Genomic DNA, 57671 nt, shown 5'->3' on the forward strand with positions numbered 1-57671 from the left:
AAAGGTCTATAAAGCATCTGGTTATTTACTATGTTTATAATTTTTTATCTGACAGAATTATCCAAATGGTATTGTTTTCTTGATCTATCTTGGCTTTGTAGAATGCATGAAAAGTGCTATTCAAATAAAATTTAAGTAATAAAATAATTGTATGAATAAAAATTTGAGACTTCCACCAAAAGAACGTCAAAAACTCTTAGAAAAATTCATAGTTAGTGCTGTTGCTCAACGCGGGATTTCAAGAGTAACTCACTCACATGTTGCCGTATTAGCAGACGTTTCAGTTTCAACCGTCCATTTTTATTTTAAACGACGCGAAGACCTAGTTTTTGCAGCAATTAAACAAGTGGAAGATTTTCTCATTGAGATTTTTACTCTAAACCTTGGACAAAATTCAGTTGTAGGCGCCATGACCGATCTGGCTGCAGCTTTTGTTCAAGAAGGCTTTGATAACCCTGAATTGATTCAGGTGTGGCTGGATTGGAGTGCGGGCATTAATCAAAGTGTATGGAGAGACTATCAAGATTTACTTAAAGATCTTCACGAAAGAGTTCGTAAAGTTCTTGCAAGAGGTAAAAGAGAAGGTATTTTACCCAAGGATTTTAATACTATGGCTGCAACAAGACTCTATATAGGGTCTGGACATACATTACAATTAATGATATTTGACGGGGCCAGCAAAAAAGACTTAGTTATATTTCAGAAAAATATGTTGCGTGCTATTTTTCACTCAGGTGACCCTATCCCAAATATCTAGACAAAGAAGCAAAGCTTATAATCTCATGGTAACTAAGCAAGTGCTGAATTATGATGGGTTAAGACAAATAAAAAATTTGCCTGACTTCGTTTTATTAAATCTAGCTAGCTACTTCTTTCCAAACAAAAAACTTCGTTACAATAATAAAACTTAGAATTAACCATATACTAACTCCTAGAGTCGTTGTATTCAAAGCTAACAAAGAAGTTCCATCATTTGCAATATCACGCAAACCAGTAGCAATAACGCTTAAGGGAAGTGCATGAGCAAGTGGTTGTATAAGTTCAGGCATGGAACTAATCGGGAAGAAAATACCTGACAATACAAGTTGAGGAAAAATAACCGCACCAACTATAGGCCTGATAGCTTCTTGAGTTTTTGCGATACTTCCTAAACAAAATCCTAAACAAAGAAAAATAACAGTGCCGAGCACAACCATGCCATATAACGAAAAGAAACTTCCTACAATTTTTATATCTAAAAGTGCTATTGCGAGACTAAGAACTACTGAAATTTGCATTAGGACAATTGCCATTCGGGCTAGAACAATTGAGATAATAAAATCTTTCGGCTGAATAGGAGTTACAAAAAGTCTTTTTAGGATTCCGCGACGTCTATATTCAACTATGTTAAATCCGCTACCAGCGATACTTAAATTCATCAACATAAAAGCCAATAGTCCGGGAAGTAAGAAATCAATGTAACGTTGAGGTCTTGCTTTAACATCTTCAACCTTAAGACTAAACATCGGTTCTACGTTTCTTATCTCTCGCTCGATTGAAAGTAAACTTGCATTAAGCACTTCTTTAATCGCCTCAATCTGTCTTACTTGTGAAGCATCTAACAATAGTTTTAATTCACCATTTTTTTTAAGATAATCAAAGTTTTCTGGTATTACGATAATGGCCGTTTGATCTCCCAAGAACAACTGATTTTTAAGATTGGATTCTTCTCCTTCTGTAATATTAAAGAGAGGGTCCCCCATAACTAGTTCAGAGAAGTTCTTGGATATGATGGTGTTAGAGTTATTTACTAAACCTATATTTATAGGATCTGAGTCTTCTCCTGAAAATAAAAAAGCTCCTATAAAAGCTAGAGGAAAAAAAAGACTAAAGACGATTGATTGACGGTCTCTTAAAAAGATCTTTAAAAATACTTTTGCTAAATGGAGTTGTAAACTTGTAAACATCTTAATCCTTAAGTTTATGTCCTGTAAGAGTAAGAAATACATCTTCTATATTTCCACTTAAAGATTTCTGATGAGATTCTGAAGTATATTTCTTAATTAAGTCATGGGGAGTATCTTCGGCAATTATTTTGCCTTTATCCATAATTGCGATTCTACTGCATAGAATTTCTGCTTCTTCCATATTATGAGTGGTTAATACTATTGTCATCCCAGAAGTATTAAGTTCTTTTACAAGACTCCAGAGATTACGCTTCGCTTGCGGATCTAAACCTGTAGTTGGCTCATCTAAAAATAAAATCTTTGGATTATTAACAAGAGCACACGCAATGGAGAAGCGTTGTTTTTGGCCGCCAGAAAGCTCTTCAGGTTTAGCCTTGGATTTATCAAAAAGATCTACTTTTTTTAATAATTCATCCGAATTAACTTCTTGAGAGTAAAGCTTACTAAAAAGAATTAGTAATTCCGTTAAATTAAGCTTATCAAAGTATTCATTTGCTTGAAGTTGAACGCCTATAATTTCTTTAACTTTAAACGTATTCTTGCTCACATCAATGCCATTAATTAAGGCAGAGCCACCGTCAATATCATTTAATCCCTCTAGCATTTCAAGTGTTGTAGTTTTACCCGCTCCATTTGGACCAAGAATTCCGTAAACCTCGCCAACTTTTATACTAAAGGTGACTCCATCGACTGCATTAAATAATTCTTTTTTATTTCCAGGTTGCGGATAAGATTTAAGAAGGTTTTGTACTTCAATAATATTCATACAAATCTTGTACTCAAAGCCTTCTTGAGAAATTAGCAATACTCATAGCTGTTTCATCGCTTATTTCTATACAACCCAAGAATATTTCAGTTCCATGTATACTTCCCATAACTTGACGACATTGTGCATCTACATTAGCTTCCCTTAGTAACCTATAAAAATTAATACCTTCATCCCTTAATGGATCGCACTCATTAACAATAATATAAGTTGGAGGCAAGCCTTTCACATCATCCAGCGTGCAAAAACCAGGCCATGCAAGGGGGTTCTTGTTATTGAATTCTTCAATTCCATAAACTAAGGCGCCATGAGAAACACCATGCTCACTGTGAAGGCTTAATAAAATTCCTTCGTTTTCTTCCGAAGAAGGGTTTTCTGGTAAAGGCCATTGGCCAGCTATATATGGGCAAAGAGGATACAAACCTGAGATTAAATTTAAAGCGCCTTCCTGTTTAAGACGAAGTCCAGTTGCAATGGTTAAATTTCCGCCGCCACTTTCACCTGCAATGATAATCCTACTAGGATCTATATTAAGTTCACTGTTATGACGATGGATCCATTTAATACCTGAAACGCAGTCGTTTAAGCCTGCGGGGAAAGGTGCTACTTCAGGTGCGGATGAAGCCCATCTTGCGTTTCTAAAATCTACCATAGCCACTGCAACACCTTGCCTTGCTATGCAACGGCCCCATGCTGAGTAAAGCTCATCAAAACAAGAGCTCATTTCCATCCCTCCTCCGTGAATATAATAGACACAAGAAAGAGTTTCATCGGTGTCAGGTCTAATGTATTGAATTTTTATCTTATTGCCATCTGGATTAGATTTAAACTCTTTTGTAGAGGTAACAAGACCAGCACTTGGAATAATTTCTTTGTAATGATCAGAATTATTAATAAGTTCCATTATTTCTTTTCCTGCTATCGAATCATCGGTTTTTTCAAATTCCATTATTTCTTCACGAGACTTAAATCCAGATGGTTGTACTGAATCAAATTCTAGTTGCCCAAATACATCTTTTATCCTTCTATCTATCCTTATATCATTCAAAATTTTATTAGTCATAAGCACTTCCTTGATTAGATTCAACCATATCACATAACTTTACTCACCTTCGAATATTAGCTAGAGGAAATGAATATAGGCTGGAAAGTTAGCCTTTAGCTCTAGGTTTTCTAAATCAATGGGGAGATTGAAGGATTATATCAGATCATATTTTGCCTTTCTTAAGTTTTAACCTATGATGAATAGAAGATTTAAGAGGCCATTATGATGAAAAAACTACTCCTACTCTGCGGACTGTTGATAACAACTAATGGCTGGACAGAAGATGATGGTGCAAACAAAGAATTCTTATCTTTTCTAGATAGCGAATGGCAATATAGATTAAGCCAAAGTCCTGTCTATGCTACTGCTATGGGTATTAAGGGCTATGAAACTAAATGGAGAGATAATTCATTAGAGGCTATTAAAAAAAGAGTTCTCCATATAGAAGCTACCTTGAAGAAGCTCGAAACCTTCAATGCTGAAAACCTTTCTGAATCAAATCAATTAAACCTGCGATTATTTTCTCAGTTAACCGCCACTGATCTAGAGATCAGTAACTTCAATAGACACTTATTGCCCTTTGGTCACAGAGGCGGCGTACAACTGGCCCATGAAGATTCAGAAGTTATTCCACTGAAATCTTTCAAGGATTTTTCTTTTTGGCTTGAAAGACTAAAAAGCCTAGATAAAAGAATTAATCAAACTATTACTTTAGCTAGAATAGGCATACAAATGGGCTATAAACCGCCCAGAGTATTGATGAACAGAGTTTATAGACAGATAGCCTTACAAAGCCAAAGTAGCGTCTTGGATAGCCCTTTCTATAAAATTTTTAAAGACTTACCAGATTCGATATCTAATGCAGATCAAATTATTCTTCGACGTAAAGCCAAAAAAGTTATACAAGAGTCAGTGATACCCTCTTATGTATTACTAGAGGAATTTTTTAAGAAAGAATATTTGGAGCAATCTAGAGAAACCGTTGGTTTGTATGATATTCCAGATGGCAGAAAATTATATGAGGTACTGGCAAAATCGTTTACTACCACACAGCTTTCTCCTAAAGAAATTCATCAAATAGGGTTGAATGAAGTTAAAAGAATAAGAGCCGAAATGGAAGTTGTAATTAAGGACCTAGAATTCGAAGGTTCTTTTAAAGATTTCTTAACATTCCTAAGAGAAGACGAACGATTTTATTATAAAACTTCAGAAGAATTATTTGAGGGCTATCTTGCGGTTTCAAAACGAATTGATCCCGAATTAGTAAAACTATTTGGCAATCTTCCAAGAACACCTTATGGCTTGAGAGCTATTCCTGAGGAATCTGCTCCAGACACAACCACAGCTTATTACATGTCTCCTTCTCCGGATGGGTCAAGAGCGGGCTATTATTATGTAAACCTCTACAAACCAGAAACTAGACCTAAATTTGAAATGGAAGTTCTTTCTGTTCATGAGGCTGTACCAGGTCATCATTTACAGATTTCTTTAGCTATGGAAATGGAAGAAATGCCAATGTTTAGAAGAGTCAGCCCCTACACTGCTTTTGTTGAGGGGTGGGGTTTATACAGCGAGAGTTTGGGTTACGATTTAGGGTTATACAAGGATCCATACTCTAAGTTTGGTCAACTAACCTATGACATGTGGAGAGCAGTAAGATTGGTTGTAGATACTGGGATACATTATTTTGAATGGGATAGACAAAAGGCCATTGATTTCTTTTTAAACAATGCTGGCAAATCAGAACTAGACATTGTTAATGAGATTGATAGATACATAGTCATGCCTGGACAAGCCTTGGCATATAAAATTGGTCAAATGAAATTCTTAAGCTTGAAAGAAAAAGCTAGAGCAGAGATAGGTAAGAATTTTGATATCAGGGGTTTCCATGATGTTATTTTAAGTCATGGAGCCCTTCCCTTAAATGAAGTTGATTCTCTCATTACAAACTATATAGAAGAAAGTAAGGACTAATAATCTTTTCTTTATTTCCTCTTTTTTCTCCAAGTCCAAGGAGGAATTGCATCACTTGAAGACCATACTCCTAATTGATTTGTTTGAGCTAATGTTTGATCTGTATAAAAGGATTTATCCGTGACATGAGCGTCATAAACCCAAGCCATGCCGTTGGAGACCATCATCCTATTGATGTCTTTACCTTTTACATAAATTCTTGCAAGGTCTCTTTTATAACGATCTTGTCCCGAAATATCTGCATCTATCAATTTAGTTTTTAATAATTCTTTTAAAAATTCGGTTGATTCTCTACCGATGGGTTGATCTCTTTCAGGTGCATCAATTTCCAGAAGTCTTATTTTATGAATTTTACCTTTATAAGAGGCATATACTGTATCTCCATCTACTACTTTCGTTACAGACATATCTTTAAGATATTCTCCTGAAACACCGCCAGCAAAGAGCAATATAAGAGATAGGACTAAGGAGAGGTTCATTGTTCAATGTGAATCAAAATTTCACTAATCACTTTCTCTGGCTTATCAACGAATAACCAGTGATCTGCTTCTAACTCAATATTAGTGTAAGGGCCTTTCATAAACTCAGCCATCCTATCTACAGCTACTCTGCCCACAGAAGGATCTTGGTTTCCCCATAGAAAAAGAGTGGGTGTCTTTACTTCTAAGCTGTCAATACTGTCTAGATTTGAAAGACCATTATCTCCTAAAACCCGATACCAGTTTAATGCTGAGGTCAATGCTCCCGGTTCACTGAATACATTAATATATTCTTTCATCTTTTTTGCTGACATACCCTCAAATAATGTCTTAAGGGCACTGAAGTTATTGAAGCTGAAGACGGTTTCCGGTAGCCAAGGAGTTTGAAAAAAAGCGACGTAACTGCTTCTGTCCTGTTGATCAGGGTCATCTTGTAACGCCGCACTAAAAGCTGCTGGATGAGGAAATGATAAAGCAGTCCAACTTGTTATCCTTGAAGGATTAGATAACACAGCTGACCAACCTACAACCGCACCCCAATCATGACCTATTAAATGAAATTCTTCTGCACCTATAGTATCTGCTACTTCAAACACATCATTGGTAAGCTTAGAAATTATGTAGGAGTTTAGCGTTTCGGGTCGAGCAAGCGGACTATATCCACGTTGATCAAATGCGACCACACGATAGCCAGCTTCTTCAAGTGGTTCAATGAGATCTACCCACATAGCTGAAGTAACAGGGAATCCATGTAAAAGAATCGCCACTTTCTTAGAAGAGTCCCCATTAAATCCGGCTATTCTTGCCCTAAAAGTCATCTCCCCTGTACTTATGTTGACTATACCGTTCTCTATATTAGAACTGAAGGTTGGAAGGTCTTTTGTAGCATTAGTGTGAGAGAAATTTGAATCCATTGATTGCTTTGAACCTACTGTAAGAATTATCAACAGTAAGAGGATTAGTAGAAAAACTCCTAGAAATAAATATTTAAAGATTCTTAAAGCCATAATTTCTTCATATTGCTCTTCTTATTAATGAAGTTTAACCATAAAAATTACTCGCTTAGACTATGCGCGTCTTAGCCTATAGATAGCAATTAAGTTTATTGTCATAACGCAAAAATTATCTATCTCATCGTATAAATTAACATCAACATCGACAAATTCATGCCCTTTCTTCTCATAAAAACTATTTATAGACATTTCAGCAACAATATTTGTATTAAAATTGACCGGTCTAAAGTTCTGAGAAGTAGTCTCTAAATGAAGCCAAGGGTTCATAGATGCATTTCCTGCCAAAGTCCAATTTGAACACCCCAAAAGAAAGGATAAGTTAGCAAATCCTACTTTTAAAGGCTTTAATAAATCAGGTAAATTTTTATCATTCTTGAGATAAATTAATGGATCTTTACCACCCCAAAAGAAATTAAAAGAATAGCACCCATCGTCTTGTAGTCTCTTCCAGACATCAAAACTAGCCTTTGGAATTTCCTTACTAGAATTAATTAATGGATCATTTCTTCTCTTTGGAGGGCTTGGTAATTCTTTGGTTATAGAAAAATCTGCTGAGGCACTTACTGTTTCATCCGACCTATACAATGTTGCCTTGATTAAATTCTTTTCAATAATTGAAGAATCAACTCTAAATTCTTCTTTATCATATAAGGGCGAAGTAACCTGACATTTAGCATATCCTTTAGATAACCAATCAACCCCCCAAACTTCAATGATTGGGTGAGCAAGATAAGATGAGATTGTCACTCCAGGCACCAGGCCTCCTTTAAAGCCAAACTCTTTAGCTATTTTATCTTCATGAATCTTATTGTCTGAATCTGGAGCTGTATTAAAGGCCTCCTCAGACCAAGATGATAATTCCATAATCATAACTTCTCCTTTAACCGGTAATACATGAAGTTAATAAAACCTGACAACAATATAGAAGAGAGTTATCACTAATAATAATTTATTCATAGTCATCTCTTTTATCTAATTAAATAATGAAAATTAGTCTTTATTTGGTGCCATTGTTGAAAATTAGCTTACCAGTAACACCATTATTCTTTAAATGGATCAACCATCATAGACCTAAGAGTATTTGAGAAATTACCCTCCACCCCAATATTTTGAATTTTATCATTTTCTTTCTTTGGCCAATAAAAGGTTTTAAAAATATGATCCCATAAAATTAAGTTATTACCATAATTATGATTTGCAATTTCACGTTCAATGTTGTGATGCCATCTATGAAGTTCGGGGCCTGAAAATAAATAATTAAGAATTCCTTGTTTTTGATTAGCATTAATGTGCTGCCAATAGCCATGGACAGTGCTAAAGATTGTAACTAACGCAATTATTTTGGCTTCTGCTCCTAAAAATAATAAAGGAACTACTCCGCAAACCTGAAGCAGCGTTACATCAAGGTAATGAAATCTTGTCGCATTAAACCAATAAAGTTTTTTTGGATTATGATGAATTTTATGAAATCTCCATAATAAAGGAACTTCATGAGAAGCTCTATGAAACCAATACAGCCCAAACTCAGAAATTATTAAAGCAATAACTAATTGAAATACTATATGTAACTCCGTTGGCCATATTTTTAGACCACCTCCAGCAAGCTGGATAGCCATCGATGCAAGAAAAACCTGTAATAATTGACTCTGCAGCAAAATATAATTCACTAAAAAAAGACTAGAATCAGGAAAAAAATTTTCTTTCAGATTTGGCTTCCATTTCTTGAATAATGGGACAAAAATTTCGCCCAAGAACATAAATATCATTGAACCCAGAGAAGCAAACACTAAAACTTGTAATGCACTGTAACCTGATTCTATAAATGAAATTGAGAGACCTATAACAGTAAATATGCAGATTAAATATCCAAATCTAGAAAAGAGAAATCTCATATCTCAAACATGACTTTTGTGGCTATATTTCCATTTTTAGCTAGATCAAAACCCTGCTTATAATCTTGTATCTTACATTTATGACTAATAAATGTATCTTGATCAATAATATTCTTAGATAAAATTTCTAGAGAATTCAGAAATTCTTTACTTGAATAAGCCATAGAAGTTGTGATTTCAAGTTCACGCATTAAAACTGACCTAAAATTTATTAAGGCGTTTTCTTTGTGTAAACCGGCAACAATGATACGAGCATGCGTTTTTGAAATTTCAATAATATTACTAAGTATTTTATGATTTCCAGTGCAGTCTATAAAAGCATCTGTATCAGGTACTTTCATACCAAATACCATTTCTTCTCCATGGAATTCTTTCAAAGTTTGTAAAAAAGTATTCCAATCATCAAAAGCAAGGACAGACTCTAAATTGTTTGCATGCAAAACTCTTAATTTAGATAGATCAATAGCAACTATATTCTTATAACCCAAATAACTTAGTAATGTGACTACAGATAGGCCAATGCAGCCTAATCCCAATACTCCAATTTTTGATTCAGGTCTAAGATTTGAGCGATTGATAGCTCTTAAAGCAACAGCAAAGGGTTCAATCAAAGCCCCTATTTCAAAAGACATTTCATCAGGTAACTTAAAAATATTTTCATTTAAAACTGCATTTCTTACTAACAGAAAATTAGTCATTCCACCCTCTGAACCACCATTACCTATGCTGTTATGATTTCCCATAGGGTTAATTGCTATCCTGTCATTTAAATGAATATCTTTAATGTTAGACCCTACTTCAATTACTACACCAGACATTTCATGGCCAAGGGGCATAGGTTTATCTTGAGGGCCCATCAAGCCTCCTGATGATAGGTAACCCAAATCAGTTCCACATATTCCACAGCATCTAATATCAACAATTAAGTCATCAGAACCAACTATTGGATAATCAATCAAATCTAATGACAATAGATCAGGACCATGAATATTAATTTGTTGAGACTTTTTAGACATTTAATTTATTTTTTGTTTCATCTATCTCGGCTTCTAACCATTTTACTATCCAGCGGTTTGAATTCTTTTTAGATTTTTTTAATAACTTAATATGTATGTCTAAATACATTTTTAATGCTTCTTTATCACCATCATTGGATGAAATAAATATCTCGCATAAATGTATAGCTTTTAAATACTCCGATGAAGCAATCAACTCTTCTATCCTTTTTAAAATCTCTTTTCTATCAATTAAATTATTTAATTCAGAAAAAATGCTTTGAGGTGAATAAGCAAATAATTCTGTTGTTGATTTATGTCTAAACCAACCTGTATATCCTTCATAAATAGAACGAATCACCCATTCAACGGTCCCATAACCTTCTCCAACTGATAATTTCTCTGGTAAAACAGTCGTACTCATCAATTCATACATGTCTCTTCCGTTATTAATGCCTTCTATAGTTTTATTATGAATATAATCAACTGCATCATGTAAATTTTTGACCTCATCATAGATTAATTGCTGATCTTCAATGGGTTTAAAATGACCAGTAATCAAAATATCAGGTTTAAGTTCTAAGACTTTTTTACACATTTCTAGATATGGGATCGCAAATCTAATTCTATCTCCTCGAATAGTACAAAAATTTGGAATATGAGGAAATAAGGGTCCAAAAGAGTTACCTGAAAAAAGAATTTTATGCTGAGGTAGATAAATTAGAAGAGAGTCTAAAGTTTCTCCTCCTGGAACTGAATAAAGCTCTATATTTAGCCCTCCTAATGAAAATTTATATTCATCTTTAAACAAAATATCTGGTTCAGCAACTGATTGAATATCTCTAAAGCCTATTTTTTCTGATCTAGAAATAGCATCATTCATGAGATCAATCATTTCACCAAAAAACTTATAAGAATTTAAAGCCCTTCCTCCCTGGGTTAATGCATCAAAGGATTGATGTTCTATAATATTCTCTTGAGCAATTAGAATTGCATCTGGGTTATATTCTTTGAAAAAGCCTGAGCCTCCAACGTGATCAACATGACCTTGGGTATATATAATATATTTAATTTCATGTTTATTAACTTGATCAAAACAATACTTATGCACTGGAGCCTCAACTCCCAAGCCAGTATTTATTAAAATATTACCCTCAGCGGTTTCAATCAAATAACTATTACTAGCTCCTTCTGATAAATAAATAAAATCATTTATACGAAAAGGTTTTTTCTGACTTGCCGGTTTTATGTCCAGAGAACCAGGTCTTTTATTAATAAGTAACGATCCCATATTCACATGTTAATATATTTATCTATGAGCTACATCTCATTTGATTATTCAAAAGCAAAAATTCTTGTAACTGGCGGAACAAGCGGTATTGGCAAGGCTATCGCAGAAGCTTACTTAGCTTCAGGTGCTGGTGTCACAATTACTGGTACAAAATCATCTCTAAAAGAATACCCAGACATTACAGATAAATTTTCATATATTAAATTAAATCTAGAAGATAAAAAAAGTATTGATAACATTAAAAATTCCATCAAAGAACTAGATATCCTTATTAACAATGGAGGTTTGACTTTCCCAGATGGAAAAAGTGAAGATATTCCTGATATTTTTGATCGAGCAGTTTACATTCACTTAAATAGTTTTTACCGGCTATCAAATTTATTACAACCAGTTTTAAAAAAATCTACTATTCAAGGTGGTGCATCTATCATTGGTATAGCTTCAATGTCGTCTTTCTTTGGTATGCCAATTGTTCCTGGCTATGGCGCCGGAAAAGGAGGATTGGTTCAATTAATAAAAACTTTATCAATGAAATGGGCTGATGACTCTATTCGTATTAATGCAATAGCAGCTGGGTTTATAAAAACTAGAATGACTGAACCAATAGTCAATTCTGAAGAGATGTCGAAAGATATTATTAATAGAATAGCCTTAAAAAAATTTGGAGATCCTGTCGATATTGCCAACGCAGTGTTATTTATGACATCTCCGGCAGCTAGTTATATTACAGGAGAAACTTTGAAGGTAGATGGCGGTTACTCAATATCATCCTGAAAATGTCAAAAAAAATTAAAATTAAGGATCTAAAAAACCCTTGTCTTACGGAATTTCAACAAGCAGCAAAAGATTATGGAGAAACTGTTAAATTAGAATTAACAGCAGAAGCTGTCATCAATAATGCAAGTAATAATACAGGACTAAAACACTTTGGAAGTGAAGATTTTTTAGAAAGACTTAATATCTTAATGCAATCAATTTCAAATGATAAGGGATTGGCAGGAATTGGAAAATTAGGAATCTTTAATGACCAAGTAAGATATGCAGAAAATAGATTAAAGTTTGAAAAATTTAAAAAAGAATTTCCTCAGTATAAAAATGAGGTTATTACACAGCCCATTATTATTATGGGTTTACCTCGATCAGGAACAACTCATCTACTTAATCTTATAGCATCAGACACACGGCTAAAATCTATACCATATTGGGAGAGTTTAAGACCATTTCCAGAAAATTTAAGCGATTTAAATCCTAACAACGATCCAAGAAAAGACTTAGCTTTCAAAGAATATAAAAATTTCTTGCAAACCATGCCTTTACTTAAATCAATGCATGATATGCATCCAAACCATATTCATGAAGAAATTGAACTCCAAGCTATGGATTTTTCAACATATTTGCCTGAATGGTTAGCTTATGTTCCAGAATGGAGAGATTACTACTTAAAAAATGAGCAAATACATCATTACAAATATCTAAAGGATATACTAAAAGCAATGCAATTCATTAAAGGTCCTAAAAGATGGGTGCTTAAATCTCCTCAACATTTAGAGCAAATAAATCCCCTAATAAAAACTTTTCCAGATGCAACTTTTGTAATTACTTATAGAGATCCTTTATCAGTTGTATTATCGACAGCAACCATGCTTTCATATGGAGATAGACTGAGACGATATAAAGTTGAGCCCAAAACTAATTTTAATTATTGGCATAATAGAATAAAAATACTCTTACAAAGATTCACTAAAGATTATGAAGCAATTCCTCTGAAGCAAAGATGTGACGTCTTTTTTAATGATCTTATAAAAGATAATCTAGGAAGTATAAAGAATATATATTCAAAAAATTTCTTAGCATTAAATAATTTAGCTAGTGATGAAATTCAAGAATATATCGCTTTAAATAAAAGAGATAAGCATGGTCAGGTAATCTATAATTTAGAGGACTTTGAAGTTAACAAATCAGAGTTTTATAAATCTTTTGAATTTTATTATAAAAAATTTAATGTATTCAAAGAGTTTAAATGAGGGGAAATCGTGGCAACAATATGGCAACACATTTCTTAGCTATGTGGCAACAATAACAACTCATATGGCAACATTTTAGATAGAAAAGCCCTGAAAGGTTTAATTAACAAGGCTTATTAGAAATTGGCGTCCCCTAGGAGAATCGAACTCCTGTTGCCGAGATGAAAACCCGGTGTCCTAACCGCTAGACGAAGGGGACTTTATGAAATGAGCATTTTAGGGAGAGCAGAGCAATAGGTCAATCCCTATTCCACCGAAGAAAACTCACTTCGTGATCGAACATAATTTATTGCAGCGCATAGAATGACGCTGAATATAAGCCCATACCAAAAAATACTCGTTGAGAATAAATCAGTTATTTCAGGTAACTGTATAAACCTGACCTCCTCAGAACTGCTGACCATATTAGGCCATGGCTTAAGTCGATCCATAAAATTGGAATAAAATATATTAGTAGACAATGCCACCCTTTCGAGAACTACTATGCTTACTAGAGGCAAAATAGCTCCAATAATGGGTTTTTTAAAAAGCGCCCCGGCAAACATAAGCCATGCGATGATAGGAAGACTCCAAAGACCTTGCACCCAAAGACTTAAAATGACCTTCATCCAGTCTGTAAATGAATAAGCCTCCCAAACCCACCCAAAAGAAACTATATTTGAAAAATAGAAAAATATTGAAACAGCTAATAAAGAAAAAAGATGCAGCGCAACTAAAGCCGGCAATACAACCAAAGGCGCTATTATGACCGCAACTAATATTTTACTAAAAATTATATTTGCATCGGAGACAGGAAGAGACCTCCAAAAAATAATACTCTTATCCTTTCTTTCATCATAGAAAGTTGACAGGCTATACGAAGCAATGGCAAAACTCATAACCACCAACATTGGTAAACCTAAAACAATTAGTCCTGTCCTTATAATTTCTAATTTAGTATTGGAGTCTATGGTTTTCATATAAGTCACGACATCTGGATCGGCGTAAATTAAAGATGTAAACGTAAACTGGCTAGTTTTAATTTCTGCAAATCCAAGATACACAAGCACTACAATAGAACATAAAATAATGCCTACAATCCAAGGAGCGTATACAAGACCATACTTATATTCTTGTATCTCCCGACTTATTAAGGTTAATAGATTACTCATTGGGTTTTCTCCAATGACTTTTTATTTTCCATTAAAGCCATAAATAAATCAGCAATAACTGGCGGCCTTACTTCTCCTAGCTCGCTCAATGCAGATTCTTGAACATTTTCAAATATATGCACCGGCCTGCCTAAGTCATTTCTTATATGGACCGGGCCTAATTTTTCAGCCTGTTCAATCATGCTAGCCTTGGGTCTGAGTTCTAAATACCTCTCATTGATATTTTCTATGGAATCGGTCATGATAATTTTTCCCTGATCAAGAAAAACAACATCTGATAAAACTCCCTCTATCTCTTCTACTTGGTGTGTGCTGATTAAGATGGTCTTATTGCCATCAAAATAATCATCTATGAGTTGTGAGTAGAATTCTTTTCTATAGACTAAATCTAGACCTAAAGTAGGCTCATCTAATACTAAAAGTTCAGCATCTATAGCCATCACAATGGATAAATGAAGTTGCACTACCATGCCCCTTGAAAGGGTCTTAATCTTAGAATTAGATTTAATATTAGTATTAGCTAATATGCTTCTCGCTTTGGCTAGATCAAACCTTGGATGAACGCCATCAACGTAAGTCAATAATTCCTTTACTTTCATCCACTTCGGAAGAACAGCTACATCGGTAATAGAGCAAACTTTCTTTAAAAGATCATGCCTATTTTTTGTTGGAGAGAGACCCAATACTTCTAAATCACCTTCTGTTTCTACCAACCCTAAAACGCTATGTAGAAAAGTAGATTTACCTGCTCCGTTTGGACCAATTAGTCCTAAAATCTGTCCTGAATAAACATCTAAGTCAAAATTTGAGAGCGCATTGTCGTTATCGTACTTCTTTTTAACGTTTCTAGCTTTAATGATTAATTTCTTATCCACTTTTTTTCCTCTTTTGAACTAAGTCAAGAATATCAATATCCAATTGCTCTGCTTTTCTGACTGCGGCTGGCCAATCTCCCTTAAGAAACTTATCTCGTTCCAATTTAATCAACTGGTTTTTTGCAGATTCAATGATAAACATTCCTAACCCTCGTCTTTTTTCGACGATCTTCAAATCGACAAGCTCTTGATAGGCCTTTGATACTGTCAGGGGATTAACACCACCCTCTACGGCCATTTGCCTGACTGAGGGTATCGGGTCTCCAGTAGTTAGCACTCCATCTATAATAAGTGAAACGACATGATCACGTACTTGCTGATAAATGGGTTGATCGCTATTCCAGTGCATTTAATGTTACCTTTATGAGTTCAGTGTATTAGTTTAGTAATACACATACAAGAATTGATTTAATTCTTTAATTTCTCTTGAATAGAAGCAATCACTCCCCTTAAGATACTTGACTCCATAGTATCTAAATCTGTTCTTTTAAACAGGCGTCTTACTCTTTCTAACAGCTTTCTTGGATTTTTAGGATCGTAGAAATCAAGTTCCAGCATTAAGTCATCAATATGGTTGAGTAATAATTCTATTTCTTGATCTGTTGCGATTGGAACATCCCATTCTTGTTTGGGATCTTTGCTAATTACTTCCTTTATGGCCAATCGTAATTCATAAGAGATTATTTGGACTGCTTGGGACAAATTCAAAGAAGAGTATTCTTCGCTAGTAGGAATATGAATATGAAGATTGCATCTACCCAATTCTTCATTGGTTAGCCCCCTGTCCTCCCTTCCAAACAGAATAGCCACTTTTTGTTTTTTGTTAATAACTCGATCAATAATTTCTTTAGTTGCCTCTTTAGGCTCTTTTAATGGCCAAGGAATTTTTCTATTTCTAGCACTCGTACCTACAATAAAATTGCAATCCTGAATAACTTCGTCTAGAGATTGAGCTACTCTAGCTGAATTTACCACGTCTATAGCTGCCTTGGCTCTATAAGTAGCTATGTCATTTGGAAAATCCTTAGGATTTAATAAAGTTAAATTATTGAACCCCATGTTCTTTATGGCTCTAGCTGAAGCTCCTATATTGCCAGGGTGGGAAGTATTAATTAATACAAAACTTGTGAATCGGTTAAAAAGATTAAACTGCTCAACTTCGGATAACATAATTTATTCTAACAGTTAAATGCTACGCTTCTGATAGAATAGTGTTTTTTAAAAATACCCCATGGAAGCAAAAGTTAATATCGCTTTAGAAGCAGCTAGAAAAGGAAGCAAGGAACTATTGTGGTTCCTTGATCAATTAGATAAGTTAGACGTCATTGAAAAAGGACCTGCGGATTATGTCACGCAAGTAGATGTTAAAGTTGAGTCAATTATTATTGAAGAGCTTCAAAAGACTTTTCCTGATCATAATTATATTTCTGAAGAAGCGGGAGAGATAAAAGGTTCATCTGATGAAGAAGAATATACCTGGATCATTGATCCGTTAGATGGAACAACGAACTATATTCATGGATTTCCGTACTTTGCAATCTCTATTGCCTGCTTAAAAAAAGAAAAGCTACAACACGCAGTTGTCATCGATGTAACAAGGCATGAAGAATATACGGCAAGCAGAGGAAAGGGATGCTTCTTGAATGATAAAAGAGTAAGGGTTAGTAACAGAAAGGATCTAAAAGGAGCTTTGTTGAGTAACTCTTCTCATGAATCAGCACTAGATACATTTAGACATGACAATATTGCCACTTTTAGAGCTCTATACTCTCATGGTTTAACAATCAGAAGAACCGGCTCTGCTGTTCTTGATATAGCAAATGTAGCTGCCGGAAGGTTAGATGCTTTTTGGGGAAGTGGCCTAAAATCATGGGATCTAGCGGCAGGCGCTTTATTAGTTCAAGAAGCTGGCGGGCTAGTAAGTAATTTTCAAGGAGAAAATAATTTTCTGAAAGGGGGCAATATCATATGCTCCACTACTAAATGCTTCAAACCTATGTTGCAGTCTATAAAACCACACATAACTCAAATCGAAGATTAAGGTAGAGGGTTTGTATCTTCTTCTGTATTTTCACTAAATAAATCATCGGATTTAAATTTAGTTACTATCAAAACATTGGAAAGAATATAGATGGATGAATAGGTTCCAATTATAACGCCAACGATTAATGCCAATGAGAAGCTTTTTATTAACTCACCACCTAGAAAATAAAGCGAAAAAAGTACTAAAAGGGTTGTTAAAGAAGTTATCAAAGTTCTGCCCAAGGTCTGATTCAAAGATTGGTTAATAACAAAAATTGGATCTTCATCTCTCATCTTCCTAAAATTCTCTCTAATCCTATCAGATACAACAATCGAGTCATTCAAGGAGTAACCGATAACTGCCAGAACTGCAGCTAAAACTGTTAAATCAAAATTAAATTCAAATAATGAAAATATTCCGAAGACTAATAAAACATCATGTATTAGAGCCAATACCGCGGCTAAAGCAAATTTAGATTGAAATCTAAAAGCGATATATATCATCATCAAAAAAAGAGCTAACAACATAGCGGATCCACCATCATCTCTCAATTCGCTTCCTATTTGAGGACCTACATATTCATTCCTTCTTAAGATGATCTCTTGACCGGCAATATCAGATCTCAAGGCATCTGTTATCTGGGTACCTAGTTGATCGGACGCAAATCCAGCCAACTTTATAAGCACATCTTGATTTGATCCAAATGTGGCCACTTCAACTTCCTCAAACCCAGAATCGCTCAAAGTTTTTCTTATAGACTCTACATTCGCTGGCTCTGGATAATGGAGCTCGACAAGAGTACCTCCAGTAAAATCTAGCCCCAAATTAAGTTGCTTAAAGATTAAAGAACCTAAAGATAAAATCATTAAGGAAATGGAAACGCTAAGCGCTATTTTCCTCAAGGACATAAAATCTATTTTTTTCATCCTATAGCCACTCTTTGTAAATTCTTCCTTTTTCCATAAATCAAAGTAACTAAAGCTCTGGTTCCCATAATAGAAGTAAACATTGAGGTTAATATTCCTATTGATAAAGTTACTGCAAAGCCCTTAATTGGTCCTGTGCCAAATGAATAAAGAATAATAGCCACCAAAAAGGTTGTTAAATTTGCGTCCCATATAGTTATAAAAGCTCTATCATACCCAGCGACAATTGCCTCAAATGGTTTTTTTCCTGAATTTAACTCCTCTCTAATTCTTGAAAATATTAAGACATTGGCATCTACTGCCATACCAACCGTTAAAACAATACCGGCAATACCAGGTAATGTTAATGTAGCGGATAGAAAAGACATCGCTGCGACTAGAAGCATTATGTTTAACGATAGAGCGATACTGGCAACGACGCCAAACACTCTATAATAAATTAATATAAAAAGAAGAACGAGTGACATCCCAAGTTGCATAGACATTAATCCTGATTGGATATTTTCAGCCCCCAAACTTGGGCCAACAGTCCTCTCTTCTACAAAGCGCATTGGCGCTGCTAAAGCACCTGCTCTGAGCAACAATGCAAGTTCCGACGCTTCACCAGTATTACCGACACCTGTAATACGAAATCCTGTCCCTAAAGCTGCTCTAATAGTTGCTAAACTAATAATTTCTTTGATCTCATAAGTTTCTTGAATAGGCACTAACTCACCTGAAACATCATCTGTATATTTTGTCCTTACACGCTGCTCAACAAATAGAACTCCTAACTTCCTGCCTATTTCTCCTCGTGTTGCCCTATGCATCCTTGCCCCGCCTTGTCCATCCAAAGTTATATTAACTTGGGGAAAGCCATTCTCATCAAAACCAGATTGGGCTGTTGATACTTGATTTCCGGAAATGATTATCTCGTCCTCTAGCTCTGCTGAAGTTTGACCACTTCCTTCTTTGAATTTGAAAGTTGTCTTTCTTGATCTTGGAGTATCAAAATTGGCTTCGAGCCTAAATTCTAGAGTAGCTGTCTTTCCTAATATCTTTTTTGCTTCAGCAGTATCTTGAATTCCAGGCAATTGGACTACTATTCTATTAGCACCTTGTTTCTGCACCAAAGGTTCTGAAACTCCTAACTCATTAACCCTATTTCTTAAGGTGGTAAGATTCTGAGATATTGCATCCGCTATTATCTCATCCAAAGCAATCTCACTTAGATTCAATGATAGTGATAAATTCTTGGAATCTTCCAATGGTTCAAATTGCAAATAATCCTTTCTTATAATATTGAATGCATTTAAATAGTCTTGTTCTGATGTAAAGCCTAAGAAAATAGACTGATTATCATCAACATATGCTGCTTTGTATTTAATTTTATTTGATCTGAGTACTCTTTTTAGATCCTGAAGAACTCCATTCTGCCTGTTTGTCAAAGCTGTTTGAGTATCTACCTCCATAAGAAAATGCACCCCTCCTCTTAGATCTAAACCCAATTTCATAGGATGTGCATTGATATTGACTAACCAATCTGGTGTTGTTGGGGCTAAATTAAGGGCAACTATTACGTCATCACCCAAATCTAAGGCAAGTTTAGCTCTAATTCTAAGTTGCTCTTCAGAAGATGAAACTCTAACTAATACAAAATCATTACTTACTTCTATTGAATTAGACACATCAGAACTTTCATCTGTTAGAGATTTTTTTATTCTAGTTACTAAGTTTTCATCAGGGGATTGAGAGCTACTTATGTATGAGATTTGGACTGCAGGATCAGAAGGATAAATATTAGGTAAGGCATATACCGCTCCAATAATAAGAACAAATAATATAAGTAAATACTTCCAAGCGCTGTAGATCATGTTACAAAATTAGATTGATTCCAAAGAGCCTTTTGGCAAAACATTAGAGATAGAATTCTTCTGAAATCGAAGCGTATGATTATTGCCTACTGATATTTCTACAAATTGTTCATGCACCTTGGTGACTTTGCCTAGGATTCCTCCAGCAGTAGCTACCTCATCTCCTGCTTCCAAACTATCCAGCATGGCTTGATGAGTTTTTCGTCTTTTGTTCTCTGGTCTAATCATTAAAAAATAAATAAGAACCATGAACCCTATTAATAAAAGAAGAGTTGGGTCAAAAAAAGTCGGGGTTTCTTTCATAGTTATTCCTTATAATTTATAATGATTATGCCTTAATTTTAGCTAAAAGAGATTGAAATGTACCTCCTTCAATTGCTTCTCGCAAATCTTTCATGAGATTTTGATAAAAAGTAAGGTTGTGCAATGTATTTAAAGTGGCACCTAAAATTTCATTAGTTTTATCTAAATGATGTAAATAGGCTCTAGAAAAATTTGAGCAAGTGTAACATTTACAGTCCTTATCTAATGGTTCTTGGCTATTCTTATGAACAGAATTTCTTATTTTTATTTCCCCTTCAGAGGTATAAAGGTATCCATTTCTAGCATGTCGAGTAGGTATCACGCAATCAAACATATCTATCCCCATTTCTACGGCATTGATTATATCTAACGGCGTCCCAACCCCCATAAGGTATCTAGGTTTATCTCGGGGCATCTTTGGAGTTGTAAAATCAACAATGCTCTGCATTTCCTCTTTTGTTTCGCCTACGGACAAACCACCTATAGCATAACCATGAAAATCTAGCTCTGACAACTTTTCTAAAGATTCATGCCTTAACTCTGTATAAATCCCACCTTGAATAATGCCAAATAGAGCTCCTTCAGCGGAAAAAACATTTTTACATCTTTCTGCCCATCTTAAAGAAAGCTGCATTGACTGTTGTGCTGTCTTTTTATCAACTGGATATGGTGTGCATTCATCAAGAATCATAGCTATATCAACACCATATGCATGCTGAAGTTCAATACAAAACTCTGGTGTCAGATTTATCCTATCTCCATTCAAAACAGAATTAAACTCTACCCCCTCTTCAGTAATTTTTCTTTTTTTAGCCAAACTAAAAACTTGGTATCCGCCAGAGTCGGTTAGTATCGGACCATGCCATCCTATAAATTCATGAAGGCCTCCCATCTCTTTGATAACTTGAACTCCAGGTCTTTCCATTAAGTGATAAGTATTGGATAAGATAATTTCTGATCCAGTTTCTTTTATTAATTCCGGCGTCATTCCCTTTACCGCACCGTATGTTCCGACAGGCATGAACGCTGGCGTATTAAAACTTCCATGATGAGTAGTAACTAGACCTTTTCTAGCATCGACATCTTCTTTGAGTATATTAAAATTTAAATTCTTAAAATTCATAAATTATTAGCTTATTAACATCGCATCACCATAACTGAAGAATCTGTACTTATTTTTAATAGCAAAATCATACGCAAGCTTCATTCTTTCCGTCCCTCCAAATGCACAAACTAATAAATAAAGGCTGGAACGAGGTAAATGAAAGTTTGTTAACAAGGAGTCCACCACTTTAAAATTAAATCCAGGATAAATATATAAATCTGTTTCTCCTGAATAAGGTACCAACTTGCCATTATTATACTCAGCTACAGCCTCTAAGCATCTTAATGCTGTTGTTCCTACCGCAATAACTTTTGCGCCTGAAGACTTTGTTTCTTCAATTTTTTTAATCGTTTCTTTGCTCAAATTAATTCTTTCTTGGTGGATCTTATGATTTCTAATATCTTTTTCTTTTATTGGCTTAAAAGTGCCTAATCCTATATCTAGAGTAATACTCGCCGTATTAATACCGAATTCCTTTAATTCCTTAAAAGTACTATGATCAAAATGTAAGCCTGCAGTTGGTGCAGCAACGGAATTAAGCTTTGAAGGTTCAGCATAAACAGTCTGATATCTAGATTTATCTAGTCTATTTGGCGACCTTTTAATATAAGGCGGTAAAGGAATATGACCAAACTTTTCAAGAACTTCTCGAACAGGTTCTTCAAATACAAAATTAGACAAATATTCATTCTTCTTTTCAAGAGATATACATATACCAGAATTATTAATTACCAATCTATCTCCTATTTTTAGGCTCGAATTTGATTTTGTCAAAGCAGTAACATGATAATTATCTAAAATTCTTTCTACGACTATCTCAACTTTCCCGCCGCTTTCTTTTTTACAGTGCAGACGTGCATTTAGAACTTTTGTATCATTTACAATCAATAAATCTCCAGACGATAATCTGCTCTTTAAGTCTTTAAAGCTAGCATTCTCTATTGAGTTCTCGTCTAACAAAAGTAATTTACTGCCACTTCTTTGCTTAAGTGGAGTGGTCGCAATCAGCTCTTTTGGAAGTTCAAAATTAAAATCTTCTAAGTTCAAAAAAAACTCCATGGTGCCGAAGGAGAGACTCGAACTCTCACACCCAAAGGGCGGGGGATTTTGAATCCCCTGCGTCTACCAATTCCGCCACTTCGGCATTTCTAAAAAATAAGCTCCACAAATTTTACTATGAAAAGGTAAACTCTCATTTTTAAATTAATAAAACAATTCATGTTTACCTTTTTTACAAAAAAACGAATTTTTTGGTTGCTTAAAATGAGTATAAAGCCATTCATAAGTTTTGAAATAGAATTTAATGGTAAGCATGATCTCAAAACACTAAATAAGAATAGCATTCTCTATGCATTTTCTGAAAAATCACTAGCAGATTTAATAGCTTTAGATATTTGTTTAGAAGAAGAATCCTTGCCCAGTCCACTAGAAATTATACAAAACTCCAATTTACAACGGTTCACTTATTTGAGGCCTCCCAAATACAATCTATCTGCTCAAAAGGCTCAAAGATTTTCAGCTTATAATCTAGAAGCAATCTTAGATGTCAAAGATTTTAATCCTACAATTATTCCTGTTTCCTTTTATTGGGGAAAACATCCTGACAAGCAAAAATCTTTTTTTAAAATACTTTTTTCGCAGTCTTGGTACAAAGGCGGATTCTTAAAAAAAATTTTTAGAGTACTCTTTCATGGCAGATCTTTAGTTATTGAAATCCAGACACCTTTGGAAATCAATGCTTTAGTGGATCAATCTAAAAAAACGAATGATATCTCTCTAGTTTTAAGTAGATATTTAAGGGCTTTATTCAGGAAATCAAAAAAAGCGGTATTGGGACCAGATATTTCTCATAGAAGAACGCTTGTTAACTCTTTAAGTCGGAACATAGAAGTAAGAAAAGAAATTAATAAACTTTCTGGAGGCAATCTTAGGCTAAAGAAGAAACTCCAAAAAAAGGCCTATAAATACGCTAATGAAATTTGTTCAGACCTAAACTATCCGATAGTCAGGCTCCTAGTTAGAGGTTTTAATTGGTTCTGGAATAATAGATATGATGGAATTCACCTAAGAAATATAGAAGAAATTAAAAGAATATCAAAAGACAACGCCTTGATCTTTGTACCTTGTCACAGGAGCCATATAGACTATTGCGCTTTATCCTACATACTCTATGAACAGGGCCTTATGCTTCCTCAAATTGCAGCTGGTAATAATCTAAATCTACCTTTCATAGGAAAAGTGCTTAGAGGTGCGGGTGCTATTTTCATGAGAAGATCTTTTACGAATAATAGCCTCTATAGCATTATCTTTTTTCAGCATATAAAAAGCCTAATGGTTCGCGGAAATACTGTAGAATTTTTTCCTGAGGGCGGTAGAAGTAGATCTGGCCTATCTTTGCCTGCACGTCCTGGATTAATTTCAATGGTTCTAAGAAGTTTTGCATCTATGAAATTTGGCGATGTAAAGATCGTACCCATATATATAGGATATGAAAAAATATTAGAAGGAGAAACATACAGATCAGAAGTTCTAGGAAAACCTAAAAAAAGAGAAAGTATATTTGACAGCCTCAAAGTTCTAAAGGATTTTAATAATTATCTTGGAAATGCTTATATTAATTTTGGCAATCCTATTGATTTAAAGAGTTACTTAATTCAAGAGTTAAACGAGGAAGATTTCTATATTGATTCACCCTTAGAAAGGCCTTCGTGGCTAAAAGATGTAACAGAAAAGCTAGGCGAAGGCATTATGCAAGGTATCAATAGTTCTGTAGCAGTTACAAGTACTAGCCTAGTATCTCTTGCCTTATTGACTGATAGTAAAAAAATCATGAACTCACAAAAACTAAAAAATAGAATTAATCTACAAATAGAGTTAATTAATAGATCAGTAATATATAAAAATACCTGGATTCCTATTACTGACTCAACAGAAATTATCAACAAAACAAAGAATCTTAATTTAATAAAACTTAATAAAGTTGGTAACACAGAACTATTTAATCCGGATGCAAAAGAAATGGCACTACTTTCATTTTATAAGAATAATATTGCACATCTTTTTATATTCTATTCAGCTATATGTGAAAGCCTTAGGTATTCAGAAGAACTTCCTAAAGAAGAAATTAAAAGATTAATAGAACTTGTATATCCTTTCTTGAAGAGGGACTTCAATTTAAATGAAAGTTCAGATATGAATTCAACAATAAATAAAACATTGGAGATCTTGGTAGATTTACAATTAATAAATAGATTGCCTAATGGAAATTTTCAAAAACCAAACGTAGAATCCCATAATTACGAAGAATTTGTTTCAATATCTAATATCTGCGAACCTAGCATCAAGAGATTTTATATAATTATGCATGCATTATGGTCTAAGAATTTTCTAAACAAGGAAGATCTTAAAACTCACTGTATTAAAGTCTCTCAACATCTAGAGATAATTGAGGGTATGCCCTATCCTGAATTCTCAGATCAAATTAAATTTGATCAATTTATAGAAAAAATGATCAGGGAAAAATTTATCAGACAAAATTCCAACGGTGATATAAAAGTTTCCAGAATAACAAAGAGAATAAAGAAAGATTTTACAAACTTTTTTGATAAAAACTTTTTAGATATAGTTGATAGTTGATCAAACCAAATAGACGTCAAACCTAATTACCCTGCCTTCAATAGAGAAATTAGGTTTTAGATTAGACACAAAAGGAGATTTATTATGCCTTTTAACTATTACCCTTTCTTTGGATTTATCCATTGCAAGATTTAGAATTGGGACTGGGTCTATTTCTTCTGTCAAGTCACGTAGAGCTTGAATACCCTTTTTTGCTTTAGCATGACCCTTTTCAGGAAACATTGGATCAAGATAGATTACGTCCGCCGTGAAACTACTCGCCAATATATCTTCTATATTTCCATGCCTGACTTCTAATTTATTAATCAGGTGTGCAGCTTCACCATTAAGTGATAATTTTATTCCGTCTTTTAATAAAGCTACCATCCAAGGAACTCTTTCTACAAGTAAAACCTTTTTTGCAACTTTAGCTAGCTCTAAAGAATCTTTTCCAAAACCAGCTGTTCCATCTATAACTTTACAATCCGGAGGGAGGCCCTTTAGACATTTCAATAAATTACTTTTTTGCCTAATTGATAGCCACTTATCAAAATCGCAACAAATAGGATTAAACCTCTTATTCATGCCTTGCTTCAGATAGAGTCTTTCCTTGCCAAGGACTAAATAATATTGATTTTCAGCAGAATTTTCTTTCGGTGATAAATTAGATAAATCTTGAAATTTAAGATTTAAGGACTTTGCTAAAAGCTGGCCTTTGTTTTTACCAACACCTTTTTCAACTATGAGAATTGGACTTTCTAAACCCAAAAGATTAAAAGTAATATCCCAAGAATTACTCTATAAATAACAAACGGAGTAAAACCTAATTTATTTATTATTCTTAAAAAGATATCTATCGTTAGATATGCTGTTATAAAAGAAGCCAGGCAAGCGAAGAATAGCTCCATACTCAGGCCTGTAAGTTCTTCAAAATCTAAGATAAAGATTTCATATATAGCTATAGCTCCTATGGTAGGAATTGCTAAAAGGAAACTAAACTTCGAAGCTGCCTCTCTTCCAATACCAAGAAATAATGCTGCTGATATAGTTATGCCTGATCGAGATGTTCCAGGTATCAATGCAAGGCACTGACAAATTCCTATGATCAAGGCCTGTCTAAAGTTTATAGCTGCTAGATTAGTAGATCTAGTTTTTGTTTTATCTGCGAAATACAACAAAAAACCAAAAAATATTGTTGTATAAGCTATAACCTCAGTAGCTCTCAGGTTCTCATCTATATAATTTCTTAAAATATATCCTGAGAATAATATAGGCAATGTAGCTACAATAATATTAATTAATTTTTGTCTATTTATATGATTTTTTCTCTTCGGCGCAAAGCCCATAAGTAGCTGTAAGGCTTCATTCCTAAAGTAAAAAATAGCTGCAAACATAGTCCCTAAATGCATTGAAACATCCAAAAGAATGCCTTGATCTTTATTCGTCAGGAATTCGCTTAGCAGTATTAAATGGGCTGAACTAGAAATAGGAAGAAATTCTGTTAGACCCTGAACTATGGAGAGCCAAAGAATAGTTAGCATGTCCATTTATTTAGTACTCCAATAAGTTTCACCTATTAAGTAATTAGGCAAGATTTTTTCAGGTGATACTGTTTGAAAATTATTGAACTTCTTTAATGCTATTCTTAAAAGATCTTGGGCATGTGGCTCAGAAGGATAAATATTGGTAGAAATATTTTTCAACGAGTCTTCTAGCAGAAGGCAGCCGCTGCCTATAAAATATGTATCTCTATCATACATATTAAGGTCAAGGTTTTTGGAAAGTACAAGTTCCTCATTTGAAGATGTTAGGTTCATAGAAGAATAATTAAATGTTCCTAAATAAAGTTGGTCCATCTTTGCATCCTCTATGACTATAACTTTTGGAGGTTGGAACTTATGATTAATTTTTTCAGATAGAACTTCAAGGCTTGAAACTTTTATCCCTAGACCATTTACACTATAAGCAAGACCTTGGGATAATGCACTTGCAACTCTAATACCTGTGAAAGATCCGGGGCCACAACTTACAGCGAATGCATCTAAATCGTGAAGCGTGTTATCAGCTTCTGAAAGTAATTGTTCAATAATATCTAAAAGATTTTCTGAATGGTGAGTAGAATCTCTATCATGGAAGAAAAATTCATTGCCCTTACTCAATAAACCGACTGAACATACCGCACCCGAAGTCTCAATAGCTAATATATTAGGCATTTTTTAATGAATCAATTTTACTTAATAAGTCACTTGAAACATTTTCAGGTGACTCAGTCCCATCTACTTTTATATAAGTTAATTCATTAGAAGTATGTTTATCATAATAAAATTTAAGCAGAGGTGAAGTCTGCTTTCTATAGACTTCAAGTCTATCTTTAACCGTCTCTGGTTTATCATCTTCTCTTTGAATAAGAGGTTCTCCTGTTAGGTCATCCATATCTTCTTTTTTAGGTGGATTAAATTCTATGTGATAATTCCTGCCTGACCCTGGATGCATTCTTCTTCCAGACATTCTGCTTATTATGACCTGATCTTCAACAAATATTTCTATAACTATGTCTATTGTTACATTCCTATCATTTAAAGATATTGCTTGAGGAATAGTGCGAGGAAATCCATCAAATAAGAAACCATCCTTACAATCTTCTTGAGCAATTCTGTCTTCTACAATTGATACTATTACTTCATCTGAGACTAAAATACCTGCGTCCATCAACTCTTTTGCTTCCTGCCCTAACTTTGAATTACTTTTGACTGCCTCTCTCAAGATATTACCAGTTGAAATATGAGGAATTCCAAAGCTCTTAGTAAGAACTTCTGCCTGAGTCCCCTTTCCCGCCCCTGGCGGACCTATTAAAATAATATTCATTTATTTATTTTTCGATCACCACAAAACCTAAAGATAAATTATTAATATCTGACAGACTTATATTAATTCTATGCTCTAGTTCAGAAAACTTACCTAGTAAATTCACCATAGGTGCTCCTTGTTTATCTCTAAGAATTTCAATTAAGTTGAAAGATAATCCTGAAGAGAATCCAGTCTTAAGTGCTTTTGAGACAGATTCCTTGCCCGCAAAATTGTTACTTATATAAGAAATTTTCTTTTGCCAGGTAGGCTTAGCCTCTAACTCTTCTACCTCATTTGAAGAAAGGATTTTCTTTAAAAACTTATCTCCATATTTTAAATATACTTTTTCTATTCTTTTCTTTTCAACTATATCTGTACCAGCTCCAATTATCATTTTTCCCCCATTCAAGAAAAGGTTTTTCTACTTTTTATTTCTTTACCGTCTAGAAGGTAATCTATTGCATGCCTAGTGATTAATTTTGCTACCTTCCTTGCATTTTTTGTATCGAACTCATTTTTTGCAAAGCTGATTATATCCTCTCCTTTGAAATAATTATTATTATCTTGCGATACGTTTTTTGAAGGTATAAATCCCTGAACGGAATCTAATTCATAAAAAGTATCAGGTTTCAAATAATCTCCTGTTTCTGCATCACGTTTCAGATCAATTCCATAGCCTATTTCTTGTAATAAACTTAACTCAAAATTCCTAAGCATCTTTTCGATCTCTAATTGATTTTCTTGATTTTCTATTTTCTTGCAAAAATTTACGTAACTCTTAAATAAGTTGAGATGAGGATCTTCTTTATGCAGAAAAGACATTATCAATTCATTAATATAGATAAGACAAGCATAAGACATGTTTGGAACATTCTTTGGACGATAATACACTTCAGTATCAAATAGTTTTTTTAAATCTTTTTTACCAGAGTAAGTTATCAATAAAATACCAAATGGTAGAAAAGTTTCTCTTAAAGGGCTCTTAGGTCGCCTGACTCCTTGAGCCACAACAGCAATCCTTCCAAAGTCTTGAGTAAAGAATTCAACTAAAAAACTTGTTTCTTTGTATGGTCTTTTATGAAGCACTACTGCCGGCTGCAATGCAACTTTACTATTCATCTGAATAACCAAATGCATTGAGGCTAATTTTATTATTAGTCCAATCTTTTTTTACTTTTACCCATAGACGTAACATTACTTTTTTTCCAAGGAGTTTCTCAATATCTCTTCTAGCAGCAGTGCCAATATTCTTTAACTTTTCACCTTTGCGGCCTATCAATATTCCTTTCTGGCTTTGTTTCTCAATATACAAAGTGGAGGATATATCTATAATTCCTTTTTTTTCTTCAAAAGAATCTATACCTACCATTAATCTATATGGAATTTCATCGCCTAAACGAGTAATACATTTTTCTCTTATTAATTCACTTACTAAAAACTTCTCTGGGACATCTGCTAATTGATCCTCTGGATAGTCATGATCCCTTTCAGGTAAATTAGAAAAGATTAAATTTTCTAAAGTAATTAAGTTTTTATTTTTTAATGCAGAAATGGGTATTATTTCTTTAAAGGTATATCTAGAAGAAACTTCTTTAATAAAAGGTAATAGAGAATTTTTTTCTGTCAACTGATCTATTTTATTAATTAGTAAAATAATATTTGGTACGTCTTGAGGTAATTTATCTAAAATCTCTTGATCTTGACTAGTCCAAGTAAGTTTTTCAATGACAAATAATAATATATCAACTCCTAGCATGGCGTTAAAAGCAACTTTATTCATATATTCATTTAGAGCTCTATTCTCACCTTGGTGAATACCTGGTGTATCCACAAAAATAGCCTGCGAGTTATCTTTTGTCTTTATGCCTATAAGCCTATTTCTAGTGGTTTGAGGTTTTCTAGAAGTAATAAATATTTTTTGGCCAAGAATTTTATTAATTAATGTTGATTTCCCTACATTAGTCCTACCAATTACCGAAATAATGCCGCTCTTTTTAGTAGATTCGTTCATGATCTGTCAATTATCCTTAAAGCCTTGTCAGCTGCTTCTAACTGAGCTTTCTTGGTGTTACTCCCTTTACCAATAGTTCTAATATTCAGAACTTCAACGATACATGCAACCTCAAATAAATTAGATTTATTTAAATCTTCCAGAGTTGTATATATGGGGAGAGTTATACCTTTCTTTTGGAGATATTCTTGCAACTTAGATTTAGAATCTTTGAATCCATTATCAACTTCAAATTCAGATAATAGAGACTTGAATAATGCACTTATTACTTTCTTACAAACTTCCAAATCTAAATCTGAATCTAGGTATATAGCTGCAATAATTGCTTCCAGAGCATTTCCTTCTATGGAAGTTCCTAAAACTTTTTCACCTTTTCCAATTTGTATATTTAATCCAATATCTAACGATTGGGCTATTTCGTTTAATGTCTCCCTTTTTACTAAAGCAGCTCTAAATCTTGATAATTCTCCTTCATCAAGTTCTGGATATCTATCTATAATGAATTCTGAAATGACCATTGAAAGAATAGAGTCACCAAAGAATTCTAATTTTTCATTATTTATCTTAGAAAAACTTTTATGTGTTAGGGCAAGCTTTAGAAGATCCTTATCTTTGAATTCGTAGCTCAAATTAAACTCGAATTTTTCTAAATCAGTCATAAAATTAATGAATTGATCTATTTCTTTTAAAAGTAGGTAAAGAACTAAATGAGGGCCAATGCATCCATATATAATCTGCTCGGCCAACAAGGCGTTCACTAGAAACATAGCCCCAAGCTCTGCTATCAAGACTATTGTCTCTATTATCTCCAAAAGCTAAATAATGTTCTTTTGGTACAACCCAAGTATATTTTTTACTAAGAGAGTCTCCGATATTCCTAGTCATATAGATCCTATTATCAAGGGTTTCTTTTATTATAGCTGCGCCATCTTTAGTTTCGATCGTTTCTGTAGTAAGTTTTTTTCCATTTATTGATAACTCATTACCATCTAGCTCTACTAAATCACCTTGAACGGCTATTATTCGTTTTACATATTTTATACCAATTGTTGTACATCTATCATCTTGATAACGATGAAAAGATTCTAAAAATATTTGAGCTTCTGCTGATGGCAGTGAAGCAAGATCTGGTCTTGCCTCAAGGGCAGTTAATCCACATATGGTGTGAGGAGGCATAAATACAGCGACATCACCTCTGTCAGGGCTTTTAGCTCTAAAAAAAGTATTTTTGGCTGTAGGAAGGCGAAGACCATATGCAAATTTATTAACTAGAACAAAGTCTCCTATTTGCAATCCTGGATACATTGAAGAAGATGGAATTTGATAGGGCTCATAAGCAAATGATCTTAGGCAAAAGATAAATAAGAGAATAAAAAAGAATGACTTGCTTTCCTGACGCAGGATCTCTACAGAAATAATCCTACCTAGAATCCAAGAGGCTCCCGCGAACAAAGATGCTCCCCCTAAAACTAATCCAAAATCTAAATTCATTCGGAAAATCTGCCATACTAAAAGTATTACAATCAATAACATTGCATTCGTTAAGATAGTCATAAAATATCCAGAGATCTTGATTTTTGAATCATTACCTAAACTTTTATCTTTTATTAGTACCACCCAAAGAACATACAGAAATAGTTCAAGAATTATTAAAAAAAGAAATGTGCTCGTCATACAATTAATTCTTATTCTTTAAAACTGTTAAAAATGCTTCTTGTGGTATGTCTATTCGACCTATTTGTTTCATTCTCTTCTTTCCTGCCTTTTGCTTTGCAAGTAACTTCATTTTACGCGTAACATCACCTCCATACAATTTAGCTGTCACATCTTTTCTAAAAGCTTTTACAGTTTGACGAGAGATTATCTTTCCACCTATGGCAGCTTGAATCGCTACATCTATTTGCTGTCTAGGTATTACTTCTTTCAAGGACTCAGTTAATGACTTAGCTTTTAATTGAGCCACTGACCTATGAACCATCAAGGCTAAAGCATCTACCCTTTCTCCATTTAAAAGAATATCTAATTTAATAACATCACTCTTATCATATCTTTCAAGAGAATAATCTAAAGAAGCATAACCTTTACTAATTGATTTTAACCTATCAAAAAAATCTACAACTATTTCACTTAAAGGAAGGTCATATACAAGCTCAACCTGTCCTGCTATATACCTCATCGTTATTTGCTTTCCACGTCTGTCATTGCACAGAGCCATTACCACTCCAATATAAGCCTCGGGTAATAAAATATTTGCCCTTGCTATGGGTTCATTTAAAGAATTTATTTTTGAAGGCTCTGGGAAGTCACTTGGGTTTGATACTTTAGTTACATTTCCTTTTTGATCTTCTATCTCATAAGCTACTGTAGGTGCAGTAGTTATCAAATTAATATCATATTCTCTGTCAAGCCTCTCTGAAATAATCTCCATGTGGAGAGTGCCTAAAAATCCGCATCGAAATCCAGCTCCAAGAGCTTCAGACTGCTCTGGTTCGTACTTAAGAGAAGCGTCATTTATACACAGTTTTTCTAGGGCCTCTCTAAATGCCTCAAAATCATCCGAGTTTTGAGGAAACAAGGCTGCATAGACTTGAGGATTAACTTTCTTAAAACCAGGTAAATTCTGAGTTCCAGATCCAGAATGAACGAGAGTATCTCCTACTGGAGCACCTCTTATATCTTTTATACTTGCACAAATAAAGCCAACTTGCCCCGATGTTAAACTTTCTAATTCAGTCATCTTGGGACTGAAAACACCTATTTTATCAACAGAATGTTTTTCTTTTACTGAATGTGCTTCAATCAAATCACCACATTCAATAGATCCTGACTCAACCCTTACTAGAGAAACAACTCCTAGATAATTATCAAACCAAGAATCTATTATTAAAGCCTGAAATGGTACATTATCTTTTAAAAGAGGTGCCGGAACTTCCTTAACTACCATCTCTAGAACCTCTTCAATCCCTTTTCCATTCTTGGCACTAATACATGGAGCTTTTTCTGCGCTAATACCGATTATTTCTTCTATTTCTTTTTTTACTCTTTCAGGATCTGACTGATCAAGATCTATCTTATTGAGAACTGGAAAAAGGGTTAATCCATGCTCAATAGCGCTATAACAAGTAGATAATGTTTGAGCCTCAACTCCTTGAGAAGCATCTACTAGAAGGATAGCTCCTTCGCATGCAGAAAGCGATCTTGAAACCTCATAGGAAAAGTCTACATGTCCTGGAGTATCGATGAGATTTAACTCATATATCTGACCATCTTTATGTTGATATCTTAAATTAACACTTTGCGACTTGATGGTGATGCCCCTTTCCTTTTCAAGTTCTAGATTATCCAAGACCTGATTGACCATCTCTCTACTTGAAAGTCCTCCACATAGCTCGATAATCCTATCAGCTAATGTAGACTTGCCGTGGTCAATATGAGCAATTATGCAGAAATTTCTAATTTCCATAGAAGAATTTACTTACCTTTGAAGTTAGTTTAATTGCAAGGATAACTATTTTGGGAGTTTTAAGCTAAGAAAAAATGGATTTCCATTCCTAATAATTCTCATAGTAAAATTCTTACCTGGAATTAAATCCTTAGAAACTTCTGTAAAATCTTGTATAGAATTAATTGGCCTATTAGAGATCTTGGCGATAATATCACCAATTCTTATACCCGCCTGAGCAGCTATAAGCTCTGTATCTATTTTTATAACTTTTACACCACCTTTTAATCTTAAAGTTTCTTTTTCATCTTCAGAAAGAGGTTCAACGATAAGGCCTAGAGGAGAAAGTTGAGATGCACTTCCTAAAATATTAGATTGGTCAGTAGGAAGCTCTCCTACAGTAACATTTATAACCTTCTTCTTGCCATCCCTATAAATCGTGGAAGAAACTTTCGTATTAGGCTTAATGGCACCAACAGTTTGAGGAAGGTCACCTGAATAAACTATTGCTTTCTTATTAAACTCTATAATTACATCTCTCTCTTTGTATCCTGATTTTTCTGCTGGACTATCTGGGATCACTTGACTTATCAAAGCACCCTTTGGAGTGACTAAACCTAATCCTTCTGCTAGGTCACTAGTGACTTCTTGAATGCTGACACCAAGCCAGCCTCTTGCTACCTTGCCTGTATCCATTAATTGATCCGAGATATCTACTGCATAATCAATTGGGATAGAGAAAGAAACGCCCATATAGCCTCCTGAGCCACTATATATCATAGAGTTAATACCAACCACTTCACCTGATAAGTTGAAGAGAGGTCCTCCGGAATTTCCTGGATTTATAGCTACGTCTGTTTGTATAAAAGGCACATATGAAGTCTCTGAATTAGAAGGAATACTTCTACCCTTAGCACTTACAATACCGGCAGTAACAGAAAAGTTTAACTGAAAAGGAGATCCAATTGCCATAACCCATTCTCCTACCTTTAGATTTTCTGATTTTCCTAACTTAACTTTCGGCAAACGTTTTGCATCTATTTTAAGCAATGCAACATCAGCCCTTTCATCCAAACCTATTAACTCAGCTACATATTCCCTTCTATCACTCAAGCTAACCTTAATCTCATCAGCTCCGATGACTACGTGACTATTAGTTAAAATATATCCATCTTCGGAAATAATGAAACCTGAGCCCGCAGAGTTAACATTTCTTTCGTTTGGTGCAGGAGACCTTCTAGGTCTTTCACCAAAAAAACGTTTAAAAAACTCATCATACTGAGGATCGCTAAAGCCTCTTGGATTGAATTGGTTGTACCGTGAACTTTTGACTTTCTTGGTACTTCTAATATTCACTACAGATTTAGATGCGTCCTCTGCTAAAGCAGTAAAATCAGGCAGGTCATCTGCTAATAACCCTATACTTAGTAAAAGGTTAATTATAAGAAACAATATTGTATTGGTTAAATAAGTATTCACTTAAATCATCCTTGTAAGTTATTTATCTTTTTGAATTAGCTATAAAGTTAGCATTGTGCAGTATAACTGATTTTTCATGTTGAGAAATATTTCCCTTTACTCCTAAAAGGAATATACCTGATTTTGTCTTTATGATAGCAGCGACTTTTAGAGGTGAATCAGCATTCAATTTATCATTAGATACAGAAGAAATAGGTGATAAGCTAACTGTAAAAGGTGCAGAAGAATCACTCCTTATGAAGTTTGCATAAAGTTCTCCTTGATTACCAGATCTAAGATCTTCCATCTTAATATCAAGACCTGATGTCGCTTCATTTAAAACAGCAATCGCTTCAGAGCTAGATATAATTCCTTCTATATTCTTTGAAATTTCTTCAGGAAAAGTTAAACCTGAATCCTCCTGATAAAGAAAATAGTTTACAGATAGGATGCAAAATAGTCCGATTATAAATGACGAACTAAGTTTCACTAGGTTAAAAGAGCTACTTTCTTTGATATCTGGAATACTAATTTTTTTCCCTTCTAACTCTTCTTGAACAGAAAGAGAAATGTCTTTAAGGTTATTTTCAACAAGCTCATTCCTTAGAACTGTTGATGATAATTGCAACCTTTGCCAATATCTTCTTAACTCTGGATCATTCCCTATTTCATTTAAAACTCTTCTTGCTTCAAACTCGGACACTTCACCATCCATAAGTGCAGATATCCTTTCTCTAATGCCTTTATTTTTAATATCACTCATAATTACTTGCTTTATTAACTTTTGTTGCTGCGTTCTTTTCTATAGCTTCACTTAAGATTTCTCTACCTCTAAATATCCTAGAACGAACTGTTCCAATAGGACATTTAAGATGTAAAGATATATCTTCATAACTTAATCCATCTAATTCCCTCATAGTTAGTGATACCCTAATTTCTTCTGGAAGACTTTTAAATGCATTATTAATATCATTTTTTAAACTTTCTTCCAGCAAAAAGTCTTCTGGCGATTCATTTACATTCATATCTAAATTTAATTCAAAACCATCTCTTTGAAGTTCTGATTCAGAATTCTCCTTTTTTCTATTTTTAGATAGAACGAAATTCTTGGCAGTATTTACTGTTATCCTATAAATCCAGGTATAGAAAGCACTTTCCTCTCTGAAGCTATTTAGCGATTTAAAAGCTTTAATAAAAGTTTCTTGAGCTACATCTTCAGCTGACTGATTATCCTTGACGACACCTCTTGCAACTGAAATAACCTTAGCTTGATATTTTAAAACCAAAAGATCAAATGCTTCCATATCACCCTTTTTTGCCCTCTTAACTAGCAATAAATCTACGTCTTTTTGTTTGATATTCATATTCAATTGGTTATGACTCCCTTAAAACTCTAAAGTTCAAAAGAACTTTAAAATATTAAGCACTATTTAGGTAGTTAGTCTATTTTCATGAGCTAAAATTATTTGATTTATAATCTCCTGGTCTTTTTCTATATCTGTTTTAATTCTCAATACTAGCCAATTCAAAAGGTCTACATCCTCGTGACTTATTAGGTCTCTAAAATCTTGCTTATGTTTACTAGAAAGTGCTGGATAATCATATTCAGCAAATGGTGTAAGCATTATATCTAATTCCCAAAGGCCCCTTCTGCATTGCCACTTAATTTCGTTGTTATCTTTAGTCATAAAATTTTACTTAGAATAATATAGAATAAACAATAATTATGTCTTTACCAACTGCAATCACTCTTAAGGAAATAGGAATCCTTGAAATATCCGGTCCAGGAGCATCAGAGCTCTTGCAGGGACAACTAACAATAGACGTAGAGAAAATTTCTCCTGATAATTCACAGCACGGAGCAATTTGTAATATTAAAGGGAGGGTTATAAGTAGCTTTGTGATTTCTCAGAGCCTTACAAGAGAAAAAGAATTTTGGTTAATCGTCTCAAAGGATTTAATTGATAAAACTATAACCACACTTAAAAAATATGCTCCGTTTTATGATGTATCTATTCAAAACATTTCTAGTAATTGGACAATAGAGGGCATAGATAAATTGAATATGGAAAGCTTTTTTAAGAAAGCAGAACTGCAAACACAAAAGAATACCCTTAGACAAAATAACTTACTGGCTATTAGATCCTTAAATAAGGCTTATCTCATTGTTTATAATGAATTAGATAAGGTTAATACTAAAGCTGCGGTAAGCCCAAAAATATGGGATAACTTAAATATATCTGCATTGAATTCTGAAGTTTGTCTTGAAACTTCAGAGGTCTATACCCCCCATGAACTTAATTACCATTTAAATGGAAGGATAGACTTCGAAAAGGGATGTTATACAGGGCAAGAGATAGTTGCAAGAATGAATTATCGAGCTAAAAGTCTTCCGCAAATTTATTATGCAACTAGTTTTGACGTTAATCTAAAGCTAAATATGACCATAACCCAGAGAGTTGATAAAACTAATACTGTTAAGCCATCTAAATTAGGAAGTATTATTAATATTAACGTCAGTGATAATAAATCCCACATTTTAGTTTCAATGAAAGAATCTGTTTTTCTCCAAAGTCATCTTGAATTAGGTGAAGAGCTTGTAGTAAAAGAAACTGGTTCAAATATACAACTAAAGAATTGAAATCTTTCGATGGATCAACAAGAAAAAGGATATTCCTATTTAGACACGGAGAAGTAAGCTATTTAGATGAAAAAGGCCAAGCTGTTAGGGATCCGACCAAAGTATGCTTAACTGAGAAAGGGAAAAAACAAGCAATCATGATAGATGAGAATACGAAAGATTTTTACTTTCAAAAAATAGCTTGCTCTGGCTTACTAAGGACTAAGCAAACTGCAGAACATCTTCTTAAAAGAAGAAATCTGCAACTTGAAATATTGCCTGAATTAGAAGAGATTAAAGGAGGAACAGAAAAGAGTGACATTAGACCTGATATCTATAAAGATATTGCATATCACTTTGAAAATATCACAACAAATAAGGATAAATTCTTTGGTTCAGGAGAAGAATATTATACTTTTAGGAATAGGGTCATAAGCAACATCGAGAAAATATTAAAGCAGGAGTGGAATTCAATGGCCTTGATACTACATGGGGGGGTAAACGCAGTAATTTTAAGTTGGATCAGCGATCTCTCTATCTCAGGAGCAGGGAAATTTGATCAGGTGCCTGGTTGCATGAACATACTAGATATAGATCTAGATCAGGACAATAAAATTAAAAGAAAAATAATAAGAGCTTTAAATGTCCCTCCTGATCTTTATAGATCGGAATTAAGTGAACTCACAAGCTGGGAGGGAGTTGCGAAAGAAATAGAACCTTTCTTTAAAAATTAAATTTTCCAATCTACTTTTTGATTATGGTGTTTTTTTAAATAAGCATTGCATTTAGAAAAATGCTTACTTCCGAAGAAGCCTCTATGCGCTGATAAAGGAGATGGATGAGTTGAATGCAGAACTAGATGCCTACTTTGATCTATTAAAGAACCTTTATTTGAAGCATATTTTCCCCAAAGTAAAAAAACTAAATGTTTTTGATCGTTGAGGATTTTCACAACTATATCAGTAAAAATCTCCCATCCTAAATTACGATGAGCTGCAATTACTTTCTCTTCAGTAGTAAGGATGCTATTGAGCAATAGAACTCCTTGTTTTGCCCATGATTCTAAATTACATTTAAGTTCATTATTTATTCCTAAATCACTCAACACCTCTTTATGTATATTTTTTAAAGATGGAGGAGGACTTTTGCTATCAGATGAAAAAGCTAAACCATTTGCCTGGCCTTCTCCAGGATAAGGATCTTGACCTATTATCACAACACGCACTTCTTCTAATTTACAAAGTTTAAATGCTCTAAAAATTTTCGACTTCTCAGGAACTATTTTTTTTTGATTTTTGTTTTCCTCTTCTAAGAAGTCTAGTAATTTGAACATATATGACTTGTCAAATTGGTTCTCTAAAACTTCATGCCATTTTCCTTCCAGCTCTTGAATCAAATGCTCTTTTTGGGTCATGCTAAATTTTATGAATTAAGAATATTAAATAAAGTCTTGCTTAGAATAACAAAAAAAAACCAAAATAGTCATGCCTCTACAAAAAAATAAAGTGTTTAATAAACCCTTATATTTTTATCCACAAAACTTGTGGATAAGTCTTGGGATAAAGTTAATTTTTTTATATTTAAAGCCGTAGATTTGACAAATCACCTAATTGAGTAAATTTTGAACATATTTAATTAAAGTGTGTAAAAACAGATACTTATAAAAAAATACTAAGGGATAAGCATATATAACTACTATTTATACCTATAATAAATTATGTTTATAAATGACTGTGAAGAATTAATCTAAAAGGTGACATTCGTTAACTTAAAAACTATAGTTCTTTAGTGTGTAAAAAAGCTAGTATTAATGTACACTTAGGGACTTTTAATACCTACTTGAAATAAATGTTATTTGAAAAATATAAACTTAAAAATATTGAATTAAGAAATAGAATAGTCATGGCGCCTATGACAAGAAGTATGTCGCCTGAAAATATTCCTGGTCAAGATGTAGCTGAATATTATGAAAGAAGGGCTAAAGGAGAAGTTGGTCTGATCATAACAGAAGGTATCGAGGTAAGTCACATTGCTTCGAGCAGTTATCCCAATGTTCCTAGGCTAGACACTGAAAAATCTAGAGATGCATGGAAGTTAGTGGTAAGCAAAATTAAAGAAAATGGAGGCTCAGTTATAGCTCAATTATGGCATAGCGGAGCAATGAGAAAAATTGGAATGAATCCTGATCCTGATGTTCCAGGTTATACCCCCTCCGGTTTGCGCAAAGGACTGGCCGACGAAGCAACTGCTAAAAATATTGAAACTATTAAGTCAAGTTCTGACACTGATAAATCGTCTAAAGATTTAAAGTCTGATTTTTCATTTAAAAATAGAAGTGAAGCGCATGAAGTAACTCAAGATGACATAAAAATATTAGTAGATGCTTTTGGGCAAGATGCAAAATGGTGTGAGGAAATAGGTTTCGATGGAATAGAAATACATGGAGCACACGGATACCTAGTTGATAATTTTTTTTGGGAGACATTGAATAGACGGAATGATAAGTACGGAGGATCAATAAGAAAAAGATCTCAATTTGCAAAAGAAGTTACCGAATCTATAAGATCAAATGTTAGTGATAAATTCATAGTAGGATTAAGGTTTTCTCAATGGAAACAACAAGATTTTGAAGCAAGACTTGCTCGTAATCCTCAAGAATTGGAGGAGCTTTTAATGCCAATAGTAAGTTCAGGATTAGATTTCTTGCATGCTAGTAATAGAAAATTTTGGGAACCAGAATTTGAAGGATCAGATAATAATCTAGCTTACTGGGCTCAAAAAATAACGGGGCTTCCTACCATAACTGTTGGAAGCGTAGGCCTTGAATCTAAAGGAGATGGTTTTATAAATATGACTGCACAAGCAGATCCAGTAAGTATAGAAAAAGCAATCCAAGATATTAATGAGCGTAAATATGATATGGTCGCTGTCGGACGCGCACTTCTTGCTGATGCTGAATGGGTTGTAAAGATGAAAGAGGGCCGATTAAGTGAAATAAAACCCTATAGCGAGAAAGTATTAACAGAATTAAATTAATTTATTTAATTAATCTAACATTTATTATATTTTCGATAGATGAAAGTGTAGTTATAGCTTCTTGATCTACTTCATTCTCAATTTCAATAAGATTATAAGCTATATCTCCCCTGCTGATATTTGTCATATCTGCTATATTTAGTCCTAGATCACCTATTGCAGTTGCTATTTGACCTATCATTGCAGGAACATTTTTATTAGTAATAGTTATTCGATTTTCTGTTGTCCTATTTGCTTGAATGTTAGGAAAATTAACTGAATTTATTATATTTCCAGTTTCTAAGAAATCTACCATTTGCTCAACAGCCATGACTGCACAATTTTCTTCTGCTTGGCTAGTGCTTGCACCTATATGGGGTAATAAAGTTACATCTCCTTCGTTAACTGCCCTCTCTATTAACTGAGGTGTAGGAAAATCCGTAATAAAATTACTGAGGTTCTTGTTATTTAAGGCCTCTACTACATCCTTAGTATTAACAACTTCATGTCGTGCAAAGTTAAGAAGAGCGGCTTCTGAGGATTCCTTAAATAAATCTTTATTAATAATACCTTTAGTGCTCTCTATCGCTGGAATGTGTATAGAAATAAAATTAGAGTTCTTAAAAATTTCTTTTAAATCTTCTGCTGGTATAACTTGGCTAGGCAGTCTCCAAGCTGCTTGCACAGAAAGGGCCGGATCATAGCCAATAACTTTCATTTCTAAAGCAACTCCCATCCTAGCTACTTTTGAGCCTATAGCCCCTAAGCCTACTACTCCTAGAGTAGATCCAGCTAACTCTTTTCCTTTGAATTGCTTTTTATTTTCTTCTAAGTAAGGCTCAAGATCTTTCATCTCATTTAGATGACCTAATTTATTAACAAAATCTATACTTTGATAAACATTTCTTGAAGAAAGCATGAGACCTGCTAAAACTAATTCTTTAACAGCATTTGCATTCGCTCCAGGAGTATTAAAAACCACCACTCCCTTTTCTGAACAAATTTCTATGGGAATATTATTTACACCTGCACCAGCCCTAGAAATTGCTAATAAAGAACTCTTTATATGGGAATCTTCTATTTTAGTACTTCTTACTAGGATCCCATGCGGATCATCTGCACTATCATCTAAAGTACAATTAGTTTCTTTTAGTTTACTTAGCCCTATTTTAGAAATATTACTTAACGGTTTGACTTGATATTTACCCATTTCTTTTAATACATAAATTTAAGAGTTGCATTATTTGAAAGCATAGTAGATAACCACTATAATTACCTCGTTTAATCATATGCAAAAATGACTAGACACTTCCTTACACTAAAAAATCTTTCCTCTGATGAAATTATCAGCATTATAGACGATGCTATTCTAAGAAAGAAATCAAATATCGTGTCGGATGAATTAAAAGGTAAATATCTAGCTTTAATCTTTGAAAAATCTTCTACACGAACAAGGGTTTCCTTCGAAACTGCCATGAATCAATTAGGAGGAAAAGCCAGCTTTCTTTCTGTACAAGATCTGCAGCTTGGTAGAGGTGAACCATTGGCAGATACCTCAAAGGTTATTAGCTCTATGGCTGATGCTATAGTCTTGAGAACTTTAAAGCACCAAACAATCACTGAATTTTCTAATGAATCTTCCTCTCCAGTAATAAATGGTCTTAGCGATTTATCTCATCCCTGCCAACTGCTAGCTGATATCATGACTTTTAACGAGCATAGAGGGTCTATTAAAGGCAAAAAAATTGTCTGGATAGGTGATTACAATAATATGTGTAAAACATATATAGAGGCTTCAAAAATCTTAGAATTTCAACTTCATATAGCCACACCAAGTTCCATTCTTAGCAAGAATGATATTCAAGAAGATAATGTTACTATCTCTGAATCTATGGAAGATGCGGTCAAGGACTGTAATTTAATTACTACGGATGTATGGATATCCATGGGAGATAATGAAATAGATCAAAAGAAGAATTCTTTAAAAGAATACCAAGTTACGCCCGAATTATTAGATCAAGCATCAAAAGAAGTTATTTTTTTCCATTGCTTGCCCGCAGTAAGAGGCGAAGAAGTTTCCCATGAAGTAATGGATGACCCTAGAAGCCTTATTTGGCATCAAGCTGAAAATAGAATGCATGCCCAAAAAAGTTTACTGACTTTTTTAATAAATAATTAAATTTAAAGACTTAACTTATTTAAAACCCTCAACCATCTTTCATAATTTGTATTGGATCTTTCGGATAATTTTTGATCAAAGTCATATTGCTTATCAAGTTTCCATGAACTTGATAATGACTCTAAATCTGGAAAAATCTCAGCTGAAAGTCCTGCCAAATAAGCTGCACCTAATGAAGTTGTTTCTACCATTTTAGGCACAAGAACTTTAAGTCTAAGACAATTAGAAAGCTCTTGATTAAGCCAAGAATTGATGACCATGCCTCCATCCACTTTAAGCTTACTTATTGGTGCCCCGTCTAACTTCATGGCATCTAATAGACTTCTTGTTTGATAGATCACTGACTGCAAAGTAGCTAAAGTAATTTCTGGAATACCAGAATCTCTTGTTAATCCATAAATCAAGCCTCTAGCTTCAGGATCCCAAAAAGGAGCACCTAAGCCTGTAAAAGCAGGAATGACCATAACGTTTGAAGTATCAGAGGCTTTCTTAATAACTGTCTCTACTTCTTGAGCGTTATTAAAAAATTTCAATTCATCCCTTAACCACTGTATAGCTGACCCGGCAATAAAGATGCTACCTTCTAGACCAAAAGTAGTCTTTCCATTTAGTCTATATGCAACAGTAGATAATAGTTTATTCTTAGATTTAACCATCTTACTTCCAGTATTAACTAATACAAAACATCCAGTTCCAAAGGTACTTTTGGCCTCTCCCTCTTGAAAACAACACTGACCAATTAGAGCAGATTGCTGGTCTCCTGCCATACCGCCTATGCTTATAGAACCTCCAAACAAAGAAGTCTCTCCAAATTGATGTGCATTATCACAAACCTCAGGAAGAATATTCATCGGAATATTGAAAAGGTTAAGTAAATCTTGATCCCATTTATTAGTTTCTAAATTAAAAAGCATAGTCCTTGCAGCATTTGTGATGTCAGTCTTATGAACTTTTCCTCCAGTTAGGTGCCATAGCAGAAATGAATCAACAGTGCCAAACGCTAATTCCCCCTTTTCTGCCCTTCTTCTGGCGCCGGGAACGTGGTCTAATATCCAAGAAAGCTTGGTCGCGGAAAAATACGGATCCAATAGTAAGCCAGTTTTACTTTGTATTTCTGCATCTAAATTAGCAGACCTAAGCTCTTCGCATAATGAAAAAGTCCTCCGATCTTGCCATACTATCGCCGGATATATAGCTTTACCGCTTCCTCTATCCCAAACTAAGGTAGTTTCTCTTTGATTGGTGATCCCTATAGAAGCAACATCGGAAGGTCTCAGGTTATTGGATAAAAAAAGTTTCTTGGTAACGGATAATACGGAACCGAGTAAATCAAGCGGGTTATGTTCAACCCAGCCATTTTTAGGAAAGAATTGCTCGAATTCTTCTTGTTCAGAAGATAAAAAAGATAGATTTTCATCAAATAGAATAGCCCTTGAACTCGAAGTACCTTGGTCTATAGATATTATTTTCTTAGTCATATAGTGAGATTATAACGCGAAAATAAAGTCAACAAGATATCCACAAGAAACTAACTTAGTTTAATTGTAGTTATGGTATTGTAATTTTACTAAAAACACTTTATCTTGTGCTATGTAGTTTATATAAACACAACATATAGTGATTAAAAAAGGAACAGCTTAATGGAAAGAACAGAACAAACAACCACAAAAGAGACAAACGAGAACCAAAGTCAAAGCCAGAAAGCACAGCCAGCAATAGCGCCAGGCCAACTAAGAGTAATTAAAAGAAACGGAGCAGTAGTTTCATTCGATGCAGAAAAAATAGCCATAGCTATGACAAAAGCCTTCTTAGCTGTAGAAGGAGGAGCTGCGGCTGCCTCTACAAGAATCCACGACAAAGTTAATCAATATGCAAATTCAATTACTGATACTTTTCAAAGAAGAATGCCTTCTGGGGGAACTCTACACATAGAGGAAATCCAAGACCAGGTAGAACTCGAGCTTATGCGCTCAGGGGAACGAAAAGTGGCAAGAACCTACGTTCTGTATAGAGAAGAAAGACGGAATGCTAGAACAGATGAAATCCAAGAAACCCAAAATAGCCAAGAAATAAAAAATAACCTAAAAGTAAAACTCGAAGACGGAACAGAAGAAAACCTAGATCTTGACAGAATAAAAAAAGTAGTAGTAGAAGCCTGCAGCAAACTCCCAGGAACCAGTTCTGAAGAAATAGTGATAGAGGCAGAAAAAAATCTCTATGACGGTGTTTCTTTGGAAGATGTAAAAACCTCACTAGTAATGACTTCTAGAACTCTGGTAGAAAAAGAGCCAAACTATACCTTCGCTACAGCAAGAATTCTTTTAGATAATATCAGAACAGAGGCTTTGAGGTACTTAGAGGTGGCCAAGTCTGCCACTCATGAAGAAATGGAAACTTTATACCCAATCGCCCTGTCTTCTTTTATAAAAAAAGGGATCCAGAACGGAATACTAAATGAAGATTTAGCAAACTTTGATCTAGAAATTCTAGGTAAAGAACTACAAAAGGATAGAGATAATCAATTTACGTACTTAGGACTTCAAACTTTATATGACAGGTATTTTATCCATGACGGAGACATAAGGTATGAGCTACCTCAAGTGTTCTTTATGAGAGTAGCGATGGGACTCTCCCTGGGAGAGGAAGATAAAGAAGGAAAAGCAATTGAATTTTATAAGTTGCTTTCAAGCTTTGACTATATGAGTTCAACCCCAACTCTATTTAATGCTGGAACAGTCCACTCACAATTGTCATCATGTTATCTAACTACTGTTCCTGATGATCTTCATGGAATATATGGAGCAATACAAGACAATGCGATGCTCTCAAAATGGGCTGGAGGCTTAGGAAATGACTGGACCCCTGTTAGAGGATTAGGTTCTCAAATAAAAGGAACAAATGGAAAATCTCAAGGTGTTGTTCCTTTCTTAAAAGTAGTTAATGACACGGCAGTAGCAGTAAACCAAGGAGGAAAAAGGAAAGGAGCTGTTTGTTCATATCTTGAAACCTGGCACATGGATATAGAAGAGTTTGTGGAGCTAAGAAAAAATACAGGGGACGATAGAAGAAGAACGCATGACATGAATACAGCCAACTGGGTTCCTGATTTATTCATGGAAAGGGTCTCGGAGGGAAAGCATTGGACCCTATTTACGCCTAGCGACACACCAGATCTTCATGACTTATATGGCAAAGAATTTAAAAAAGTTTACGAAAGATATGAAAAACAAACAGAAACAGGAGAAATAACCTTTTTCAAAAAAATAGATGCAGGCGAGCTATGGAAAAAGATGCTTTCTATGTTATTTGAAACAGGACATCCTTGGATCACTTTTAAAGATGCTTGCAATATAAGATCTCCACAGCAGCATACTGGAGTGATTCACTCATCTAACCTCTGTACTGAAATAACCCTAAATACAAGCCAAGAAGAAATAGCAGTATGTAATCTAGGCTCTGTTAACTTAACACATCATCTTATAGATGGAGAGCTAGATGAATCTAAACTAGAGAAAACTATAAATACAGCAATCCGCATGTTAGATAATGTAATAGATATAAATTATTACGCCGTAAAAGCAGCGGAAAATTCCAATGCTAAACATAGGCCTATAGGCCTTGGAATCATGGGTTTTCATGACGCTCTATATGCCCTTGAGATACCTTACGCATCTCAAGAAGCAGTAGAGTTTGCTGATAAATCTATGGAAATGGTAAGTTACTTCGCAATTAAAGCGTCTTCTAACCTAGCCTCAGAGAGAGGAAAGTATAGTACTTATGACGGCTCTTTATGGAGTAAAGGAATCTTGCCTATAGATTCATTAAAAAATCTTAGAGAAAATCGAGGAGAAGACTACCTAGACGTAGATGAGAGCTCTAAAATGGATTGGCCTAAACTAAGAGAATTAATTAATAGTCAGGGTATGAGAAACTCTAATGTGATGGCTATAGCCCCAACAGCTACCATAGCTAATATAACGGGCGTTACACAGTCCATAGAACCCACCTATCAGAACTTATTTGTGAAGTCTAACTTGTCGGGAGAGTTCACGGTAGCAAATCTCTATCTAGTAGATGCCCTTAAAGAGGAAGGAATTTGGGACGATGTAATGATTAATGACTTAAAGTATTTTGATGGCAACGTAGATAAAATTGCGCGTATTCCTGAAAAAATTAAAAAACTATACGCTACTGCCTTTGATATAGAACCTAAATGGATAATAGAAGCCGCAAGTAGAAGGCAGAAATGGATTGATCAAAGCCAGTCGCTTAACCTCTATATAAATGAACCCAGCGGAAAAAAACTAGATATTATGTATCGAATGGCTTGGCTCAAAGGTTTAAAAACTACTTATTACCTAAGATCTAAAGGAGCGACCACAGCAGAGAAATCCACTATCCACACGGGAGAGCTCAATGCAGTCAGTGCATCTTCAGAACCTGCCCCCCTTCCTGAAGCTTGCTCTATCACCGATCCAGACTGCGACGCTTGTCAATAAAGAAAAGGAGAAAAAGAAATGTTAAATTGGGATGAATTTGAAGAAAAAGAAAAAGTAGAGCTTATAAATAGTGCACCTGTAGAGATTCAGCAGAACAAAGAAATTTCTCAGGAAGTACAAGAAGAGACATCAAAAATAATCTTAGATACCTCAAAAGGAGGATCAAGATTAGAAAAAGCAAAAGCAGCTATAGAAAACTTTGACTCTCAATTAGGCGAAGAAACGCTAGAAGGTTCTGGGTCTAGAGTAAGTGTTGATCAAAAAGCAATGATAAATTGCCGAGCAGATGTTAATCAGCTAGTTCCTTTTAAATATGAATGGGCCTGGCAAAAATACCTTGATGGTAGTGCAAACCACTGGATGCCCCAAGAAGTAAACATGACCTCTGATATAGCTTTATGGAAATCAGAAGAAGGTCTTTCTGCAGACGAAAGAAAGATAGTTATGAGAAGTTTAGGTTTCTTTTCTACTGCAGATTCTCTTGTTGCTAATAATCTTGTTTTATCAGTCTATAAACACATAACTAATCCAGAGTGCAGACAGTATCTCCTTAGACAAAGCTTAGAAGAAGCTATTCATACTCATGCATATCAATATGTGATCCAATCTTTAGCAATGGATGAAGCTGAGTTATTTAACATGTATAGAGAAGTTCCTTCTGTTGCAAGAAAAGCCTCTTGGGCGCTAGAATTTACTAAAGAACTAGACAACCCTAACTTCATGACAGGAACGGATGAAACGGATAAGAAGTTACTAAAAAATCTAATTGCTTTTTACTGCGTACTTGAGGGAATTTTCTTTTACTGCGGATTCACTCAAATACTGTCTATGGGGAGAAGAAATAAGATGACTGGAACATCAGAACAATTTCAATACATCTTAAGAGATGAATCAATGCATCTTAATTTTGGAATAGATGTGATAAACCAAATTAAATTGGAAAATCCTCAACTCTGGGACGAAGAGATGCAGGAGCAAGCAGCTGGCATGATACTTCAAGGCATGCAACTAGAAATAGAATACGCAAGGGACACTATGCCAAGGGGAGTCCTAGGTATGAACGCCAATATGATGGAAGAATATCTTAATTACATCGGCAACAGAAGACTAATTCAAATAGGGTTAGAAGAAGAATTTCCTAAAGCAGAAAACCCATTTCCTTGGATGTCAGAAATCATGGATTTGAGAAAAGAAAAGAACTTTTTTGAAACTAGAGTCACAGAATACCAGACCGGTGGCGCTCTTTCTTGGGACTAGATGATAGATATAATTGGACACAGGGGAGCTTCTGAAGATGCACCGGAAAATACACTGGCTGCGATTGAAGAGGCTTGGAAGCAACAAGCAGACGGCGTTGAGGTTGACGTTAGGATCACTTCTGATGGGAACCTAGTTTGTATACATGATAATAACTTCTTGAGAACCACTGGGAAAGATAACTTGATAGATGAATTAAGCTTAGAAGAAATTAAGAAGCTAGATGCAGGATCTTGGCGAGGAAAAGAATGGACTAACTCAGCAGTCCCTACTTTACTTGAAGTCTTAAACTCCATGCCTGAAAATAAAAAAATATTTATAGAAGTAAAGTCAGGTATAGAAGTAAAAGAGTCTCTAATAAACACAATACAAGAGTCTAAAATTTCTGAAAAAATGGTTTATATAATATCTTTCAATAGAGAAATTTTGAGTCAAGTGAAAAAGGACCTACCAGGCATAAAGACTAATTTTCTTATTTCCTTTGACCAAAGTAATATTCTAGACATAGACTCTTTAAATTCTGTAATACTGAAGAGTAATATAGATGGAATTGGCGCTCAAGCACATCCTCAATTAACAGAAAGCTTCATAAATTCTATTACCGCTATTAATAAAAAAGTGCATGTTTGGACTGTTGATCAACCAGAACAGGCTAAGCTTTATTCCAGGTTGGGCCTGAGTTCGATAACAACTAATAGACCGGGCGAAATTAAAACCCTTTTACTAGCTTCCTAGAATTTTCCTTTCTTTTCTTCTAAATTCTTTAGATAATATGCTAAATGAAACATAATCAAACATTCTTAGAGCTTGTTCAAGATGCTCTTTCCAGAGTTAGTGAAATAGATACAATACAACTTAAATCTAAATTAGATTCTCAAGAAGAAATTTACATAATAGACACTAGAGAAGATAGAGAATGGGACCAAGGAAGAATTCCTAATTCCTTGCATCTAGGAAAAGGCATAATAGAAAGAGATATAGAGAATTCAATACCAAACAGAGATGCTCAAATAGTCCTTTATTGTCAGGGCGGTTTTAGGTCAGCATTAGCTGCAGATAACCTTCTAAAAATGGGTTATAAAAGTCCTATTTCCCTGAGTGGTGGATTTTCTGAATGGGCAAACAATGGCTTTGATATAGAATCTAATTAAAGTTATATCGTGAAGCTTTATACAACTGAAGGTGCTCCAAACCCAAGAAGAGTTAGAATTTTTCTTGCTGAAAAAGGAATTGACATTCCTATTGAAGAAATTTCAATCATGAAACAAGAGCATAAAACGGATGAGTACAAAAAAATTTCTCCATTTAGTAGAGTTCCTGCCTTAGTCCTCGATGATGGATCAATCATTTTAGAAAGTGTAGCAATATGTTATTACTTTGAATTACAAAATCCTGAACCCTCTCTTTTTGGAAACACAGATATGGAGAAAGTGGTCATAGAGATGCAAAATAGAAAAATGGAATTGGAGCTATTAATGACAGTAGCTGGTGCTTTCAGGCATACTCATCCAGCCTTTTCAGGTCTTGAAAATCAAAATACTGAATTTGGACTTGTTCAAAAATCTTTAGCTGAAAAAAGATTAAAATACCTAAATCAGGAATTATCAGACAAAGAATTTATTGGAGGTAAGAATTACTCTATAGCGGATATTACTTGCCTATGTGCAATTGATTTTTGTCGGCCTGCTAAAATTGAAATTCCAGAATCTCATAAGAATTTAAATAGATGGATTCAGGAAATAAAAGAAAGACCGTCTTCTAATATAGTTTAAATTTAATATTTAATTGATCTCTTCTCTAAGAACTGCTGAATGCTCTTCTATAAAGCGTTTTATAGAAGCTTTATTTTTATCGCAAAATAAAGACTGATTACCTGATATTTCTTCAGAATTATAAACTAGTTCACAGCTATTTCCTCCCAAGCTAGCCTCAGTTGATAATATTGAAGATCTTATTTGCCTATCTCTTTCATCTAGCAAGGGGCCTATAACTCCATGCCAATCGAATTGATTATCTAGAATTGATTGTATTTCCTGGTATAGAAGGTCTTTGTTTGTAGTATTGGAAAATATCAATGTCCATAATAATGGAACTCCTGTAGGGTATAAAGGACTTCCTGCCCAATCGGGATATCCTTGTGCAGGGAAAGCTCGCATTTGTATAATATCTCTAAAAGCTTTATTAAAATTTAGAATACCAGTATTGCATAATGGATGATCTGGCTCTGCAGCGCAGTCGATACTTGGTATATCAATTAAAGTAAAATCAAAATCTGTAGGGATATAAATCCACTTGTTAGATGGTTCGTTGAAATAAAGATAATAATTATTTGCAACCCTAACATAATGGTCTACCGCTCCAAGAACTATCTCGGCTGCTTGTGCCTTGATAAAGCCTTCCACATCAAATCTTGTAGCTAATCTTTCTGCTGTTGGATAAGTTTGTACAAATTTAGCAAAACTAATTAATTCTGCTCTGGCTTCTTTTAAAGATTTCTTTTTAGTTTTGAGATCATAGGATGGCTGATAAGGAACAAATTGAGAAACATTTCCTGCATTACCGTTTTTATTTATAGGTGAATTAACAAAAGTAGGGTTTTGATAGTTTTCAGTTCCTAGCCACTCTTCTCTAGTCTCTGGATCTGACTTTTCAACACCTATGATACAAAAGTTTGTATTAAAAAATTGTTCGCTATCTTCATAAGGTATGCAACTCTCGTCAACTACATCTGCACCTGATAAATTACCTACGCCTACTTTAAATAAATAACCATTCTTATCGAAGTAGCTTTTTAAAAATGGTTTATCTATCTGTTCTACCATTATGAAAACTCCCATATCAAATGTCTGAGGCAAGGGTTTATTAAAAAGAGACTGTTCATTGCTCCCTGTGATAACAAATTCTATGGAGATATGGGTCGCCCTAGCTGCAGGAACGCCTATTTTATTTAAAATCTCATGAGCAAGCACTTCTCTTTGATATGTAGGATCATCTCGATTATACCTAAACCTTAATTTGTCTATATCTCTAAATTCCCTTCCATCTGCTTCTTTATATTCTGGTATATTCTGACCTATAATCTTAAAACAAGAATCATTGTCTACCGATGCCGGAATTCCGTTATCATCAATGCAAGAGTAAACACTCTCATCATCTTCAAATTCTTCATCAAATTTAATAGAAAAACTAAACCTTTGGGGCTTTGATGGTCCAGTTCCTGCTCGTTTTGCACTGTCATCTATAGGAAATTGTCTGCTTGTATTGCCCTGCATCTTAAAAGCTACTTTTTCTATAGATTCAACAATCATACCTTGATCGTCTATAAAATCGAAATCTGCTTGACGATATACTTCACTATGCGTCCAGGAACTTAGAGCAAAGGCAGGACCGGAAGCATTCCTAACGCTGTAATTAGATCTCGCTGTATCTAATACTAAAGCAGACCATTCCTCTAAAGAAATTGTTAATCTTATTTTATTTATTTTATCTAGAGAAAAGAGAGAAATATTTTTTTCATCTTCGCAAACAACTCTTACGTTAGATATATTGTCTGAATCGATAGCTCCCTTCTCATTTGTAATTTCGCAGTCTTGTCGTGCTGGCTCTCTTTCTACTTCTACCTCATATTCCGTTCCAGTTACTAATTTATTTTTGAAAGAAAAATTTCCATTACTCTCAACTATCAAAGACTGTTCGTTTACTTTTAACTCTATGTCTCTAATGCTATTTAATCCTGATAGAGTGCCTGAAATTGTGTAGCCAGGATTAGGTGGGGTTGGAGTTTCTGGAAGTGCGGAAACTATTTCTATATCTGCAGATCCACCACCTCCGCCTCCACAAGAAACTAAGAGGTAAAGTAAAAAAATAATGATCCATCTCATAAATTTATTTACCCGCATTTTAATTCTGTTTATATCATAATATTAATATGACTTATTATCTTATTACAAATAATAACGCCTTTTGTGTATTCTTTATTTATCTTTTAAAGATAGCTCTTTCCTTAAATAAATCTGTCTTTTTTTTAATTTTTGTCTTAAAGATTTAATTCTCTTTTTAAAACGTTTATTTATCTCTTCCTGAGTAGGTTCAGGCTCTAAAGATAAATTCATACTCATCTTTTCCAATAAATTTAACTTTTTTCCTTCTACTTTTCTAGATTGAATTAACAAATTTAGGTCATCTAGCTTTTCTTGTCTTTTTTGCATTATTTCATAAACACTAGGAGGTCCCTTTAAATCCATAATTTCAATTCTTACAAATTCTTTAAATATTCTTTGTTTGGTTATCTTTTTCTTGTCAATATCATCTTTAGATTCTACTTTTAAATAGTCCTTCTTTTTATAAGAAGAATTTAAAGAATCATAACTCTGCATATCCTCTATACGTTTCTCATTTAAAGTAGATTTTTGTTTAAATTCATTAGAATCTAATCCAAAAGGTTTTTCTCCATAAATAAAAAATGTAATAAACAATGAAGATAAAAAAAGAATAAAAGTATTATTCATTCTGGCCTCCTAATTTGATTAATTTTACACCTTATAATAGATATAGTGCACTTACGAACTTATTTTACTTCTGATTAATTTAAGCTTCTCTTTCTTGGTAAGAGTCTTTACGAATATTTCTCTTTTTAAGGCTGAACCTCTGTCTTTGCACAGCTCTTGATACAATAATTTAAACGGACCTCTTCCTTTTGTATATTTAGCTCCTGATCCATTGGTATGAGCTAATAGTCTTTTTTCTAGATTATTAGTTATTCCCGTATATAGAGTTCTATCTTTACATTCTAGAATATATAAATGCCAACACATATAAAATTGAAAATAAGGTTCTAAGAATCCCTGGGCTGAAAGTCTAATACTGTTGCATTTATGCAGTACCGAGGTTTTCCTCTTGGACCATCAGGAAAAACATGACCTAAATGAATTCCAGATGTTTTGGATCTTATTTCTATTCTTCTCATGCCAAAACTGTTATCAGGTCTTTCAATTACAGACCCGGGTATAGGTTGTGTGAAAGAGAGCCATCCGGTACCAGAATTAAATCTATATCTTGTGTCAAATAAAGCAGCTCCGCTCAGCTTATCTACGAAAGTACCATCTGGTGTATTTTTAAAAATTTCGTATTCTTTGCAATACCTCTGATCAGTTCCTTCTTCAAATGCTACATTGAATGCCTCTGAATTTCCTAACTTAAAAGCTCCTAAAACTTTATAAAATTCTTTAGATGACATATATCCCTGATTCCCAAAAACCTCTTTACCATCATTTATAAAAATGATGGTTGGAGTAGCCCATGTTTCTGTGTAGACAGATAAGCCCCCTAATTCAGAGGCCAACCTAAACTGCACTGGAATAGAACCCTCATAAGAAGAAAGAACTTCTTTTCTGAATTTTTCGCAGTAAGGACAATAATTTTCAGATTCTATTACTAATATATGCTTATCTTTCATCAATAACGAATTGTCTACCTGATTAGAAGCTGAATTACTTAAAAAAGTAACTCCGGTTGAGTGATCAGGACAGTAACCATTAGGATTCTTTAAAAGATAATCCTGATGGTAATTTTCTGCTTCATGAAAAACGACTAGGGGCTTGACTTCTGTAGAAATTTTTCCATATCCAGAATCAAAAAGGAGCCCTTGGTACTCTTCTAGCACTTTTCTTACAGTGTCTTCTTGGAAACTTTCTGTAATTAAGATAATAGATCTATATTGAGTACCCAAATCATTACCTTGCCTATTAACTTGAGTTGGATCGTGAGATTCAAAAAATTCTTTCAATATATTCTGGAGATTTATTTTATTTGAATTAAAAATAACTTTAACCACTTCTGCATGATTGTTAGGATTGAATCGATTCCTTATTTTAGTTATTTCTCTATATTTAGGTTCAACGCCTTCTCCATCAGCATATCCTGAAATAGCATCAATAACTCCGGGTATTTCTTGATACATTTTTTCAGCACCCCAAAAACATCCTGAGCCTAAAACTATTGATTTAATGTGATTTGTACCTTCTATATCTTCTGTTTTTAAAGAATTAATGAAAACGCTGCAAATTAAAATAAATATAATTTTCATAATCTAATTTAATCTATCAAAATCTTAACTAATAATAAAACTAAAACCAAAAGTACAACTCCTGTTGTAAGCCAAGATCTGAGATTTTCTTCTGTTTCATAAGAATCTTGATTTGAGAAGTTTTTTTCAAGTTGCTCTTTTTTTTGATCTCCTATTTTTTTCATTTTTCTATTCTATTATATAAATAAATCAAATAAAGATGTTCTGGATGATAGGTTTTTATTAGAATAATCAAATTAAATCATTTATAAAAACTCCTGCATGGAACTTGAAGAAACAAGCATACAAGGTGCCTACCTTATAAAACATCAATCTTTCTCAGATGATAGAGGCCTTTTCTATGAAATGGTAGCCCAAGATGTACTGAATGGAGTAGATAGTCCTGAGTTAAATAAAATTAATATTTCTGAATCAAACTATGGAGTTCTAAGGGGGCTCCATTATCAAATAAAGGAGCCCCAAATAAAATTTGTTTCATGCTTGAAAGGTAAAGTAATTGATTTTGCAGTTGATATAAGGAAACAGTCTTCTTCATTTGGAGAGGTAATCCAATATGAACTTACTGAAGAAGAGCCAGAAACATTATATTTACCTTTAGGTGTTGCCCATGGATTTATTAGCCTTTCTGAAAGGTCATTGCTTCTATATCTTGTGTCTGGAATCTATAATAACAAGTTGGAGAGAGGTATTAATTATAAAAGTATTGATCTTAACTTACCCATAGAACCTATTTTAATAAATAAAAGAGATACAAACTGGCCAAATTTTGATGAAGCAGAATACTATGAGAATAAAATATGAAATGTAGATTTAGCGGAAAAGATATTCCTCGAATAATAACCTTTGGGCAAATGCCGTTAGGGAATGGTTTTTTAAAAGAACAGAATCCAAAAGAAGAATACTTCTATGAAATGTCTGTCTCAGTAAATAGTGAAATAGGGTTATTGCAACTTGAAGAACAGCCTGACCCAACGCAAATGTTTCATGAAAATTATGCATTTTACAGCAGGTCGTCTTCTTTCATGAAGTTACACTTTAAAGAGATGGCGGGGGAAATAAAAAGTCTATTGCAGAATAAATTTTCAAATGATAAAAATCCTTTTGTTGTTGAGATTGGGTCAAATGATGGAGTTATGTTAGAACATTTGGTTGTTAATGATATACCTTGCTTGGGTGTGGAACCTTCTAAAAATGTTGCAGAAATATCTCATGAATATGGAGTAGAGACAATAAATGAATTTATGTCAGAAATAACAGCCAATAATATTCTTGCCTCTTATAGTGAAGCAAATGTCATTTATTCAGCTAATGTATTTTGTCATATACCTGATTTAAATGATCTAGCTAAAGCTTGTTCTGTTTTATTAAAAGATGGTGGTTATCTTATATTTGAGGACCCATATTTAGCTGATATCCTAGAAAAGATATCCTATGATCAAATTTATGATGAACATGTATATTTATTTTCGTGCTTTGCAGTAAAAAATATTTTTGGTAAATATGGATTAAGATTAGTTGACTGCAAACACCTAAACACTCATGGCGGCTCTATGCGATACTATTTAAGAAAGTCCAGCTCTACAGAAGAATCAGATCAACTAAAAAATCAATTAGAGTATGAAGAAAAATTAGGAGTCCTTTCAATGCCTTCTTATAAGGAATTTTCTGATAAATGTGAAATTGCTAAGAAAGGATTTAAAAGTAAGCTAGAATCTTTAAAAGAAGACAAGAAAACTATCTTAGGTTATGGAGCCACTTCGAAGAGCACAACTATCCTCAATTACTGTGAAGTAGGTCCTGAATTAATTGATTTTATTGTTGATACTACACCAACAAAACAAAATACCTTTACACCAGGAAAGCATATTCCTGTTTTACCTTATACAAAATTTTCTCCTCATCCTGATGTATCTGTTTTATTTGCTTGGAATCATCAGAAAGAAATTATGGCTAAAGAAGAGCAGTATAAAGGCGAATGGATGACTCACTTATATAAAGAATATCAATAAACATTGAAAACATTTTTTGCAAACCCCAAGATAGGCTTTGTAGAAAGTAAAAGTTCTATATCTAAGGCATTATCTAAGCTAATAGATAGTGGTAATTATATTCTTGGTGAAAATGTTTTACGCTTCGAAGAAGAGTTTAATGACTACCTAGGGAGTAAAGGTTACTTTATTTCTTGTGCCAGCGGAACTGATGCAATAACTCTATCCATTAAAATAAATGGAATAAAACCAGGGTCGAAGATTATTGTCCCTTCTCATACAGCAGCTGCGTCAATATTAGGAATTTTAAATGCTGGATGTATCCCAATTTATGTTGATGTGAATGAGTCAAATCTTCTTATTTCCTTTGAAGAAATTAAAAGAACTATTTCTAGGTATAAATGCAAAGCGATACTTGCAGTGCATCTTTATGGTCATGGGATAGAAATTAATAAATTGAAAAAGTTAATTAAGAATAGCGGCATTAAGATAATAGAAGATTGTGCTCAAAGCACTGGTACCTTAATAAATAATAAACAATCTGGTACTTTATCTGATGCAGGGTGCTTTAGCTTCTTCCCGACTAAAAACTTAGGTGCTTTGGGAGATGGAGGAGGAATTTGGGTTCCATCAAAAAAAATGAAAGGTAGAGCAATAGCTTTAAGGCAGTATGGTTGGGATAAAAAAAGAAATGTCACAATTGAAGGGGGAATAAACTCTAGACTAGATGAATTACAAGCTGCAATTTTAAGGATAAAACTTAAAAAGCTCCCTAAAGAGATAAAAAAACGAAGAAATATTGCAAAAATTTATGATAAATATCTCGACTCAAGATTTATAAGAATTTCTTACTCCCCAAATCAGGAATGTTCTTATCACTTATTTGTAGTTAGAACGAAATCAAGAAGTAAGCTGCTGAGATATTTGGCAGAGAGGAATATCTTTTTGGGGATACACTATTATCCTCCTAATCATAAAAATGGAGTATTGAGCA

58 protein-coding genes and 2 tRNA genes (1 of these 60 running past the window's edge) are annotated in these 57671 nt (G+C 34.0%); 18 read left to right on the plus strand and 42 right to left on the minus strand.

Going from position 1 to position 57671, the window contains the following annotated elements:
- Nucleotides 1–151: 151 nt before the first annotated feature.
- Nucleotides 152–757, plus strand: a complete 606-nt coding sequence (locus P8J93_08695; protein MDG2061877.1) for a TetR/AcrR family transcriptional regulator — start codon at nt 152–154, stop codon at nt 755–757.
- 100 nt (nt 758–857) lie between these two features.
- On the opposite strand, the gene P8J93_08700 is transcribed toward P8J93_08695, so the two are convergent.
- Genes P8J93_08700 through P8J93_08710 form a run of 3 tightly spaced genes read right to left on the minus strand, consistent with a single transcriptional unit; the run spans nt 858 to nt 3775 of the window.
- On the minus strand, nt 858–1946 hold the full coding sequence (locus tag P8J93_08700) for an ABC transporter permease (protein MDG2061878.1): 1089 nt from the start codon (nt 1944–1946) through the stop codon (nt 858–860).
- A 1-nt stretch (nt 1947) separates the two neighbouring features.
- A complete protein-coding gene (locus P8J93_08705) occupies nt 1948–2712 on the minus strand; it encodes an ABC transporter ATP-binding protein (protein MDG2061879.1) in 765 nt (254 codons plus the stop codon).
- A 13-nt stretch (nt 2713–2725) separates the two neighbouring features.
- The gene (locus tag P8J93_08710) at nt 2726–3775 is read right to left on the minus strand and encodes an alpha/beta hydrolase (protein MDG2061880.1); all 1050 of its coding nucleotides are present in this window, start codon (nt 3773–3775) and stop codon (nt 2726–2728) included.
- A 204-nt stretch (nt 3776–3979) separates the two neighbouring features.
- Here P8J93_08710 and P8J93_08715 point away from each other — a divergent pair, with 204 nt between their 5' ends.
- Nucleotides 3980–5731 (plus strand): DUF885 domain-containing protein, encoded by a 1752-nt coding sequence (locus tag P8J93_08715; GenBank protein MDG2061881.1) that lies wholly within the window; start codon nt 3980–3982, stop codon nt 5729–5731.
- A gap of 11 nt (nt 5732–5742) precedes the next feature.
- On the opposite strand, the gene P8J93_08720 is transcribed toward P8J93_08715, so the two are convergent.
- The 6 genes from P8J93_08720 to P8J93_08745 form a co-directional block, all read right to left on the minus strand.
- The gene (locus tag P8J93_08720) at nt 5743–6210 is read right to left on the minus strand and encodes a thermonuclease family protein (protein ID MDG2061882.1); all 468 of its coding nucleotides are present in this window, start codon (nt 6208–6210) and stop codon (nt 5743–5745) included.
- Nucleotides 6207–7217, minus strand: coding sequence for an alpha/beta hydrolase (locus P8J93_08725; GenBank protein ID MDG2061883.1), 1011 nt, complete (start codon nt 7215–7217; stop codon nt 6207–6209). Before P8J93_08725 ends, P8J93_08720 begins: the two co-directional genes overlap by 4 nt.
- Nucleotides 7218–7277: 60 nt before the next feature.
- On the minus strand, nt 7278–8093 hold the full coding sequence (locus tag P8J93_08730; GenBank protein ID MDG2061884.1) for a hypothetical protein: 816 nt from the start codon (nt 8091–8093) through the stop codon (nt 7278–7280).
- 170 nt (nt 8094–8263) lie between these two features.
- On the minus strand, nt 8264–9115 hold the full coding sequence (locus P8J93_08735; protein MDG2061885.1) for a sterol desaturase family protein: 852 nt from the start codon (nt 9113–9115) through the stop codon (nt 8264–8266).
- Nucleotides 9112–10131, minus strand: a complete 1020-nt coding sequence (locus P8J93_08740) for an alcohol dehydrogenase catalytic domain-containing protein (protein ID MDG2061886.1) — start codon at nt 10129–10131, stop codon at nt 9112–9114. The genes P8J93_08735 and P8J93_08740 overlap by 4 nt, the downstream gene beginning before the upstream one ends.
- Nucleotides 10124–11401 carry an MBL fold metallo-hydrolase gene (locus tag P8J93_08745; GenBank protein MDG2061887.1) on the minus strand — a complete coding sequence of 426 codons (1278 nt, stop codon included), beginning with the start codon at nt 11399–11401 and terminating at the stop codon, nt 10124–10126. The genes P8J93_08740 and P8J93_08745 overlap by 8 nt, the downstream gene beginning before the upstream one ends.
- 24 nt (nt 11402–11425) lie before the next feature.
- On the opposite strand from P8J93_08745, the gene P8J93_08750 reads away from it, so the two are divergent.
- Complete coding sequence (locus tag P8J93_08750; protein MDG2061888.1) at nt 11426–12175, plus strand: SDR family oxidoreductase; 750 nt, start codon at nt 11426–11428, stop codon at nt 12173–12175.
- 2 nt (nt 12176–12177) lie between these two features.
- Nucleotides 12178–13425 (plus strand): sulfotransferase, encoded by a 1248-nt coding sequence (locus tag P8J93_08755; protein ID MDG2061889.1) that lies wholly within the window; start codon nt 12178–12180, stop codon nt 13423–13425.
- Nucleotides 13426–13549: 124 nt separating this feature from the next.
- Here the strand turns inward: P8J93_08755 and P8J93_08760 are convergent.
- From P8J93_08760 to P8J93_08780, 5 genes are all read right to left on the minus strand, one after another.
- A tRNA-Glu gene (locus P8J93_08760) sits at nt 13550–13624 on the minus strand.
- A gap of 46 nt (nt 13625–13670) precedes the next feature.
- A complete protein-coding gene (locus P8J93_08765) occupies nt 13671–14576 on the minus strand; it encodes a hypothetical protein (GenBank protein ID MDG2061890.1) in 906 nt (301 codons plus the stop codon).
- Complete coding sequence (locus P8J93_08770) at nt 14573–15451, minus strand: ABC transporter ATP-binding protein (protein MDG2061891.1); 879 nt, start codon at nt 15449–15451, stop codon at nt 14573–14575. The genes P8J93_08765 and P8J93_08770 overlap by 4 nt, the downstream gene beginning before the upstream one ends.
- Complete coding sequence (locus tag P8J93_08775) at nt 15444–15800, minus strand: GntR family transcriptional regulator (protein MDG2061892.1); 357 nt, start codon at nt 15798–15800, stop codon at nt 15444–15446. Before P8J93_08775 ends, P8J93_08770 begins: the two co-directional genes overlap by 8 nt.
- A gap of 59 nt (nt 15801–15859) precedes the next feature.
- The gene (locus P8J93_08780) at nt 15860–16621 is read right to left on the minus strand and encodes an RNA methyltransferase (protein MDG2061893.1); all 762 of its coding nucleotides are present in this window, start codon (nt 16619–16621) and stop codon (nt 15860–15862) included.
- Nucleotides 16622–16682: 61 nt separating this feature from the next.
- Here P8J93_08780 and P8J93_08785 point away from each other — a divergent pair, with 61 nt between their 5' ends.
- Nucleotides 16683–17492 (plus strand): inositol monophosphatase family protein, encoded by an 810-nt coding sequence (locus tag P8J93_08785; protein ID MDG2061894.1) that lies wholly within the window; start codon nt 16683–16685, stop codon nt 17490–17492.
- Here P8J93_08785 and secF read toward each other — a convergent pair.
- The 6 genes from secF to P8J93_08815 all read right to left on the minus strand — a co-directional run bounded on the left by secF (nt 17489) and on the right by P8J93_08815 (nt 22805).
- Entirely contained in the window at nt 17489–18400 is a 912-nt protein-coding gene (gene secF, locus P8J93_08790) for a protein translocase subunit SecF (protein ID MDG2061895.1), read from the minus strand. The genes P8J93_08785 and secF overlap by 4 nt on opposite strands.
- Nucleotides 18397–20253, minus strand: a complete 1857-nt coding sequence (secD, locus tag P8J93_08795; GenBank protein MDG2061896.1) for a protein translocase subunit SecD — start codon at nt 20251–20253, stop codon at nt 18397–18399. The genes secF and secD overlap by 4 nt, the downstream gene beginning before the upstream one ends.
- A 9-nt stretch (nt 20254–20262) precedes the next feature.
- On the minus strand, nt 20263–20556 hold the full coding sequence (gene yajC / locus P8J93_08800) for a preprotein translocase subunit YajC (protein MDG2061897.1): 294 nt from the start codon (nt 20554–20556) through the stop codon (nt 20263–20265).
- A 25-nt stretch (nt 20557–20581) separates the two neighbouring features.
- On the minus strand, nt 20582–21679 hold the full coding sequence (tgt, locus tag P8J93_08805; GenBank protein ID MDG2061898.1) for a tRNA guanosine(34) transglycosylase Tgt: 1098 nt from the start codon (nt 21677–21679) through the stop codon (nt 20582–20584).
- Between the two features lie 6 nt (nt 21680–21685).
- Nucleotides 21686–22708 carry a tRNA preQ1(34) S-adenosylmethionine ribosyltransferase-isomerase QueA gene (gene queA, locus P8J93_08810; protein ID MDG2061899.1) on the minus strand — a complete coding sequence of 341 codons (1023 nt, stop codon included), beginning with the start codon at nt 22706–22708 and terminating at the stop codon, nt 21686–21688.
- Between the two features lie 11 nt (nt 22709–22719).
- Nucleotides 22720–22805 (minus strand) — tRNA-Leu (locus P8J93_08815).
- Nucleotides 22806–22879: 74 nt separating this feature from the next.
- Between P8J93_08815 and plsB the strand changes: the two genes are divergently transcribed.
- Entirely contained in the window at nt 22880–25297 is a 2418-nt protein-coding gene (gene plsB / locus P8J93_08820) for a glycerol-3-phosphate 1-O-acyltransferase PlsB (GenBank protein MDG2061900.1), read from the plus strand.
- Here plsB and P8J93_08825 read toward each other — a convergent pair whose 3' ends face one another.
- The 14 genes from P8J93_08825 to P8J93_08890 form a co-directional block, all read right to left on the minus strand.
- Nucleotides 25298–26044, minus strand: coding sequence for a class I SAM-dependent methyltransferase (locus P8J93_08825; GenBank protein MDG2061901.1), 747 nt, complete (start codon nt 26042–26044; stop codon nt 25298–25300).
- Nucleotides 26035–26823: an undecaprenyl-diphosphate phosphatase gene (locus tag P8J93_08830; GenBank protein ID MDG2061902.1), complete on the minus strand. Its 789-nt coding sequence runs from the start codon at nt 26821–26823 to the stop codon at nt 26035–26037. The genes P8J93_08825 and P8J93_08830 overlap by 10 nt, the downstream gene beginning before the upstream one ends.
- The gene (gene tsaB / locus P8J93_08835; protein MDG2061903.1) at nt 26824–27489 is read right to left on the minus strand and encodes a tRNA (adenosine(37)-N6)-threonylcarbamoyltransferase complex dimerization subunit type 1 TsaB; all 666 of its coding nucleotides are present in this window, start codon (nt 27487–27489) and stop codon (nt 26824–26826) included.
- Nucleotides 27482–28141, minus strand: a complete 660-nt coding sequence (gene adk / locus P8J93_08840; GenBank protein MDG2061904.1) for an adenylate kinase — start codon at nt 28139–28141, stop codon at nt 27482–27484. The genes tsaB and adk overlap by 8 nt, the downstream gene beginning before the upstream one ends.
- 4 nt (nt 28142–28145) lie before the next feature.
- On the minus strand, nt 28146–28517 hold the full coding sequence (acpS, locus tag P8J93_08845; protein ID MDG2061905.1) for a holo-ACP synthase: 372 nt from the start codon (nt 28515–28517) through the stop codon (nt 28146–28148).
- Nucleotides 28518–28528: 11 nt separating this feature from the next.
- Nucleotides 28529–29242 carry a DNA repair protein RecO gene (gene recO, locus P8J93_08850; protein MDG2061906.1) on the minus strand — a complete coding sequence of 238 codons (714 nt, stop codon included), beginning with the start codon at nt 29240–29242 and terminating at the stop codon, nt 28529–28531.
- A complete protein-coding gene (gene era, locus P8J93_08855; GenBank protein MDG2061907.1) occupies nt 29235–30134 on the minus strand; it encodes a GTPase Era in 900 nt (299 codons plus the stop codon). The genes recO and era overlap by 8 nt, the downstream gene beginning before the upstream one ends.
- Nucleotides 30131–30793, minus strand: coding sequence for a ribonuclease III (rnc, locus tag P8J93_08860; GenBank protein ID MDG2061908.1), 663 nt, complete (start codon nt 30791–30793; stop codon nt 30131–30133). Before rnc ends, era begins: the two co-directional genes overlap by 4 nt.
- A 4-nt stretch (nt 30794–30797) precedes the next feature.
- The gene (gene lepB, locus P8J93_08865) at nt 30798–31688 is read right to left on the minus strand and encodes a signal peptidase I (protein MDG2061909.1); all 891 of its coding nucleotides are present in this window, start codon (nt 31686–31688) and stop codon (nt 30798–30800) included.
- A gap of 124 nt (nt 31689–31812) precedes the next feature.
- Nucleotides 31813–33597, minus strand: a complete 1785-nt coding sequence (gene lepA / locus P8J93_08870) for a translation elongation factor 4 (protein ID MDG2061910.1) — start codon at nt 33595–33597, stop codon at nt 31813–31815.
- Between the two features lie 45 nt (nt 33598–33642).
- A complete protein-coding gene (locus P8J93_08875) occupies nt 33643–35055 on the minus strand; it encodes a DegQ family serine endoprotease (GenBank protein MDG2061911.1) in 1413 nt (470 codons plus the stop codon).
- A 22-nt stretch (nt 35056–35077) separates the two neighbouring features.
- Complete coding sequence (locus P8J93_08880; protein ID MDG2061912.1) at nt 35078–35797, minus strand: sigma-E factor negative regulatory protein; 720 nt, start codon at nt 35795–35797, stop codon at nt 35078–35080.
- On the minus strand, nt 35790–36398 hold the full coding sequence (locus tag P8J93_08885; GenBank protein MDG2061913.1) for a sigma-70 family RNA polymerase sigma factor: 609 nt from the start codon (nt 36396–36398) through the stop codon (nt 35790–35792). Before P8J93_08885 ends, P8J93_08880 begins: the two co-directional genes overlap by 8 nt.
- Nucleotides 36399–36464: 66 nt before the next feature.
- Nucleotides 36465–36722 carry a succinate dehydrogenase assembly factor 2 gene (locus P8J93_08890; GenBank protein MDG2061914.1) on the minus strand — a complete coding sequence of 86 codons (258 nt, stop codon included), beginning with the start codon at nt 36720–36722 and terminating at the stop codon, nt 36465–36467.
- Nucleotides 36723–36760: 38 nt separating this feature from the next.
- Between P8J93_08890 and P8J93_08895 the strand changes: the two genes are divergently transcribed.
- Both P8J93_08895 and P8J93_08900 read left to right on the plus strand, forming a co-directional pair.
- Nucleotides 36761–37675: a hypothetical protein gene (locus tag P8J93_08895; protein MDG2061915.1), complete on the plus strand. Its 915-nt coding sequence runs from the start codon at nt 36761–36763 to the stop codon at nt 37673–37675.
- Entirely contained in the window at nt 37672–38388 is a 717-nt protein-coding gene (locus tag P8J93_08900; protein MDG2061916.1) for a histidine phosphatase family protein, read from the plus strand. Before P8J93_08895 ends, P8J93_08900 begins: the two co-directional genes overlap by 4 nt.
- On the opposite strand, the gene ung is transcribed toward P8J93_08900, so the two are convergent.
- Nucleotides 38385–39068: a uracil-DNA glycosylase gene (gene ung, locus P8J93_08905; GenBank protein MDG2061917.1), complete on the minus strand. Its 684-nt coding sequence runs from the start codon at nt 39066–39068 to the stop codon at nt 38385–38387. The two genes, P8J93_08900 and ung, sit on opposite strands and share 4 nt — an antisense overlap.
- A gap of 434 nt (nt 39069–39502) precedes the next feature.
- Here ung and P8J93_08910 point away from each other — a divergent pair, with 434 nt between their 5' ends.
- Nucleotides 39503–40690 (plus strand): NADH:flavin oxidoreductase, encoded by a 1188-nt coding sequence (locus tag P8J93_08910; protein MDG2061918.1) that lies wholly within the window; start codon nt 39503–39505, stop codon nt 40688–40690.
- A 1-nt stretch (nt 40691) separates the two neighbouring features.
- Here the strand turns inward: P8J93_08910 and P8J93_08915 are convergent, their stop codons facing one another.
- On the minus strand, nt 40692–41879 hold the full coding sequence (locus P8J93_08915) for a phosphoglycerate dehydrogenase (GenBank protein ID MDG2061919.1): 1188 nt from the start codon (nt 41877–41879) through the stop codon (nt 40692–40694).
- A gap of 87 nt (nt 41880–41966) precedes the next feature.
- Between P8J93_08915 and argF the strand changes: the two genes are divergently transcribed.
- A complete protein-coding gene (gene argF, locus P8J93_08920) occupies nt 41967–42848 on the plus strand; it encodes an ornithine carbamoyltransferase (protein ID MDG2061920.1) in 882 nt (293 codons plus the stop codon).
- Between the two features lie 2 nt (nt 42849–42850).
- On the opposite strand, the gene glpK is transcribed toward argF, so the two are convergent.
- Nucleotides 42851–44326 (minus strand): glycerol kinase GlpK, encoded by a 1476-nt coding sequence (glpK, locus tag P8J93_08925; GenBank protein ID MDG2061921.1) that lies wholly within the window; start codon nt 44324–44326, stop codon nt 42851–42853.
- A 162-nt stretch (nt 44327–44488) separates the two neighbouring features.
- Between glpK and P8J93_08930 the strand changes: the two genes are divergently transcribed.
- The 5 genes from P8J93_08930 to P8J93_08950 are packed head-to-tail and all read left to right on the plus strand — an operon-like array spanning nt 44489 to nt 50376.
- Nucleotides 44489–47347 carry a ribonucleoside-diphosphate reductase subunit alpha gene (locus P8J93_08930; GenBank protein MDG2061922.1) on the plus strand — a complete coding sequence of 953 codons (2859 nt, stop codon included), beginning with the start codon at nt 44489–44491 and terminating at the stop codon, nt 47345–47347.
- 18 nt (nt 47348–47365) lie between these two features.
- Nucleotides 47366–48604 carry a ribonucleotide-diphosphate reductase subunit beta gene (locus P8J93_08935; GenBank protein ID MDG2061923.1) on the plus strand — a complete coding sequence of 413 codons (1239 nt, stop codon included), beginning with the start codon at nt 47366–47368 and terminating at the stop codon, nt 48602–48604.
- Nucleotides 48605–49339 (plus strand): glycerophosphodiester phosphodiesterase family protein, encoded by a 735-nt coding sequence (locus P8J93_08940; protein MDG2061924.1) that lies wholly within the window; start codon nt 48605–48607, stop codon nt 49337–49339.
- Between the two features lie 44 nt (nt 49340–49383).
- Entirely contained in the window at nt 49384–49755 is a 372-nt protein-coding gene (locus P8J93_08945; protein ID MDG2061925.1) for a rhodanese-like domain-containing protein, read from the plus strand.
- Nucleotides 49756–49764: 9 nt separating this feature from the next.
- Nucleotides 49765–50376, plus strand: a complete 612-nt coding sequence (locus P8J93_08950) for a glutathione S-transferase family protein (protein MDG2061926.1) — start codon at nt 49765–49767, stop codon at nt 50374–50376.
- A 9-nt stretch (nt 50377–50385) separates the two neighbouring features.
- Here the strand turns inward: P8J93_08950 and P8J93_08955 are convergent, their stop codons facing one another.
- From P8J93_08955 to P8J93_08975, 5 genes are all read right to left on the minus strand, one after another.
- Nucleotides 50386–52503: a CotH kinase family protein gene (locus tag P8J93_08955; GenBank protein MDG2061927.1), complete on the minus strand. Its 2118-nt coding sequence runs from the start codon at nt 52501–52503 to the stop codon at nt 50386–50388.
- Between the two features lie 75 nt (nt 52504–52578).
- On the minus strand, nt 52579–53112 hold the full coding sequence (locus P8J93_08960; protein ID MDG2061928.1) for a hypothetical protein: 534 nt from the start codon (nt 53110–53112) through the stop codon (nt 52579–52581).
- A gap of 51 nt (nt 53113–53163) precedes the next feature.
- Nucleotides 53164–53418 (minus strand): GIY-YIG nuclease family protein, encoded by a 255-nt coding sequence (locus P8J93_08965; GenBank protein ID MDG2061929.1) that lies wholly within the window; start codon nt 53416–53418, stop codon nt 53164–53166.
- Nucleotides 53419–53438: 20 nt separating this feature from the next.
- Nucleotides 53439–54689, minus strand: coding sequence for a peptide-methionine (S)-S-oxide reductase MsrA (gene msrA / locus P8J93_08970; GenBank protein MDG2061930.1), 1251 nt, complete (start codon nt 54687–54689; stop codon nt 53439–53441).
- Nucleotides 54690–54697: 8 nt separating this feature from the next.
- Nucleotides 54698–54853 (minus strand): hypothetical protein, encoded by a 156-nt coding sequence (locus P8J93_08975; GenBank protein MDG2061931.1) that lies wholly within the window; start codon nt 54851–54853, stop codon nt 54698–54700.
- Nucleotides 54854–54950: 97 nt separating this feature from the next.
- Here P8J93_08975 and P8J93_08980 point away from each other — a divergent pair, with 97 nt between their 5' ends.
- The 3 genes in view from P8J93_08980 to P8J93_08990 are tightly spaced (at most 3 nt apart) and all read left to right on the plus strand, a layout consistent with a single transcriptional unit that may run on beyond the window.
- Nucleotides 54951–55490 carry a dTDP-4-dehydrorhamnose 3,5-epimerase family protein gene (locus tag P8J93_08980; GenBank protein MDG2061932.1) on the plus strand — a complete coding sequence of 180 codons (540 nt, stop codon included), beginning with the start codon at nt 54951–54953 and terminating at the stop codon, nt 55488–55490.
- Entirely contained in the window at nt 55487–56698 is a 1212-nt protein-coding gene (locus tag P8J93_08985) for a class I SAM-dependent methyltransferase (GenBank protein ID MDG2061933.1), read from the plus strand. Before P8J93_08980 ends, P8J93_08985 begins: the two co-directional genes overlap by 4 nt.
- Nucleotides 56699–56701: 3 nt before the next feature.
- A protein-coding gene (locus P8J93_08990; GenBank protein MDG2061934.1) for a DegT/DnrJ/EryC1/StrS family aminotransferase crosses the window boundary here: on the plus strand, nt 56702–57671 show its 5' portion. It continues 128 nt past the right edge of the window; only the first 970 of its 1098 coding nucleotides appear in the window; its start codon is at nt 56702–56704; its stop codon lies off the right edge, out of view.

The organism is SAR86 cluster bacterium, from assembly GCA_029268615.1.
Lineage (GTDB): Bacteria > Pseudomonadota > Gammaproteobacteria > Magnimaribacterales > Magnimaribacteraceae > JAQWNM01.

Bases quoted from the DNA above. Each gene is read 5' to 3' on its own strand.
- P8J93_08830 (MDG2061902.1), bottom strand. From the start codon at position 26,823: ATGGACATGCTAACTATTCTTTGGCTCTCCATAGTTCAGGGTCTAACA.
- P8J93_08895 (MDG2061915.1), top strand. From the start codon at position 36,761: ATGTCTTTACCAACTGCAATCACTCTTAAGGAAATAGGAATCCTTGAA.
- P8J93_08780 (MDG2061893.1), bottom strand. From the start codon at position 16,621: ATGTTATCCGAAGTTGAGCAGTTTAATCTTTTTAACCGATTCACAAGT.
- P8J93_08985 (MDG2061933.1), top strand. From the start codon at position 55,487: ATGAAATGTAGATTTAGCGGAAAAGATATTCCTCGAATAATAACCTTT.
- P8J93_08935 (MDG2061923.1), top strand. From the start codon at position 47,366: ATGTTAAATTGGGATGAATTTGAAGAAAAAGAAAAAGTAGAGCTTATA.
- lepB (MDG2061909.1), bottom strand. From the start codon at position 31,688: ATGACTATCTTAACGAATGCAATGTTATTGATTGTAATACTTTTAGTA.
- yajC (MDG2061897.1), bottom strand. From the start codon at position 20,556: ATGAAAGAAACCCCGACTTTTTTTGACCCAACTCTTCTTTTATTAATA.
- plsB (MDG2061900.1), top strand. From the start codon at position 22,880: ATGTTTACCTTTTTTACAAAAAAACGAATTTTTTGGTTGCTTAAAATG.
- P8J93_08940 (MDG2061924.1), top strand. From the start codon at position 48,605: ATGATAGATATAATTGGACACAGGGGAGCTTCTGAAGATGCACCGGAA.
- msrA (MDG2061930.1), bottom strand. From the start codon at position 54,689: ATGAAAATTATATTTATTTTAATTTGCAGCGTTTTCATTAATTCTTTA.
- era (MDG2061907.1), bottom strand. From the start codon at position 30,134: ATGAACGAATCTACTAAAAAGAGCGGCATTATTTCGGTAATTGGTAGG.
- P8J93_08910 (MDG2061918.1), top strand. From the start codon at position 39,503: ATGTTATTTGAAAAATATAAACTTAAAAATATTGAATTAAGAAATAGA.
- P8J93_08710 (MDG2061880.1), bottom strand. From the start codon at position 3,775: ATGACTAATAAAATTTTGAATGATATAAGGATAGATAGAAGGATAAAA.
- P8J93_08755 (MDG2061889.1), top strand. From the start codon at position 12,178: ATGTCAAAAAAAATTAAAATTAAGGATCTAAAAAACCCTTGTCTTACG.
- secD (MDG2061896.1), bottom strand. From the start codon at position 20,253: ATGATCTACAGCGCTTGGAAGTATTTACTTATATTATTTGTTCTTATT.
- tsaB (MDG2061903.1), bottom strand. From the start codon at position 27,489: ATGCCTAATATATTAGCTATTGAGACTTCGGGTGCGGTATGTTCAGTC.
- P8J93_08960 (MDG2061928.1), bottom strand. From the start codon at position 53,112: ATGAATAATACTTTTATTCTTTTTTTATCTTCATTGTTTATTACATTT.
- P8J93_08945 (MDG2061925.1), top strand. From the start codon at position 49,384: ATGAAACATAATCAAACATTCTTAGAGCTTGTTCAAGATGCTCTTTCC.
- P8J93_08720 (MDG2061882.1), bottom strand. From the start codon at position 6,210: ATGAACCTCTCCTTAGTCCTATCTCTTATATTGCTCTTTGCTGGCGGT.
- argF (MDG2061920.1), top strand. From the start codon at position 41,967: ATGACTAGACACTTCCTTACACTAAAAAATCTTTCCTCTGATGAAATT.
- tgt (MDG2061898.1), bottom strand. From the start codon at position 21,679: ATGAATTTTAAGAATTTAAATTTTAATATACTCAAAGAAGATGTCGAT.
- P8J93_08715 (MDG2061881.1), top strand. From the start codon at position 3,980: ATGATGAAAAAACTACTCCTACTCTGCGGACTGTTGATAACAACTAAT.
- P8J93_08975 (MDG2061931.1), bottom strand. From the start codon at position 54,853: ATGAAAAAAATAGGAGATCAAAAAAAAGAGCAACTTGAAAAAAACTTC.
- P8J93_08930 (MDG2061922.1), top strand. From the start codon at position 44,489: ATGGAAAGAACAGAACAAACAACCACAAAAGAGACAAACGAGAACCAA.
- P8J93_08730 (MDG2061884.1), bottom strand. From the start codon at position 8,093: ATGATTATGGAATTATCATCTTGGTCTGAGGAGGCCTTTAATACAGCT.
- P8J93_08885 (MDG2061913.1), bottom strand. From the start codon at position 36,398: ATGAATATCAAACAAAAAGACGTAGATTTATTGCTAGTTAAGAGGGCA.
- lepA (MDG2061910.1), bottom strand. From the start codon at position 33,597: ATGGAAATTAGAAATTTCTGCATAATTGCTCATATTGACCACGGCAAG.
- P8J93_08735 (MDG2061885.1), bottom strand. From the start codon at position 9,115: ATGAGATTTCTCTTTTCTAGATTTGGATATTTAATCTGCATATTTACT.
- P8J93_08750 (MDG2061888.1), top strand. From the start codon at position 11,426: ATGAGCTACATCTCATTTGATTATTCAAAAGCAAAAATTCTTGTAACT.
- P8J93_08785 (MDG2061894.1), top strand. From the start codon at position 16,683: ATGGAAGCAAAAGTTAATATCGCTTTAGAAGCAGCTAGAAAAGGAAGC.
- P8J93_08915 (MDG2061919.1), bottom strand. From the start codon at position 41,879: ATGGGTAAATATCAAGTCAAACCGTTAAGTAATATTTCTAAAATAGGG.
- P8J93_08695 (MDG2061877.1), top strand. From the start codon at position 152: ATGAATAAAAATTTGAGACTTCCACCAAAAGAACGTCAAAAACTCTTA.
- P8J93_08955 (MDG2061927.1), bottom strand. From the start codon at position 52,503: ATGCGGGTAAATAAATTTATGAGATGGATCATTATTTTTTTACTTTAC.
- recO (MDG2061906.1), bottom strand. From the start codon at position 29,242: ATGAATAGTAAAGTTGCATTGCAGCCGGCAGTAGTGCTTCATAAAAGA.
- P8J93_08765 (MDG2061890.1), bottom strand. From the start codon at position 14,576: ATGAGTAATCTATTAACCTTAATAAGTCGGGAGATACAAGAATATAAG.
- adk (MDG2061904.1), bottom strand. From the start codon at position 28,141: ATGAATATTATTTTAATAGGTCCGCCAGGGGCGGGAAAGGGGACTCAG.
- secF (MDG2061895.1), bottom strand. From the start codon at position 18,400: ATGAAAAAAATAGATTTTATGTCCTTGAGGAAAATAGCGCTTAGCGTT.
- P8J93_08880 (MDG2061912.1), bottom strand. From the start codon at position 35,797: ATGAGTGATATTAAAAATAAAGGCATTAGAGAAAGGATATCTGCACTT.
- acpS (MDG2061905.1), bottom strand. From the start codon at position 28,517: ATGATAATTGGAGCTGGTACAGATATAGTTGAAAAGAAAAGAATAGAA.
- ung (MDG2061917.1), bottom strand. From the start codon at position 39,068: ATGACCCAAAAAGAGCATTTGATTCAAGAGCTGGAAGGAAAATGGCAT.
- P8J93_08965 (MDG2061929.1), bottom strand. From the start codon at position 53,418: ATGTGTTGGCATTTATATATTCTAGAATGTAAAGATAGAACTCTATAT.
- P8J93_08705 (MDG2061879.1), bottom strand. From the start codon at position 2,712: ATGAATATTATTGAAGTACAAAACCTTCTTAAATCTTATCCGCAACCT.
- P8J93_08890 (MDG2061914.1), bottom strand. From the start codon at position 36,722: ATGACTAAAGATAACAACGAAATTAAGTGGCAATGCAGAAGGGGCCTT.
- P8J93_08725 (MDG2061883.1), bottom strand. From the start codon at position 7,217: ATGGCTTTAAGAATCTTTAAATATTTATTTCTAGGAGTTTTTCTACTA.
- P8J93_08700 (MDG2061878.1), bottom strand. From the start codon at position 1,946: ATGTTTACAAGTTTACAACTCCATTTAGCAAAAGTATTTTTAAAGATC.
- P8J93_08745 (MDG2061887.1), bottom strand. From the start codon at position 11,401: ATGGGATCGTTACTTATTAATAAAAGACCTGGTTCTCTGGACATAAAA.
- P8J93_08740 (MDG2061886.1), bottom strand. From the start codon at position 10,131: ATGTCTAAAAAGTCTCAACAAATTAATATTCATGGTCCTGATCTATTG.
- P8J93_08775 (MDG2061892.1), bottom strand. From the start codon at position 15,800: ATGCACTGGAATAGCGATCAACCCATTTATCAGCAAGTACGTGATCAT.
- rnc (MDG2061908.1), bottom strand. From the start codon at position 30,793: ATGACTGATTTAGAAAAATTCGAGTTTAATTTGAGCTACGAATTCAAA.
- P8J93_08980 (MDG2061932.1), top strand. From the start codon at position 54,951: ATGGAACTTGAAGAAACAAGCATACAAGGTGCCTACCTTATAAAACAT.
- glpK (MDG2061921.1), bottom strand. From the start codon at position 44,326: ATGACTAAGAAAATAATATCTATAGACCAAGGTACTTCGAGTTCAAGG.